Here is a 57671-nt window from a genome sequence, read left to right on the forward strand (position 1 = left end):
AAAATTTGACAGTTTCAAATTCTTAACTATGTAGTAAACAAAAAAGATATATTCAAATTAGAATATATCTTTTTATAATTATTATGAACAAACACATGAAAAAAGAGTTTTAACTTTTAAAATAAAAAGTTTCAGGAGTGATTATAATCAAAATAGGAATCTTTGATATAATCCGGCCCTAAGGCCGTATATAATAATACGCTTTTATATAATATAGTGCAATATAAAAATACTTTAATATACATATTTTGTTTTGTATTTAAGATTTGTTATACTTGCTAATCAAAAATTTGTAAAACCTTATCTAAAGATAATCGTTCTGATTTAAAGTTATTGATATGGTTTTCCGCTTCATAACCCACTGCAATTCCGACCGCAATTGCTTCTTTTTCCGGAATTGGTAATACTTGTCTTATTTCATCAGGATATTTAACAAATTCATATGCTACCATACTCCCTAACCCAATATCTGTTGCAGCAAGCATTAAAGTCTGAGAAAAAGCTCCTAAATCATAAATTGACCAATTGCTACTATTTTTTGGAATTGTTAAATAAAAGACAGCTGGGGCATAATATAAATTTTGCTGTACTTTTGTCCAACCTGTGTCTAGCTCATCCTTAGTTAAAAAAGTTGTACGACTTAAATTGAGTTTTGCCATATTATCTCTTGGAAATTCATCCCAATTTATCCGGTGCATTGGTGGCCATTCAGAAGCAGTAATTTTACCAGCCATACTATTTTCTAAGTGCAAAGTCTTTAATTTCCTTTGGCAAGATATATCTTCCATGGCTGACTATTAACCCAAGATGGAGCCATTTGAGCTAATTTTACTAATTTTTTTAATTTGTTAATTTCAATATCTTTATTGGTAAAAACTCGAACACTATGTCTATCTTCAATTGCCTGCTTAGTTTCCATAACATACTCTTTTCTTTTTACTTTACAAACTACAGTTTCATTTTATACTATAAAGACAATTAGAACAAAGGAGCGATATAAATGGGTTTAACATTCAAGCGAGAAGACGAATTAGAAAAAATGCTTAATCAATTTGCTATTTTCCCTGACGATCCAAAAAAGACTGCCAAACAAAAAGGAAAAAAGGGATCAGAACAAAAACCAAATGAAAAAAATGAGTAGCTCAGCTACTCATTTTTTTATAGGCAAATCTTATCTTCTATCCACTTGTTTAATTCAGCAAGATGTAATTTAGATTCTGAACTATAGGTTAAGACTGAAACATTATCATGATCCAAATCTAAATGTTTACGCAAATTACTAAAGACTTTGTTATATTGTGACTTCTTTATTTTATCCATTTTAGTTGCGACAACTAAAATAGGTAAATCCAACAACAAAGCATAATTATACATTGCTATATCGTCTACAGTTGGTTCATGCCGCGCATCAATTATTATAATCAAGCCTTCAAGATTTCCTCTTGTTTCGAGATAATCTTGAATCATTTCACCAAATTGTTCACGCTGTGCTTTTGAAACTCTCGCATACCCATATCCAGGAACGTCAACTAAATAAAAGCTATTATTTACCTTATAGAAGTTAAGTGTCTGGGTTTTACCAGGTTGAGAAGATGTTCTGGCTAAATTTTTTCTGTTAAGAAAGCTATTAATTAAACTAGACTTTCCAACATTAGAACGACCAGCAAGAGCTATTTCAGGAAGTATATCGCGAGGATACTGATCTTCACGAACAGCACTTACACTGTATTCACTACTTATTATCTTCATCCGTGCCATCCATTTCTACATCATTATTAACTTCTTTACGGGTAATACGTGGTGAAGCATGTTTAGTAATTACATCACGAGTTATTTCAACTTTCGCAACATCTTTTTCGCTCGGAATTGTGTACATCGTATCCATCATCGCATTTTCAATAATAGTTCTAAGTCCACGAGCACCCATGTTCCGTTCAAGAGCCTGTTCACTAATTGCCTCCAAAGCTCCATCACTAAAATGCAAATTGACTTTATCAATCTCAAATAATTTCTGATACTGCTTAACTAAAGCATTTTTAGGTTCAGTTAAAATTCTAATCAAATCAGCTTTTTGTAATTTATCCAAAGTTGAAATAACAGGAATTCGTCCAATAAATTCAGGAATTAAACCAAATTTAACTAAATCACCTGTTGTCAAGTACTTATTCCAGCTATCAGCATCATGATCAAATTCATCAAATTTACTTTCTGCACCAAAGCCAATAGTCTTTTTACCTAATCGGGATTTTACAATGCCTTCTATGCCATCAAAAGCCCCACCAACGATGAATAAAATATTCTTAGTATCAATCTTAATCAATTCTTGTTGTGGGTGCTTACGGCCTCCCTGAGGCGGCACAGAGGCGATGGTTCCTTCGAGAATCTTTAATAAAGCTTGTTGAACGCCTTCACCTGATACATCACGAGTTATTGAAACATTTTCAGCTTTTTTAGAGATTTTATCAATTTCATCAATATAGATAATTCCCCTTTGTGCTCTTTCAATATCATAATCGGCATTTTGAATCAGCTTTAATAAAATATTTTCTACATCTTCACCAACATAACCAGCTTCAGTTAAAGTGGTTGCATCAGCAATTGCAAAAGGAACATTTAAAATTTTTGCCAAAGTTTGAGCTAAATAAGTTTTACCTGAGCCAGTTGGGCCAATCAATGCGATATTGGACTTTTGTAATTCTGTACTGTCATCAATATCCATTTGATTAATCCGCTTATAGTGGTTGTAAACAGCAACACTCAAAACTTTTTTAGCCCGATCTTGCCCTACAACATATTCATCTAATTGCTTCTTAATTTCGACAGGTTTGGGCAAGTCTTTAGTTTCTTTTAATGAATCGGCCTTCAATTCATCATCAATAATCTCTTTTGACAGAGCCACACATTCATTACAAATATAAACTCCATTACCTGCTATCATTTTCTTTACTTGAGCTTGGGTCTTACCACAAAAAGAACAGGTTATTTCGTCAACTCCATCAGGATATTTTGTAGCCATCTTTTTCCTCCTCTTATAGTTAACACTAAGATTAGCATAAAAGTTCAATTAAAGGCTAGAATTTGCTCTCAAGAAAAAAAGCGGCTAAAAGCCGCTCTTTTTAAGAAATAAGATTACTTGTCAGAGTCTTTTTCAAGTTGTGCTTTACCAACTTGTTTTGCACTGTCAGTAATAAGATTCATTGCCTTACGTACAGCAATATCATGTGAAAGCATGTCATCAGTTAAAGTGTTGCGAACAGTCTTTTCATCCATGTTGTATTCAGCTGCAAGATCTTTAATTTCTTGTTCAATTTCCTTCTTGTCAGCCTTCAAGTCTTCCTTAGCAACAATTGCTTCAAGAACTAAGTTAGTTTTAACTCTTTCAGCAGCATCAGTAGAAAGTTGAGCACGTAATTGTTGTTCAGTAGTGTTAGTCAACTTGAAGTAAGTTTGTGGGTCAATACCTTGACGTTGCATGTTACCCAAGTATTGGTTAAGTTGAGTATCAACATCTTCTTGAATCATAGCATCAGGAATTTCGTCAATCTTGGCATTCTTAACTGCAGTAGTAATTGCTGCTTCTTGGATTGCATCTTGTGCTGCAGCTTCTTTATCTTCCTTCAATTGCTTCTTGATCTTTTCCTTTAATTCATCAAGAGTTTCAACTGAATCATCAACGTCTTTAGCAAACTCGTCATCTAACTTAGGAAGTTCTTTTGACTTAACTTCATGTAACTTAGTTGCAAAGTGTGCTTCTTTACCAGCTAAGTCCTTTGCACCGTAATCTTCTGGGAAGGTTACAACAACGTCAACTTCATCTCCAGCTTTGTGGCCTTCAAGTTGGTCTTCAAAACCTGGAATAAAGGTATTTGAACCAAGTTCAAGTGAATAGTTTTCTGCACTACCACCATCAAAAGCCTTACCATCAATAGTACCCTTGTAATCGATAGTAACAGTGTCACCCTTAGCTGCCTTGTCATCCTTTAAAACAAGTTCAGCATTTTGTTCACGTTTCTTTTCTAATTCAGCATCAATGTCCTTTTGGTAAACACGAGTGTTTTGCTTAGGAACTTCGATACCCTTGTAATCGCCAAGTTCTACTTCAGGCTTAACAGATACAGTAGCCTTCATAGTCCAAGCCTTATCCTTGTCCATTGAAACTGGTTCAATCTTTGGTTGACCAACAGCTTCAATCTTAGCTTCCTTAACAGCTGCAGTATAAGCGTTAGGCAATACTAAGTTTAAAGCATCTTCATAAAGTGCTTCTTCACCGTAGTATTGGTTAAAAATAACACGGCTTACGTGGCCCTTTCTAAAACCAGGTACACGCAAGTTCTTCTTTACACGGTTAAAAGCTTGATCTAAACCTAATTTAATTTCTTCTTGTGAAATTTCAAAAGTTAATTCACCAGTAGTTTTACCGGTTTTTTCCCATTTTGCAGACATTTAATTCAATACCTCCGATGTCAAATTTGGGTTTGCTATTGTACACTCAACTATCTTACCCTAAATGGCGCTAAAACTCAAATTTAAGCGAAATTTTCTTAAAAAACTTGTTGAAATGTAAAATAAACTTATAAATATCTCAAATTTTAGATAAAAAAAATGCACTTGCAAACGCAAGTACATTTCTTTAAAAGCGTTGGATTAGTCAAGAATTTCAGTAACTTGGCCGGCACCAACAGTACGTCCACCTTCACGAATAGTGAACTTAGTACCCTTTTCTACGGCAACTGGCTTGATTAATTCAACAGTAAATTCAGTGTTGTCACCAGGCATAACCATTTCAGTACCTTCTGGTAATTCAATAGCACCAGTTACGTCAGTAGTGTGGAAGTAGAATTGAGGACGGTAGTCTGAGAAGAATGGAGTGTGACGACCACCTTCGTCCTTCTTCAAAACATAAACTTGGCCCTTAAACTTCTTGTGGGTTTGAATTGAACCTGGTTGTGCTAAAACTTGACCACGAACAACTTCATCACGGTCAACACCACGAAGCAATACACCAACGTTATCGCCGGCTTCACCTAAGTCCAAAGTCTTGTGGAACATTTCCAAACCAGTAACAACTGACTTCTTAACGTCATCAGTTAAACCAACGATTTCAACTTCATCGCCGACCTTAACTTGACCACGGTCGATACGGCCTGAAGCAACAGTACCACGACCAGTGATAGTAAATACGTCTTCAACTGGCATCAAGAATGGCTTGTCAGTTTGACGTTCTGGAGTTGGGATGTATTCGTCAACAGTCTTCATAAGTTCCAAGATAACCTTTTCTTGTTCTGGGTCACCTTGTAAAGCCTTCAATGCTGAACCACGAATAACTGGAACATCGTCACCAGGGTAATCGTATTCTGATAACAAGTCACGAACTTCCATTTCAACTAAGTCGATCAATTCTGGATCGTCAACTAAGTCACACTTGTTCAAGAATACAACGATGTATTCAACACCAACTTGGCGAGCAAGCAAAATGTGTTCACGAGTTTGTGGCATAGGACCATCAGTTGCAGCAACAACTAAGATAGCACCATCCATTTGTGCAGCACCGGTAATCATGTTCTTGATGTAGTCGGCGTGACCTGGGGCATCCATGTGTGCGTAGTGACGGTTTTCAGTTTCGTATTCAACGTGGGCAGTGTTGATAGTGATACCACGTTCTTTTTCTTCTGGCGCAGCATCGATTTGTGAGTAATCAGAAGCTTGTGCTAAGCCTTGCTTTGCCAAAACAGTAGTAATAGCTGCAGTTAAAGTGGTCTTACCGTGGTCAACGTGTCCGATAGTACCAATGTTAACGTGCGGCTTGGTTCTTTCGTAATGTTCTTTTTCTGCCATTAAAATGACCCTCCTGTAAATTTGCAAGAAGTCCGTTGAGATAAGTTAACGGATAATTCTCTGTTGAATATTGTACTACTTTCATTCGCAATCGACTAGTCTCTTGCTCATGAAAATATCCTTATATGATTATACCTGATTACACGAAAATGTAAACCATTTTATTTAAAATCTTTAATGACTTATATTTTGATAGATTTTTGTAAGAATTTCTTGGTGTTCTCCACCATTTCTATCTAGGACAAAATTCACCAAATCTTTACTAAAAGAATCGGGCTCATCTACAAACTCTTCAATTTTAGGATAAATTGTTCCCAATAATAAATTAGTTTCGCTTAGAACTGTTGGCAACATGGATGGATTTTTACTTAATCGATCACCAATAGAACTAATAATTTCTTGATATACAGTATTTTTAGCCAATAATTGGGTTAATGATGGGTTGAAATCTGTCATTTTATTTAAAACAATTATTGGTATATTTTCGTCTATTCTAAGTTTTACTAAATCCTCACAAATAGCTAGTCGTAAGGCAAACGATTGACTAGGATCTAATAAAATACTTTTACTAAAGTTAACAAAATTATTCAAATCTAACTTAAATAAACTTTGATAATCTTGCTGTCTAATTACTTTTCTTTTTTTAAAAGCTCGCATAATTTCTATCTGCTTTTCAAGAGTTTCAGGCGAAACCTCTTTCAACTTGGGATTATCAAGTAATATTTTTAGTTGCAAGAATTCAATATAAAATTTATTTTTCACTAACGTTTCTAAATATAAAGTGAATATCTCTAAATCAGAAAAAAGATCAGGCTCTTCTTTCACTAAATCATAAGCCTGACCTTCTTTATTATCTGACAAATAGACCTTAATTAAACTTTTAGCGATTTTTTCATCATAAGCCAAATTTAGAGCTTCTTCTAAATATTCTTCAGCTTGAGTTAAATCTTTTTTCTCAATACTTTCATTAGCTAAATTAATTAAGTTTTTTTGACTTAAATTAGTCATTATTCTCTGCCTTTTTACTTCTAGGTTCGTGTTCGGTTTTCTTACGAGCCATTGCTCTATGTCTGTTTTGATTGACTTCCATAATCACTGGCAAAACAACTGGACGCCGATTAGTTTGTTTATATAAAAACTTTTCAAGACTATTGCGGACATCCGTTTTTAGTTCAGACCAGTCAAATTTTTTATGTTCAAAATTAGTTGTAATTGCTTTTTTAATAACTTCACGTGATTCATTCATTAATTCTTTATTAGCCTTAATATAAACAAAACCACGACTACTTACTTTAGGTTCGGCAATTATCTTTTTCTTCTTACGATCAATAGTAGCAACTGCAATAAAAATTCCATCATCAGATAAAATTTCACGATCTCGCAAAACAATATTACCTACATCCCCAATACCACTGCCATCAATCATTGTATCTTCACCAGGTACAGGATCAGTTAAGTAAAACCGTCCTTTTTGTAAGCTTAAGCAATCACCGTTTTTAGTTATATAAATATCTTTGGGCTTCATGCCTGTTGCGATAGCTAAATTACGATGTATTTCAAGCAATCTATATTCACCAATTACTGGAATTAAGAACTTAGGCTTCAAAGTAGAAATGAGCAATTGCAAATCTCTACCAGTTGCATGTCCACTAGTATGTTTTGCATAGGCTAACTGTGTTACGGTCCCACCGGCACGATAAACCATATCACTTGTTTGGGCAACCATTGTTTCAACTGCATGTGAAGGTGTTGTTGCAATAAATACCAAATCACCTTGATGAATAGAAACCATTCTATGACGATTAGTTGCCATCTTTTGAAGAGATTGAAGTGGCTCTCCCATTCGCCCTGTTTCTAATACTACCAATTGATTATCTTTATACTTTTTCAATTCCTTAGAATGAACAAACAGTTTTGAATCAGCTTGTAAGTATCCAAGTTTTAACGCAATTTGAACAATCTTATTTACTCCACGGCCGGTCAACAAGACTTTTCTATTATTTTTCTTTGCTGCATCAAAAACTTGTTGCAATCTCGTAAAGTTAGAAGCTTTTGCTGCCACAATAATTCTGCCAGTAGCATTAGAAAAGACTTCGCTAACGTAATCGCCAATTTCTTTTTCTGAAGCATTAGGGAAATCTGCTTCAGCATTTGATGAATCACTTAAAAGGGCTAAAACACCTTTAGTAGCAATTTCTGCTAAACGATCCATATCAGTACGGTATTGTGCACTAGCAGATGGATCGAACTTAAAATCACCAGTATAAACAACCCCACCAGCTGGCGTGTGAACTACAATACCCAGTGAACCTGGAATTGAATGAGTTGTATGGAAGAATGAAACACTAGCATTTCTAAAGTCAATCTCAGTTTCAGCATCTATCACATGGAAAAGGTGATTTTTTCGACGATGATTTTCGCGTTGAACTTCCAACTTAGCCAGTTCAATTGTTAATTCTGAACCAAAAATGTTAATGTCATGTCTTCTTAAAATATATGGTAAAGCACCAATTGAATCTGCATGACCATGAGTCAAAAAGATTCCTGCGATTTTATCACTATATTTATCAAAAAATTCCATGTCTGGAATTACAACATCAATTCCAAATAATGAACTATCTGGATATTTTAAACCTGCATCAAGAACAAAAATTTCATCATTAACCTGAACAGCGAACATGTCCTTTCCTTGTTCACGGACACCGCTAACAATCATAATTTTTATATTAAAATCTGCCATTAATATTCCTTCTCTATAAATATTTTATTTTAGGATCATTTGATCAAAACGTGCTAGTCTTTTCTAATTTTAGCATAGAACGGCGATTTTGACAGCAAAAAAAAGAGTCAGCATAAGCTGACTCTCATTAAAGAATATATTAACGACGTAAACCTAACTTCTTAATTAAAGTACGGTAACGTTCAATATCGTTTTCTGCTAAGTAACGAAGCAAGTTACGACGGTGACCAATCTTCTTAAGCAAACCAACGTATGAATGGTGGTCTTGCTTGTGGGCCTTCAAGTGAGCGTTCAAGTTGTTAATGTCTTCAGTTAAAACTGCAACTTGTACTTCAACTGAACCAGTATCACCTTCGTGAGTTGCGTATTCTTTAATTAATTCGTTTTTTCTTGCTTTTGAAATTGACATTTCAATAACACCTTTCTATAAATAAAATAATCGCCACTAACAACGTAAGCCGCTGGTGAAACGAGCAAACAGCGTTAATGGTTCACAACAAAATTAATAATAACTATATTTTTTTCAAAAAGCAAGCATAATTTACCTTGCAAGGATAGTTTTTCTTAAGTATAATCAATTTATGTGATTTTAGATAAATATTGGAGGTGAATTTCATGCCACAAATCAAATCAGCTATCAAGCGTGTTAAGACTCAAGCTAACGCTAACAAGCGTCGTGCTGCACAATTGAGCGAATTAAGAACTGCTGTTAAGAAGTTTAAGGTTGCTCAAGCTGCTGGTGCAGAAAACGCCTCCGACTTACACAAGGCAGCTGCTCGTGCTTTGGATAAGGCCGCATCTAAAGGCTTAATCCACAAGAACAAGGCTAACCGTGACAAGAGTCGTTTAGCTAAGCTTGCTAAGTAATTTCTAGCAAACAATAAAGACCAGGATTAATTTCCTGGTCTTTTTTTATTTCTAAATAGCTAACAAAAACATCTTAATAAACTCATCGCCTTGATAAGTTCCATTTTTATAACCTTGATCTAATTTTATCGCTTCTAGCAATAATTTTTTTATCTTAGGAATACTTGCTTGAGTCTGCCTAGCCAACTTAACGCGATATGGATGGATACCTAATTCTTTTCCAACATCCATTTCACTACGTCTTCTTGCTAGCAAAATTTTCGCTGACAATATTACTTCTAACTGATTTTCAAAAACTGCCAAAATACGAACAGGATTCTGTCCTTCTCTTAACTGATCTTCAAGCCTCTCTATGGCTTCTTGATAATTTTTCTTAAAAGCAGACGACAATATTTCAAAAATATTTTGAGCCAGTGATAAATCAACATTATTTTGTACAGCTTCTAAAGTGATTTTTTTATTATCATCAGCTATTAGTTTGAGCTTTAAATAATTTGATAGTACAGTATCCATTACTTGATCACTTCTTTCAAGAAGCAAATGTAACGTGCTTTGAGAAATAGAATATCCTTCGTCTTTAATAATTGCTTTTATTATCCCACTAATTTCATATGGCTTAAATTGCACTGCAACAGAATTAAACGCTGATAAACTCAACTTAGTTATCTTTTTTCGCTTATCCAAATTGGCATAATTTGCTTGAATAATAACAATATCATCAGATAAATTCAAATTAGCAAAAACTTTTTCTAATTTTTCGACATCTGCTTGAATCTTTTTAGGTGATTTACCTGTTAAAAAAATAGGGTTCTTAATCCAAATTATTTTTTGTTGTGAAAATAAACTTGCTTCCGTCAATGATGCTAGTAACTCACCAAGCCCATCATTTTCGCAATCAACTCTTTGCAAATCTAATCCTGCAAAATCAGAACTCGCTAAATAATCTCTAATCAAATAATCATTCAAAAATGCATCTTCACCATAAATCAGCAAGTTTTTATTTTGAACATTTGAATTTTTAAATAATGAAATTAACATTCTTACCTCAAATTCATCTCAAAAAAGTTTCAAAATGGCCTTTTCCAAAACCATATCGATAACTAATACTACCATATCTTTGTGTACTAAGATATGGTATTGCCATTTTATCTAACTTAACTAAAGTTTCCTGATTTGGATGATGATATCGATTATTTCGGCCAGCAGAAATAAAAACTAAATCAGGATGTATAATTTGCAAGAAATGTTCAGAAGTCGATGTTTTACTTCCATGATGCCCTAATTTAAAATAATTAACCTTCATCGGAGTTTTTTGCGCAATTATTTCTTCACCAGCCTGATCTAAATCACCAGTAAAAAGCCAGCGCTTATTATTTACTTGAAAAGTTAAAGATAGTGAATCTTCGTTTTTTCCTAACCCTGCTTGATATGGATAAACAATATCAAACTTTATCGCCTCATTTATCCTATCTCCAGCGAGTAACTCTTTAATCTGGGACTTATGAACTTTTCCAGTAATTCGCTTTAAAAAAGCAGGGTTATTCATCAAGCCTTGAGCCATATACAATTTATCAACCTTAATTTTATCTAATAAAGGCCCCAAATCACCAACATGATCTGCATCTTGATGTGAAAGGAACACTCCATCTAAATGATCAATTCCTTGTGCCTTTAAAAATGGCAATATTATTTGTTCCACTTGCGGTCTTCTTTTCTGATTAGAATTACCAAAAACCACCTTACCACCAGTATCAATTAAATAACTTTTTCTAAAAATTGGTGTGGTTATTAATATGCTATCGCCTTGTCCTACATCAATAAAGGTTACCTGCCCTTGTAAAGGAAAATGAATACTAATAAAAATTAACAAATATGCAATTATCAATGTTATTGCTGGTAATTTCAACTTAAACTTCTCTAACCTAAAAATTAAGTAACCCAAACTTATTATCAACAAAAATAGACACTGCCACCAGGAAATTTTTCCAAATGTTACCATCCCAATATTAGCTTCTGCAAAGTTATTGATAATGGTTTCTCCAATTTCTAAAATTTTTTCAAATAATTTAGAAACAACCAGGAAATTATTAAATAAAAAAATATTAATAAAAGTTAATGGCATTACAACAAAATTAAAATACGGGACAATCAAGATATTAAAAACCACTGTAAGCACATTCACCTGATAAAAATTAAACAAAAGAAGAGGTGTTAATATCAGATTTAATAACACACCTTGTTTAAAAATACTATCACTCTTAACAATTTTTAGTCCTAATACCAATACATAACTTAGAATCGCACCAATGTTCATAAATAATCTTGGAGTAATTAACAAATGAACAATTGCCGTTAATCCTAATAAATCAGAATTACTGATACGAAAAGCCTTTTTCTTCAGTAAACCACCTAAAAAATAAGTCAAACAGCTTCTTACAAATCCAGCTTGTCCCGCACAAAGTAAAATTCCTAATAACAAACAAAAGCAAATAATAGCAAAACTTTCATCTTCTGTTACTTTTAAGTAATAACAAACAGTAGAAATAACAAAAGTATAAATTCCAACATGTAGACCGGAAATACTTAAAAGATGGATTACTCCTAAATTTCGATAATTATCTAGTATGCGCTGGTTATCATCGCTATTATTTTCTCCTAAAACCAATTCACTTGCGAAAAAGCCAAGTAATCTTGGAAAGCTAGCAAAATACATTTCTAGTTTAAATCGTAAGTAATGATAAAAATCCATAAAATTATAGTTTGTATTCCTGATTTGATAATTTTGAATACGGATTTTCTCTTTAATTCCTTGGCTGACATAATAATGACGATAATTTATTTCTCCAAAATTGTGAGCTTGCTCAATTTCCCCAATCTCGTATTTTATATCAATCAATTGAACTTTTTGACCTTGCTTTAATGCAGCTTCGATAAAAGATGATGACTTAAAGCTAAGTAAAATTCTACCAGATTTAAAATGACCAATTCCTGAGATGTAGTCTTTATTGACTTTCATCTGATCTGGATAAATTGTAATAACTTGCCCCTGATATGAATAAAGCTGCAGACTTTGATATAAACGTAGCCCAAATAAAAACATGCCAATTGTTAAAACAAGCTTAGTCTTTTTAAATTTCTTTATTAATAAAAGAGCAAAAAATAGGCAAAAAGCAATCGCAACACCAACTTGCCAATAAGTTTTTGCCTCCAAAAATAGAAAACTAAAACTAATTAAAAGAAAAGCAACAAGTAAATAAAAACCTGGTCTTTTACTATAATTCAAGTTGATCTTTAAAGCCTGCAAGTGTTTTTTCTCCTATTCCCGAAACTTTTGTTAAGTCATCAACACTCTTAAAGGGCCCATTTTGTTCACGATACGCAATGATTTGTTCTGCTTTTTTCTGCCCAACTCCATTTAATTTTTGCAAATCTGCTATAGTTGCTGAATTTAAATGAATTTTTTCTCCACTATTATTACTTGTTGTTGACGAAGTCTGACTTGCAGTTGTATCAAGAGGTGAATTTTCTCCTTTAACAGGTATATAAACTTTATCTTGATCTTTTAAAAGTATTGCCCTATTAACAGAACTCAAATCTGCTTCAGCAGTTTCTCCACCAGCTGCTCGGATCAAATCTGCAACTCTAGACCCTGCTTTCAAGGTATAAATACCACTATTTTTAACTGCTCCAGAAATATCACATGTAACTTTATCATTTTTAGAAGCTGAAATATTTGAAGCAGCTGAAGACGATAGTGAATTACTTTGGCTAACTGAAGTGGCAGATGTTGAATTTATTGAAACTAGTTCATCTTGTGAATTACTGTTAAATTTCCAAAATATTAATATGCCAATTCCTAGTAAGCTTACTATTACCCACACCTTATACTTAATTATCCAATCTTTAAATTCTTCAAAATTCATTATTTAACCTCAAAATCATTAAAATTTCTTTTCTGAAATTAAATACAAAAAAAGGTCTAGGTTTTTTCCTAGACTTTTTTATTTTTGAATCTTTTTCAAATAATTAAGCGCATCATTAAAAGTTGCAACTGGAACAATTTTCATTTTTGAATGAATTTGTTTGGCAGTTTTTACTGCAACGGCATAATTAGTTTCATTTTTCTTATATCCTGGTAATTGTTGACTAGGAGCAAAAAATACTTTTGCCCCAGCTTTATCAGCTGCCACTACTTTCTTATCAACACCACCTATCATCCCTACATTACCATCATCATCAATCGTACCTGTCCCAGCAACCTTAACCCCATGTGTTAAATCATGGCCTGTAAATAACTGATATGAGGCCAATGAAAACATTAAACCGGCAGAAGGACCACCAATAGAACCGGCGTTAATTTTAATTTGAGGATCTGTAATAACTTGACTTCGTTCAACCAATTGAATTCCAATAGCCGCTTTCGATTTATCTGTAGCTAAAGGAATAGTTTTGCCTGTATAATTGATTGACTTATTATTCCTTTGAACTGTAATAGTGATTTTCTGACTTATTTTTTGTTTTTGAATATAATCCATCAATGATTTGGTCGATTTAAAATGTTGACCATCTACTGCAGTAATAATATCCCCAATTTCCAATTTACCTTTAAATTTTGAATTGGTTGCTAATCCCATTACATAAACACCTAAAAATTCCTTCTTTGGTGTTTTCCCAGCAACTTTAGCAGCATAATAAATTGCATTATTTTGACTAGTTTCCATATACCACTCTTGTAGTTGCATATATTGACTAGTATTTTGATTACCTAATAAGTCTTTTTGAGAAATTCGTGTTTCAAAAGGATTGGTATAACTCCATAAATAATCACCAAGGCTCGCTTGTCGCTCGCTAACTGTTACCATAAGTAAATTTTTACTAGCAGTTTTGCCTTTTGAAGATACAAATTGACTTACACTGTTTGCATCCCCTGGTGCTTCAATATAGTAATTAGTTGGCCAAGAAAGACCTAAATAAACTAAAACAAGAAGCAATAAAGTTGCAACAACAATATTTAATTTCTTTTTATTTTTCATGTGATGCTAATACCCTCTTTAAAGCTAGTGCAGCCTTTACTGGTAAAAACTGTGAAACATCTCCACCAAATTTAGCTATTTCCTTAATCATACTTGAAGCAACAAAACTATTGTCACTACTAGTCATGAAATAAACTGTTTCAATAGCTGGATTAAGCTTTTTGTTCATTGCATTAATTTGTTGCTCATAAAGGAAATCTGCACTATTTCTCAATCCACGAATAATAATATTAGTTTGTAATTCTTTAGCCACATCAACTGTTAAAGCTGCAGGTCTAGTAAGAACAGAAACATTAGCTAATTTCAAATCAGCAATTGCTTCTTCAACTAATTCTGCTCGCTCTTTCGCAGAAAACAAATATTTTTTACTCGTATTGGTCATTATTACTACAACAACTTCATCAAAAGACTGACTTGCTTTTTTTATAGTTTCTAAATGGCCATTAGTTATCGGATCAAAACTTCCTGGAAAAATTGCTTTTACCATCTTAATTATCCCTTTGATATATTCTAACAATTGTTTTACCTAGATGATGTTCCTTAATTAAAGTAAAGCCATTTACATCTTCTAATTTAGTATCATCATCAGTTTCACAGACCAAAATTGCTTTAGAATTCAGTAAATTTAGCTTATCTATTTCCGCCATAATTTTAGTAATTTTTTGTTTGGCATATGGTGGATCTAAAAAAACTATATCAAAATGATAATCATGCTCATTCAAGAACTTTAAGGCTACCTTATCACTCATTTTAAATACTTCAAATTTTTCTTCTTCATGAGTTAAAGCCACATTCTTTTTTATTATTTGAACCGCCGCGTAATTTATATCTGTAATTACTGCATGATCAAAGCCTCGAGATACTGCTTCAATAGCTAAGGCCCCACTACCACCGTATAAATCTAAAACAGCTCCACCATTAAAGAATTGACCTAAGCTATTAAAAAGTGATTCTTTAACCTTATCACTAGTTGGTCTTGTTTTATTACTTTTTAATGTGAACAAGTTTCTTTTAGCATATTTACCAGCAATTATTCTCACTGCTTATATTCCTCATTTTCTTCTAAAATTTGTTCTGCTTCCGTTGCTAGTTTATTAATTTGCCCTTCTTCATGTTCCCGACTGAAATTCAATTCACTTGTTGGTGAAATTTCAGCTTTTTTGACAAAGTGCAATTTATTTAATTTTATTGTTAATTCTCTCGCTCCAGTTTGATTTACATAAATCAAACAATATTTTTTCCTTTTTGAAAAATAAACTATGTCACCAAATTGTCTTAATTTAAACTGATCTTGAGCTTGATTTAAAAAAACGATTATCGCAACTCGTGCCGGTATATTGGTATTTTTTAAATCCTGATTATAACTCATTGTACGCTCCGTTCCATCATAATAGTCCTCTTTTCTTCAGCGGAAATATTCAAAACTAATCCGACTCCAGCCGTTAAAACAAACATTGAGGAACCACCATAACTAATAAAAGGTAAGGTTACCCCAGTAATCGGTAATAAACCAATGACTGCACCAATATTAAATAAAGTTTCTGTAAAGATAATAGTTGTCACTCCAAAACAAACCAAAGCATTAAATTGACTTTGAGCATGAACTCCAACTTCCATAATCCGCCACATTAAATAAAATAGTAATCCTAAAATTAGACAGGCACCAATTGAACCTAATTCTTCACTAATAATGGACATAATAAAGTCAGTATATGGTTCTGGTAAGTAGCCGCGCTTTTGCATACTATTACCTAATCCAACTCCAAATAAACCACCGTTATGAATTGCATAATATGAATTTACCAATTGCGCTCCACTTGTTTTTTCTAGTTGGAATGGGTGAGCAAACGCTAATAAACGTTGGAATTGATAAGAGTTTTGTAAGAACTTAGGATTCCAAATAATGATTAAAGACACAAAGCCAATAACTAACCCTAATAAAATAAACATCCATGTTAAAACAAGACCTGCTCTAATTCCAGAAACCGCATATAAAACCATTACAATCATAAACAAGATTGCAGTTCCTCCGAAGTCTGGTTCAACAATAACTAAAGCCATAATAGCAAATGCAATAATTGTCGGATTAGATAATGAATGCCAAATATTACCCGCTACTAAGCGATTAGCCCTTTTATCTAAAATTTTTGCTAAATATAAAATAAGAGCCAACTTAGCAATTTCTAATGGCTGAATACTTACAAATCCCAAATTTATCCAACCAACAGCACCATTAACAGCAAATCTAGCTCCACCAATTATTTTCATTGCTAGCAAAATAAGTAACAAGAATACAGAGAGACCTAAATAGGACATAATAAATCCCCAACTTCGAATTTTTTTCATTTTAGTATTAAAAGCTGGGTAGCCTAAAAATATTACGGCAATTATAAAGTAAATAAATTGTTTAACCCCATAAACTGTCGGACTAAATCCATTAACTAGCAAAATATCTGAGCTAGCCGAATAAACCATTACAATCCCTACTACACATAAAATCAAATAAGGAAGTAGTATTTTATAATCTAAATATAAAAATTTTTGCTTATCTGGACGCACCTTCGCCGTCCTCCTCTTAATAAAGTAAATTAATCTTATTATTCATTATAAACCAAAAAAAGCTGCTACTTCTATTGAAGTAACAGCTTTTTATGATTAATTAGCAATTAATTTTGACGATTTTTCTTCTTGTCAAATTTTTGACGTTCGTTAGTATTCAAAATCTTCTTACGTAAACGAATACTTTGTGGAGTTACTTCACAATATTCGTCATCATTCAAGAATTCAATTGCTTCTTCTAAAGTCAAAGTCTTAGGAGTTTTAATAGAAGCTGAGTGGTCTTTACCTGCTGCACGAGTGTTAGTTAAGTTCTTACCCTTAGTAACATTAACTGCAATATCACGTTCACGAGAAGATTGACCAACAATCATACCTTCATAAACTTCAACACCAGCACCAATGAACAAAATACCACGTTGTTCTACTGATTGAAGTGAGTAAGTAGTTGATTGGCCTTGGTTAATTGATACCAAAGCACCATTTCTTCTACCAGGTTCCCAATTTTTAACAACTGGTTTATATGCTTCAAAAGTATGGTTCAAAATACCATAACCAGCAGTTTGTGACATAAATTCATTGTTGTAACCAATTAAACCACGTGATGGAACTAAGAACTCAAGTCTAGTTTGACCATTTCCAGTTGATTCCATGTTCTTCATTTCACCTTTTCTTTGTGAAAGAGAATCAATAACTGAACCAACATATTCATCTGGTGTATCAACTTGAACTGCTTCAAATGGTTCACACATTTGACCATCAATTTCACGGTAAATAACCTTAGGACGAGAAAGTTGCATTTCAAAGCCTTCACGACGCAATTCTTCAACTAAGATTGAAAGGTGTAATTCACCACGACCAGAAACAGTCCATGAATTAATTTGGTCAGTAGGTTCAACTTTTAATGAAACATCAGTACGAGTTTGCTTCATTAAACGATCTTCCAACTTCTTTGGAGTTACTTGATCACCTTCACGACCTGCAAATGGTGAGTCATTAGCAACAAAGTCCATTTGAAGTGTTGGTGGATCAATGTGAAGTGGTGGCAATGCTTCTGGATTTTCAGCTGAAGCAATAGTTTCACCAACAAAGATATCATTAATACCTGAAATAGCAATGATATCTCCTGCTTTTGCTTCTTTAATTTCATTACGCTTCAAACCAAAGAAACCAAATAATTTAGTAACACGGAAGTTTTGAGTAGTACCGTCAATTTTCATAACAGTAACTTGGTCACCGACTTTAATCTTACCACGGTATACACGACCTACTCCAATACGACCTACATAGTCATCCCAATCAAGCATAGTAATTTGGAATTGAAGTGGTTGATCACTGTTTTCAACAGGAGCAGGAATATTTTTGATAATAGTTTCAAAAATAGGATCCATGGTTTCTTTTTGAGTACTCAAGTCTTCATCATAACTTGAAGTACCATTTAATGCACTTGCGTAGACAACTGGGAAATCAAGTTGTTCATCATTTGCACCAAGTTCAATAAATAATTCAAGAACTTCATCTAAAACTTCAGCTGGTCGAGCACCTGGACGGTCAATTTTGTTAATAACAACAATTGGCTTAACTCCAGCTTCTAAAGCCTTTTTAAGCACAAAACGAGTTTGTGGCATAGTACCTTCATATGCATCAACCAATAAAAGTGCACCATCAACCATGTGCATAATACGTTCTACTTCACCACCGAAGTCAGCGTGACCTGGCGTATCTAAGATATTAATAGTAGTATCATGGTATTTAACTGCTGTATTCTTTGAAAGAATAGTAATACCACGTTCACGTTCAATATCGTTTGAGTCCATTGCACGATCTTCAAGGTTAATGTGTTCTGGCAAAGTATCTGATTGCTTCAATAATTGGTTAACCAAAGTGGTTTTACCGTGGTCAACGTGAGCGATAATCGCAATATTTCTAATATCTTCTCTTCTTTGTTCTGACAAAGGTATTCCTCCCAGCTTCAATAAAAAAACTGTGACGCGGTCACAGTATGAACACGCAAATCATAATTCACGCTTTTTTCGAAGTGTCTACATTTTTTAGTTACGTTGCTAGATTTTACCACTTAAATGCGAAGGGGTCAATGTTTAGCAATACTTTTAAAAGTATTACGAGCAGAATTTGAATAAATGTGGTACAAATATATAAGTAAATAAATGATTTAAGGAGCAATATATATGATTCTTATGAAAGATATCGTCAGAGATGGCGACCCCGTTTTAAGAAGAGTTGCAGATCAACTTACTTTCCCACTTTCAGACCACTATCAAAAATTAGCGGATGACATGATGGAATACTTAATCAACTCTCAAGACCCCAAAATTGCTGAAAAACATCAATTAAGAGCTGGCGTAGGATTGGCTGCACCTCAAGTTGGTGAAGGAGTACAAATGGCTTCTTTACTAGTACCAAATGATAAAGGTGAAATAATTTTTAAAGAAACTTTTGTAAATCCAAAAATTATTTCTGAATCAGTTCGTCAAGTTTGCTTGAGCGAAGGTGAAGGTTGTTTAAGTGTTGATAAGGTAATTGATGGCTATGTTCCACGTCCTAATAAATTAACAATTAAATACTTTACAGTAGATGGAGAAGAGAAGACAATTCGGTTGACTGGATATCCTGCAATTGTTGCATCACACGAAATTGATCACTTAAACGGACACCTTTTCTATGACAGAATTAACAAAAAAGATCCATTTGCTTTAAAGGATGATACATTAGTAATTTCTTAAATTGCTATTTTTTATTAAGACAAGAGATGATACAAGGAGACTAGTTTGACTAGTCTCTTTTTCTATGTCATAGCTACACTTAAAGCGAAACTTATGGTAAAATTTTATTAACTATTGAATATTTTTGAAGAATATTCATCTTGAGATCGTTTTAACAACTAAATAAGGAGATAGATTTATGATCTATAAAGTTTTATACCAAGACAACAAGATTGTTAACCCAAGAAGAGAAACTACTAAAACTCTCTTTCTTGAAGCTGACAGTATTGGTCAAGCTCGGATGATGGTTGAAGATAATACCCCCTACAATGTCGAACTCATCCAAGAATTAACTGGCAACTCATTAGCATATGAAAAAGAACATGCTGATTTTAAGTTGACCACTTTTGATACTGATAAGTAATCAATGGTTAGAATTAAAAAAAATGAAGTAGCTGTTTTTGCCATTGGGGGTTTAGGCGAAATCGGTAAAAATATGTACTGCGTTCAGTATCAAGATGAAATTATCATCATGGATTGTGGTATTAAGTTCCCCGAAGATGATTTATTAGGTATTAACTACGTAATTAGTGATTATTCATATCTAATTAAGAATCGTAAAAAAATCAAGGCCTTGGTTGTCAGCCATGGTCACGAAGATCATATTGGTGGGATTCCATTCCTACTTGAAAAGATTCCAGAAATTCCAGTCTATGCAACACCTTTTGCATTAGCTTTAATCAAAGGTAAATTAGATGAACATGGAATCTTAAAAACTACTGAACTTCATGAAGAATATGAAGATACAGTTTTAACTTTTGATAAGTTATCCGTTACATTCTTCAGAACTACCCACTCAATTCCTGACACATTGGGAATCGCAGTTCACACGCCACTTGGTGCTGTGATTTTTACAGGTGACTTCAAATTTGATTTAACACCTGTAATGAATCAACCCGCACCAGATTTTCAAAGAATGGCAAAATTAGGTGATGAAGGTGTACTAGCACTGCTATCTGATTCAACAAACGCTGAAGTGTCAGCATTTACTAAATCAGAACGATTTGTCGCAAAATCATTAAATAATATCATAAAGGGTATCGATGGTCGTATTATTTTTGCGACATTTGCATCTAACCTTTATCGGGTTTCAACTGCTGTTGAAGCTGCAATCGAAACCGGACGAAAAATCGCCATTTTTGGTCGAAGTATGGAAAATGGTATTCAAAACGGTATTGATTTAGGTTACTTAAATGTTCCTAAAGATTTGATTGTTGATGCTAATGAAATTAACCGCTTGAAACCTAATGAAGCTATGATTTTATGTACTGGATCACAAGGGGAACCATTAGCTGCCCTTTCAAGAATTGCTGATGGTACTCACCGTCAAATTAGCATTCAGCCTGGTGATACGGTTATTTTTTCATCAAATCCAATTCCTGGTAATACTTTGTCTGTTAACCATTTAATTAATAAATTAATGGAAGCAGGTGCAAATGTTATTCACGGTAAAGTAAATAATGTTCATACTTCTGGCCATGGTGGACAAGAGGAATTAAAAATGATGGTCCGTCTGGCTAAACCAAAATATATGATTCCAGTTCATGGTGAATATAGAATGCAGGTTATTCATACACATCTTGCTCAAGATGCTGGAGTTCCAAAAGAAAACACTTTTGTTCTAAGTAATGGTGAAGTTGTAGCATTTAGTCCTGAAGGTTCAAGAATTGCTGGTCACATTCCTGCAGGTGATGTTTTTGTAGATACTTCAGGTACTGCAGATGTTGGAAATGTCGTTGTACGTGATCGGCAAATTTTATCTGAAGAAGGTTTAGTGGTCGCAGTTGCAACTGTTGACTCAAAACATCAACGCGTCCTCGCAGGACCTGATATTTTGAGTCGCGGTTTTGTTTATATGCGTGAATCACAAGACTTAATTTCTCAAGCTCAGAAAAATGTCTACCATGTATTACGGACACAAATGGCCAAAAAGCCACGCCCTTCTGAAAATGATATTCGAAAGGCAATAATCGCCAACTTACAAGATTTCTTGTACGCACGGACTGAACGTAGACCGCTCATTTTACCAATGATTATCGAGAAAAAATAATTTAGCTCAAAAATTATCAATAGTAAATTAAAAAATCAACCAGTTTAAAAACTAGTTGATTTTTTGTTTTATTCAATAATTTTAAATTTAGTAAAAATAAAAATACGTTAATTCAACTTTTCTAACTTAATTCCTTGCATTCCAATCATTGGATCAATTTTACCTGAATAAATAGCCTCTTTAGTTAAAATCTTTGGTCCTTCATCTTCTGCTTTTTCAATATTACTTGCATTATCTTCTTGTTGGTCTTTTTCTTGCTCAAGCTGTGGCATTAAACTAACAATCTTCTTCGCAAGGCCAGTTTTTCGATTATTGCCTGGTGTATTAGTTGCCATTAAAAAAGCCTTTTGCTCACCTACTAAAACCAAATTTTTAGCTGCTCTAGTAACTGCAGTATACAAAAGATTGCGTCTTAACATTACAAAATTTTGCATGGTTAAAACTAAAATAACAAGTGGAAACTCAGATCCTTGAGATTTATGAATAGTGATTGCGTATGCCCTCGTTAAATCAAGTAAATCTTTACGTGAAAACTTTACTTCCCGGTCATCAAAATTGCATACCAACAATTCATCGCTCTTGTTTTCATTAATTCCAATAACTTTACCAATTTGCCCATTATAAATATCTTTTTCAGGATTATTTTGTAATTGTAAAACCCGGTCACCTATCATGAACTTTTCATCATGGCTTTCTACAAATTTACTATTTTCCTCTTTAGGATTTAAGATTTTTTGCAATAAGTTATTTAAATTGGTAATACCACTAGTACCATGATACATAGCACTAAGGACTTGAATATCATCCCTAGCAAACCCTTTCTTAACAGCATAATTTACAATTTGCTCAATTGCCTGTCCTACTTGAGCAGGTTGACAAGGAATAAATGAATAGTTTTTAGTTTTCTGAAAAAGCAAGTTTGTATTTTGATCTTCATTAATACTATGAGCCAGAGTAATAATTGATGAATCATCCCCTTGACGGTGAATCGTGGTTAGTTTGGTAACAGGAAAGGCAGCTGCCGTTATCATATCTCCAAAAACATTCCCCGGTCCAACTGAAGGTAGTTGATCTTTATCTCCAACAAAGACTACTCGTTTAGTTCCTACAATACTTGAAAGCAGTTGCTTAAACAAAAACATATCAACCATTGACATCTCATCAATAATTAATATTTCTCCATTAATTTGATTTAACTCAATTTCATCATCATTATTACTATTGTTAATGCCTAGTCCTAATAATCGATGAATTGTCTTGGCTTCAACACCGGTTGTTTCACTCATTCTTTTAGCTGCTCTTCCTGTTGGTGCTGCCAAAATAAATGGTGGATCTTCACTGTACAAACTAGCTGCTGGTATTTCTTCCAATCGTCTCAAGCAATATAAAATTCCATTAATAATGGTCGTCTTTCCAGTACCTGGTCCACCTGTTAGTAAAGATAATGGATGATTAAGAGCATTCTTTATAGCAGACTTTTGCGTATCATCATACTTAATTTTCAAATGTTTTTCACATTCATCAATAATCTGAGCAATTTTTTCATCTGTGAAGTTTTCACACTTATTTTCATTAAGTCGTGCCAAATTTTGAGCAATAATTTGCTCTGTTTCAAAAATATTTTGCAAACTAATTACATCATCTTTAACAATAACTTTTCCAGCTCTTTGTAAATCATTTACTGCTTCTGCAATTGAATCAAATTGGGGAATATCAGTTAATTCACTAACTTCTGTTAACAAAAACTTTAGTTCAACAAAAGTATCCCCCTGTTCCTGCAACTTATTAAGCAACACTTGGTATATTCCCCCACTAATTCTTCGAAAATCATTAAAAGGAATTCCTAGTTGCTCTCCTATATAATCTGCTTGCTTAAAACCATATCCTGAAACCTCGTTAATTATTGCATATGGATCCTTTTCTAGCCTTTTAATACTGTCTCCATGATATAAATGATAAACTCTATTAATTACATTCTTTCTAAGACCATATTGGCTCAATTTCAAACTAATTTCTGCATAAGAATCCATTGAATTAAGTCCAGATAACAAACTATCTTTTTGTTTCTGAGTTAACGAAAGTTGGTCTAATTTATTAGGATTTTCTTTTAAAACTTGCAATGCATTAAGACCTAATTGGTCAATAATTGACTGAGCTGTTTTTCGTCCTATTCCCGGGAATTTATCCCCGCTCAAGTATTTAGTTAGACTGCCTTCTTCGTGAGGCATAACTTGACGATAACTTTCAGCCTTAAATTGTAAGCCAAACTTTTTATGTACAACTAATTCCCCTGAAAACTGATATTCAGAATTAATTGTAACATCTCCAAAACTCCCAGTTACTCGAATATCATCCTGATCGTAACCCGCAAGTCCACCGACAATTTCAACGTCGAGAATTTTGAACATATCTTCATTATTTTCAAAAATTATGCCTGACAAGCGTCCAGTAAATTCTACCATTACTTTTCTTTTCCTTGTTTAATCACCTTTAAAAGGCTATCATATTGTTTTTTTGCACTTTGATAATAATCTGGATCAAGTTGCTTAGCTAAATTAAAATATTGCTCTGCTTCTTGGCGACTACTTCCAAATAAAGTTACACCAATTAAAAAGTTTAATTTTCCAGATCTAGCATCTTTAGAAATTTTCATATAGTTTTCCCTAGCTTTAGCAAAATCACCCAAAGACAGCCAAATATCTCCCAATAATTCAAACAAATCATTATCAGTCTTTGATACACTCATAGCAAAAGCTAGGGCCTTTTGAGGATTGCCTAATTTATGAAAAACTAAGGCTTTTTGATAATATGTTTCATCATTATTAGGAATAGTATCAAGCAAGGCTAAAGCACGGTCAAAGTCGCCTTCCATGTAGTAACAAATAGCCAAGTTATAATCCATATCTTGTGGCTTTTTAACTAAACCTTTTGCTTGAACTAATAACTTTTTGGCTTGATCAATTGCCCCTTGCTCGAGCAAATAAGTAGAAAGTTCTAAATAATTATTAGCATTCTTAGGATCAGAATCAATATCTTTGATTAATTCTTGAATTGCAGTTTGAATCTTACCTTGTTGATAGAGTTGGACTGTTTTTTTACTCATTATAGTGAATCTGTTGCTCCTAATTTTCTTCCTAGATAATCAGTTTCATTCCAAACGACTTTTTTAAATGTTTTACCTTCATCATCTGTTTCCAAAATTGTCAAACTGGTATTGCTCAAACCACCATGCTTTCTAATTTCAGACAATGGGTATCCGAGTAATCCACCCATAATTGCACATAGAGCTCCCCCATGACTTACTGCCAAAATTTTATCATCTTTATTCGGATAAAGCTTAGCCATTTCTTGAGCAAAATCTTTTCCACGTGCAATTACTTCAGGATAAGTTTCACCATGAATTGCTGAAGGATCATATAAATCGGCATGATTCCAGAAATCATCAATTTCTTTGGGATATTTCTTTTCCGCTTCTTCAAACTTCATCCCTTCTAGATTGCCCAAATTAAACTCACGTAAACGTTCTTCTACGCGAACAGGTAAACTTATCCCCATTGATTGTTGAACGCCTTGAGCAGTATCAAATGCTCTTTTCAAAGGACTAGCATAAATACCTCTAAACTTAGTACCCTTTAAATAGTTACCTAACTTTTTTATATCTTCATAGCTTTCAGGCAAAAGTGGTGAATCTCCATGTCCACCTTGAAACTTGGAAGCCAAATTCCATTCTGTCTTTCCATGTCTTACGAAATAAATTTGCATTTTATCACCTAAATTGTATTAAATTTGTTTTATCTTTTCTTCTAGCATATCAAAAAAAGCTTGCATTGCAGCAGAAGTCTGACTATTTTTTCGCCATACTAATACATGTCCACTATTTTTTTCAATATTAAGTGGAACAAACACCAAATTGGGATTTGGTCTAACTGATAAAACACCATCAATTCCTAGTGTAGCATATTCCCCCGTTTCCAAAAGCCAGCTAATGTTGGAAGATAAATTAACAAAGCCTTTGATATTTTCTAAATTCATTTTTATTCCCAAACTTGCCTCTAAATCTTGATTTATAATTGAACGCTTAGGAATAATCAAATTGGTGTCTTTTAATTCAGAAACAGAGATTAGTCTTTTCTTAGACCAAGGATGTTTTTTTCCAACAATAAGTCCCCATTGCTCATAAATGGGTAACTGCTTTTGAAAATATTTAGTGCTTTCAACCGGTTCAAGTAAAATAGCACAATCTATTTGCATCATATCAAGCGCATTTTTTAAATCATCGCTATATGCACTATATAATTCAAATTGCAGTTTGGGATACAAAATTTGTAGCTGTTTAAGGGCCCTCTCAACTATAATCGAACACTGACTTTCAACTAAACCAATCTTTAATTTACCAGAGATGTCCGGCCCACTATTTTTAACTTCTTCAGAAATATCATCCCAAATCTGAAGTAAATTTTCTGATTTTCTAGCTAAGATTATCCCAGCATTAGTTAGACCAAAATGTCCTTTTTGAGTACGATCTAATAACTCCTGACCCAAATCTTCTTCTAATTTTTGTAATTGCCGACTAAGAGTTGGTTGCGTGATATGCAACTTTTTAGCCGCTTCTGTAATATTACCAGTTTGTGCAACTGTTAAAAAATATCTTAATACTCTTGTGTCCATCATTATACCTTTTAAGCATTAATATTCATTTACTATAAGTATTTTACATTAAAAAAAGCCGTAATTAAAATATGAATAAATAGATGCAAGAAGGGAGATTATCATGAAAAACGATAAAAATATTTTTGGAATTGGACAAGAAAATGTCGATTATGCGCAATACTTTGATGGTAAAAGCTTTTTAAATGGCCTTATTAGTCCCCAAGATAATATTCCATTTTCTGTAGCCAATGTAACCTTTGAACCTGGATGTCGCAACCATTGGCATGCACATACTGATGGTTTCCAAATTTTATTAGCTACAAGTGGTGAAGGTTGGTATCAAGAATGGGGTAAAAAGCCACAGAAGTTATTGCCTGGAGATGTAGTTGTTGTAAAACAAGGGATTAAACATTGGCACGGTGCGGCTAAGAATTCAAGCTTTAGTCATTTAGCAATTACACAAGGACCTACTGAATGGTATGAACCCTTATCTAAAAATGAATATGATAATTTAGACTAGGAGGTAAACAAATGGTTAAACAAACTGCTGGAAGAGATCAATTAGGAGATTTCGCTCCTGAATTTGCACATTTGAATGATGATGTTTTATTTGGTGAGGTTTGGTCTGATGAAAAATTAAGCCAACGTGATCGAAGCTTTGCCACAGTGACTGCTTTAATTAGCATGGGAGCTTTTGAACAGTTACCATATCATATGCAAAAAGCAAAAGAAAATGGTATTAGCCAAGCTGAAATAAGTACCTTAATTACCCATCTTGCCTTTTATGTTGGCTGGCCAAAAGCATGGTCCGCATTCAATATCGCTAAGAAAATCTATTAATAAAGAAAAAAATCTCGCTAAGTGAGAAATTCAAATTTGAAATTTGAGTTTAAATACTTAAACGAGATTTTTTATTTTAAACTTTAAAGATAAATTTTACTTATCTTCTTTTTTCTTACGGCTAACTAATCCTAAAGCCATACTCATACCTAAACCAAGTAATCCAAGTAAGCTTGCATTTGTCTTGCTTTCACCTGTTTGAGGTAATTTTTCTGCCTTAGTAGCTGAATTTAACTTGTTAATTCTTCTTGCTGCAGACTTAGCAGATTTGAAGTTTCCTTTAACCACATTAGTTTTAGTTAGACTTGGGTGAATTTCAGGCTTAACATTTTCAGGATGTGTGTTTGCTGCAGGCTTTGGATTTGATGTAGGAGTTGGTTCTGGTGTTGGGGCTGGACTTGGTTCTGGAGCAGGAGTTGCAATCTTTTCATAAGTTACGGTGAAGTGCTCGTCCTTTGCAGTTGCTGGGTTTAAGTTTTCATCGTCAATTGATTGAACAACCTTGCCGTCAGAATTCTTGATCACAGCCTTGTAGCCGTCGACTGAGTCAACTGATATAGCGTTGAACTTATTTTCAACTTTAGGATCGTTATCCCAAGTGATGGTGCCGTCAGGGTTTTGACTGCCGCTGAATGTAACAGTTTGAGTCTTAGTGCTTGGCTTTTCACCAGGCTTAGTGATAGTAACGGTTCTAGTTACTTCTCTTGAAACGAGTGGTTCTAGAGACTTACCTGTTGGAAGGTAAATTATGTCAAAAATTTCATCTTGGCTGTTTTCAGTTACTTCTTCAGCAGGGATGCTTGTTACATCGTGAGTTTGACCATCGACTGTTTCAGTAATCTTAAGCTTGAAGCCGTCAAGTAGTTCAACATTTGTTGCATCAAAGCCCTTCTTATCAGAAGTCCAAGTACCTTCCTTAACTGTCTTGCCAGTAACAAGGTCGATTGAATCTGTCTTATTAAAGGTTACTTTCTCTGTTGTACTTACAGTCTTTTCACCAGGCTTTGTAATATTAACAGTTCTTGTTACTGTCTTAGTTTCTGTATCACCAGCTTTGGTACCGTGTTGAACATTAATGGTATAAGTTGCATCGCTTGTTCCATAAGTGGTTGGGATTGTTTGATCATTTACAATCTTATAACCCTTATTTTGTAAGTTTTTCTTTACTTTGTTCCAATCATATCCAGTATCAGTGTTTGGATCACCTTTGCCACTAAAGCCATAGTAAGTCAAATCAGTGTCGGTATCGTTGTCGTGAACTGTAACTGTCAAGCTATGTTGAACAACTGTGTAGACTAAATCATCTTCACTATTTGCTTGTTCATTTGCGGCTGCAGTTACTTTGTCATTTTCAACTTTGAGCCCCTTCTTGGTAGTTGAATTTGCTACATAGCCATCAATTTGTGGAATATCGATTGCATCATAGTTTTCTGATGAAGCTTTCCAGTCAGTGGTTCTTGGATCCTTAACGATTTGACCATTAGTCTTATCTACATAAACGGTTCTTGTCCAGTCGACACTCTTGGTAATTGAAGCATGTAAGACTTTTCCATCTTTATCTAAGAAGTGAAGCGTGAAGGTGTAGGCCTTCTTGTATTGGTCTTCGCTTGGCCACTTTGGTCCTTCTGGATCATTTGGATTAATTGGAGTGCCAGGCTTTTCAGGATTATCTGGTCCAACCGGTACTACTTCATGTTCTACATGGATGGTGTAAGTTGCATCGCTTGTTCCATAAGTGGTTGGAATTGTTTGATCATCTACAATCTTGTAACCCTTATTTTGCAAGATTTGCTTTACTTTGTTCCAATCGTATCCAGTATCGGTGTTTGGATCACCCTCGCCTTTGAAGCCATAGTCATCCAAATCAGTGTCGATATCGTTGTCGTGAACTGTAACTGTCAAGCTATGAGCATTTACAGTGTAAGTTACGTAGTAGACTTCATTTGCTGAATTAATTGTTATGTCATCATTTTCTGGGATACTCTCAACAACTTGACCAGTAGCGGTATCCTTATGAATTACAGCAGTGTAGTTAGGCTGATCATCTGGGGTATATCCAGCTAAAGTACCCTTTTCAGGAGTCCAAGTACCATCTGAAAGCTTATCACCATTTACTGCATCAAGCGTTGGAGTTCTACTGAATTCAACTGACTTTTCAAAGACCTTTGTTGGTTCAGTTTCTCCTGGATTAATTGCGTATACAGTTCTTTTTACTGTCTTAGTTTCCTTTTCTCCATCCTTTGTACCATGCTTCATCTTGATAATGACATCGTTGCCATCAAGAACTACCGTTGTTGGCACTTCTCCAACTGGAATATAGCCATCTTCAGGCGTCTTACTCTTAATTGTGTAAGTTGAACCTTCTTGACCACCAGCATTTTCACTTTGAATAACCTTGTATCCGCCGTACCCCTTATCACTTGTATCAGGAGTTTGAGTATCTACCCAGTAGATGGTTTCTGAACTTTCAATTGGATTGTAAGTTACGTAGTAGGTTTCGTTTGGAGTATCTGCATTGACATTGGTCTTAGCTATAATGCTATTAACTTCTTGACCATCTGCGCTGTCTTTGTGAATTACAGGGGTGTAATGATCAACCTTATCTGGAGTAAATGCATCCCAACTACCTGATTCTAGAGTCCAAGTACCTGAATCAATAACTTTAGTATGATCAACAGCATCTACAGTTGGCGTTCTGGTAAAGGTGATGGTTTTGTCATATTTCTTAGTTGGCTCATTTTCACCAGGCTTAGTTACATAGACGATTCTAGTTAAAGTCTTTGTTTCTTTAGTCCCCTGCGTAGTACCATGCTTCAACATGATGTAGACGTTATTGCCATCGACTGTGACGCTCTTAATGTCTACTTGATCATCAGCTAAGACATAGTTAGTTGGAGTTTTCTTAGTCAAAGTGTAAGATGAATCTTCAATTTGACTTGGAGTGTCTTCACTTTGAACTACCTTCAATCCCTTTTGACCTGCTGGGTCTTGAGTTTCTGTATCAAGCCAGTAGACGACCTCACTCTTATTAATTGGATCATATGTTACGTAGTAGGTTTCATTTGGAGTATCTGCATCAACATCGGTCTTAGCAGCGATACTGTCAACGACGTTACCGTCAGCGGAACCTTCGTGAATCACTGCTTTGTAGTGAGGAACTTCATCTGGGGTAACTGCCGTCCAACTAGTATCGTTATCTTTTGCTACCCAGGTGCCTTCGTTAACAACTTTTGTTGGAGTGACCGCATCAACAGTTGGAGTTCTAGTGAAGGTGAGAGTCTTGTTATATTTTACAGTTGGCTCAGTTTCATCAGGCTTAATTTCATAAATAGTTCTATTTACTGTCTTTGTTTCTTCAGTCCCCTGCGTAGTACCATGCTTCAACATGATGTAGACGTTGTTGCCATCAACTGTAACACTAGTAACTGGGGCTTGACCATCAGCTAAGACATAGTTATCGGGAGTTTTCTTAGTCAAAGTGTAAGATGAATCTTCAATTTGACTTGGAGTGTCTTCACTTTGAACTACCTTCAATCCCTTTTGACCTGCTGGGTCTTGAGTTTCAGTATCAAGCCAGTAAACTGTCTCACTCTTATTAATTGGATTATATGTTACATAGTAGATGTCACTTGGAGTATCACCAGTTGCATTATTAATTTGATCAATACTTTGAACAGTTTCGCCATCTGGAGTGCCCTTGTGAATCACAACTTTATAATGATCTTGTGGTGTTGGAGTATAACCATTAATTACCGCAGAATCTGGATCCCAGTCACCATGTTCAATTTGACCATTTACTGCATCAACCACATTATCACGGGTAAATTCAATTGCAGTATTTACTACCCTACTTGCCTTAGTTGCATTTGGTTTAGTTACATAAACAACTCTAGTAACAGTTCTAGTTTCTGGCACTTTATTTGTGCGGTGCTTCAACTTGATAATGACGTTATTACCATCGACAGTAACGCTCTTAATATCTGCTTGACCATCAGCTAAAACATAGTTTTCTGGTGTTGATTTAGTTAACTGGTAAATACTTCCTTCAAGTTGTTCTGAGACTAGTTCACTAGCAACAACCTTGTATCCTTCTTGTCCTGCTGAGTCTTTAGTTTCAGTATCTACCCAGTAGACAGTTTCACTCTTCTTAATTGGAGCGTATGTTACGTCAAATGTTTCATCTGAAGAACCAGCTGTTACAGTTTCAGTTGGAATTGCAGTTGCAGAGTCATCGGCCTGCCCATTTTTACTAATCTTAGTGGTGTAATGGTCAACTTTAAGATCATCTTCAGTTAAACCAGTGAACTGATCACTATCACTAGTTCTGGTCCATTTTCCTTCAGTAGGTTGATTAGTTACTAAATCAGTAGAATCGGTCTTTGAGAAGGTTACAGATTGCTTAGTAGTTTTAGTTTCTTCACCAGGCTTAGTGATGTTGATAGTTCTAGTAATAGTCTTAGTCTCAGTGTTAGTACTAATCTTGTGCTTCAATCTAATAACAACATCTTGACCGTTATTAGTGATCTCAGTTACTTGGTCTTGTCCGTCAGCATAGTCATAATTTTCAGGTAATTTATCCAATGTGGCTTTTGTGCCTGGATAATCAGTTACATCTTGCTTTTGAACTAACTTAAAACCATCTTTACTATCACTACTAGTATCTGGAGTTTGAGTATCTACCCAGTAGACATGTAAAGTAACTTGAGCTGGACCAACACTCACATTAACAATTTCATTCACGGTGATATCGGCAGTATCACCAGCAGTTTGCTTTTGGTTGATAGTATTAATTAAGTCATCAACACTAACTTCCTTCACGCCATAAACGCTATTGCCCTCAGAATCAGTTTGCTTAATGATTGGACTTTGAATATTATCAGCTGACATTTCAGTTGCTGGAATTGTTTCCCCGCTGACTGGATCAGTGGTAAGCTTACGACCGTCTTCATCAGTGACTTCAACTTTAATTAAATCGCCACTTTGCACTTGACCAAAGAGGTACTTGTCCCAACCACTAGTTGTTGGGGTTACCATTTGCCATTTGCTATATTCTTCAACCTTGCCTGTTGCTTCGTTAACAGTTGCAGTTCTATATAACTTAAGTGTTTCAGTTTTACTGCCAACTAATTGCTTGTCTTTGTTATAAACATTAATTGTCCGAGTAACCTCTTTATAAAGTGCTTGTTTATCAACGTGTTCTGGATAATTCATATTTGGATTATCTGGAAGCGGTGTGTCAGGAGTCTTGGGACCATCTGGAGTTTTACCAGAAACAGTAATCTTCTTTGATTCAACATAAAAGTCAATTTCTTGTCCACCAGTAGTTGAAACAGTAACTCCCCAACTTAAGTTAGAGCCACTACCATTAGTAAAGACTGGACCGTTAATGCTGTAGCCTGGTTGAACATTAGCTGTGATTAAGTCAGCCGGAATATTTGCTTGAGGGTAGTCTTGGCTAATAATCAAGGAGCTGTCATTTGGATTGTATTCTTTTTCCATTGAAGGAATTTCAATCTTAGTTCCATCAGCCTTAACTAACTTAACTGGGACTTTTACCAATCTGTTAATCCGAATAGTAGCCGCAATTTGTTCATTTGGATTTGCTTTACTATTGATTTGAGTTACTATTTGCGGAGCCATACTATCTGAATATAGCCCGTTTGCCAAAAAGCCTATTCCGTTGAAGTCACCTTCAGCTGTTGTGTCTTGCCCATTTAAGATAATGCGGCCACTTTGACTATTAGCAGCAATTGTTGGTAAATAAATCTCAATGGTCTTAATGATGTTCCAGTCAGTTACTTGAGCTGCACTAACAAAACTACTCAAATCACTGATATCAGACATATTACCATTAAAGTTAAAGTCTTGAGTTGAATATTTAACTTCAGCATTCTTTAAATCATCTGGCAATTGAATTGGACCTGTCAATCTAAAGGTCATAGTTCTACCATATTTATCAGGGTGCTGTGAACCCACATAACCGCCTTGACCACTTGGCAAAGACAAGATGATGTGATTATTGCTTAATTCTTTTGAACTAGTATTAATGACAGAGTAAGCAAATTGGAGGTTTTCACCCTTCTTATTTGTAGCTTGAACTCTTTGACGCCAAATACCGTCGGGACCGGCGGAAAGCGTTACTCCAGTTTCTGAATCACCTAAACCAACCTTGGCGGTAAAACTACCTAAATCATAAAGTTGATTATCGTTTGTAAGACCAAGTAATTTCTTAACATCATCTGAACTTGCTGGGTTAGTCGTCTTGTCCATTGGCGTGGTAGTGTCAATGTAGGCTTTAATGTCGTAGGAACCCTTTGCAGCATCAGGTAAAGCTTGAATCCAAAAGCCTAAAAGTTTTGGTTGACCTTCATCGTCTTTTTCTTGATTTGCAAAGTCATAAGTAAAGCCTGTGCCTTTGTAGTCAACTTTAACAGTGTATGAACCATCGCTATTCTTAAATTCCGAAATCTTTGGCACAACACCTTGGAAGTTCTGGACATAAAGCCCGCTCAGTTTTTGAGCAGAAATTCCCTTTGGCATTACGTAGTAAATAGTTGGTTCATAAACAGTCCCTAACTTAGTGACACTAGAATTACCTAAAGTAGTGTATAAGTAACCAATTTGACCGCCAGGAGCTACTGTCATGGTACCAGTTGATTGCAACTGCAAGGTTGAAGTTTGCTGACCAACAGTTTGATGCAATTCACTAGATGATGTGTAATTATGATTGTCAACTGTTCCGTTTAAACTAAAGCTTGAATCAAGCTTGTCACCTGCTTGACTACCACTGGCTGTAGTAATCTTGCCGTAGAACTTGAAGACTTGATCACCGGTGACATTTGCACCAGTCAATAATTGATCTGGAGTAAAAGTCAAGCTAACAATTGGTGAAGAATCAGTGTTGACGATATCTTCATTAGCGTTAACTTGACCAGTTTGAACGGTATTATCAGCTCTAACAATCCGGTATTGATAAGTCTTAACGCCTGACAAGAACATACCAGCTGATTCAGGTGTAGTTACCTTATAGACGTGCTGATTGCTTGAAAAAGTGAAGCTGAATTGGGCACTACCATTAGTAAAGGAATCAGAACTATTGACGCTATAGCCAAAGCTGCCGATTAAATCATCGTTTTCGTGATCAAGCATCAGAACTTGACTATCACGCTTAGGAGTACTGGTGGTAGTGACATCCCCATAAATACTCTTAATCTGTTCTTTTTCTTGAGTTGATTGTTGCTCAGCTGGTTTTGAAGCAGCCTTCTTAACTTCGTCTTCAGTTGTTTTACCAAGTAAAATATCGACAAAAGTACCATTTGAAGCTGTTTTTGAATAAGTATCTGAGTAATTTACCGTTGCACTAATTACAGCTCCAGTTGGTGTGTAAGCCTTTGTATCTTGATCAGGTTGATCCCCATTAAAGTGACCTACAAAGTAGTATGGAGCAACTGAAGTTTGATTAAGGTCAACACCTTTCCCCTCAGGAATGGTGATGATAATATCCTTACCTACGCCATCTTGGGTAATTTCGGTTCCGTCATTTAAAGTATTTAAGGCATCAGTTGCTGCTTTATTTAATTCAAAGTTCGAGGCAACTGGAATAGTGATGACAGATCCAGCATTAAAGTCCTTTGGCACACGGTTGTAGTTATTAATTCCAATTTGATTGGATAAATCTACTGAATAAGTGTGGTCAGTGCCCATTTTAACTGCATTAGTTCCGCCGACACGCTTGACAGGATTTATGGAAAGTGATGGTTCAACATCGTAGACAAAATCAGCCGGCGTTTGTTCTTTGCCATTTACTTCCCAGGTTACTTGATAAGTGTGTGGACCGACATCTGCTTGAGTAATGTTATAAAGACTCGGATCTATGCCAGTAACATTAGTAGTCTGCAAATCATATAGGTGAAAACTAACATGAAAAGTAGATGTCGCATTCATGGTTATTTTGATAGTCGCACCTTGATTATTACTGTCAACATTGACACTAGCAACAGTTGGTGGTAATTGAGTATCACCATCTTGTTGACCCCATATCCCCTTAAATGGAATATGGACAGAAATTACATCCCCAGCTTGTGCCGAATAGGAAATATTTAGTGTATGTTTTGAAGTTTTGCCATCAAAAGTGTTGTTGTCAAAGTAAACGCCATTTTGTTCTTGCGTGTCATTTGAAGATACACCATTTGTAGTGGCAACTGAGTTTAACTTTGTTTGTTCCAATTTCTTAGCAGCCGTAGTTTGATCAGTTGTTGAAATCGATTTAGCATCCTTTGCTTCACCTTTAGTTTTATCAGCACTAACTGCTTCTTGCTTTACACTACTTTCATCCCTATTTGTAGTTGAACTAGCAGCTTGATCTACCCCCCCATTTTCATTTTGGGTAGTAGTTGTAGCATGCATAGATGCTACTTGTTGATTTGACATATTAGCAGTTTTACTACTATTTTGATTATTTGTTTTTTTATTCTGTTGATCAATCTGGCTTACGGTTTTAGTATCAGTTTCTGTCTCTGCTTGTACATCAGCCTTAACTGAACTTGGCATTGCACCAAAGTAAAAGACTGTTGCAATCAAAGCTGAAGCTAAGCCTACAGAAAACTTACGAAATCCAAAACGTGGCTTTTGCTCAGCCATTTGCTTCATTTTATTTTTAAAGTTATTTCTAGATACTCCCATATAAAACCTCCACAAATTATAGATATCTTTTGTATTCGGTTACAATGCTATTGTAATACTTTTTTATAAACAATAGTAAATATTGTAATTTTTGCAAAATAAAAAACAGTATATCAGCTATCTTTCATAACTAATATACTGTTCAGAATTTAGACTAATTGTAATTGCTTTTCTTCTTGGTATGCAGCATCAATATTACCGCCACCAAGACATTCTTCACCCTTATAAAGTACCAATGCTTGCCCTGGAGTAACCGCACGAGCTGGCTCATCAAAGTATACATCACAAGTCTTGTCAGCAGCATGATACTTTACATGAACTGCAACATCCGCTTGACGATAGCGAAACTTAGCCGTGCAATCAAACTCAACATCATGGTCAGGATTACCGGTGTAAAATGACATCCCACTAGCCTTTAAACTAGTAGCGTAAAGACGTGGACTATCATAACCTTGTTCAACAATTAGTTCATTTTTCTTAAGATCCTTACCTACAACAAACCAAGGTGCTGTTGATTCTTTAGTTGAACCTAACCCTAAGCCTTGACGTTGGCCAATAGTATAGTACATAAGGCCTGAATGATTACCAACCACATTGCCATCAGGAGTTACCATTTTCCCTGGCTTTGCTGGTAAAAATTCACTCAAAAACTTCTTAAAGTTTCTTTCCCCAATAAAACAAATTCCAGTAGAATCCTTCTTCTTAGCGGTTGCCAAACCAGCTCTTTCTGCAATTTCACGCACTTGTGGCTTAGTCAAATTTGCTAATGGGAAAATAACATGCTTAATTTGTTCTTGGCTCAATTGACTTAAGAAGTAAGTTTGATCCTTATTACCATCTTTTGGTAGCATCATGTGAGTAACACCATTTTTATCTTTAACGGTCTTAGCATAATGTCCCATGGCAATATAATCAGCATCAAGACTCATCGCAAATTCTAGAAAGGACTTGAACTTAATCTCAGTATTACACATAATATCTGGGTTTGGAGTCCGTCCCTTCTTATATTCACTTAAGAAATATTCAAAAACCCGTTGCCAATACTCTTTTTCAAAGTTAATTGAGTAATAAGGAATTCCAATTTTGTCAGCTACTCTTTTTACATCTTCATAGTCTTCAGTAGCGGTACAAACGCCAGCGTCATCAGTGTCATCCCAATTTTTCATGAAGACACCCACAACATCATAGCCTGCTTCCTTGAGTAAAAGTGCAGATACGCTTGAATCAACGCCTCCACTCATCCCAACTACAACTCTAATCTTGCTATTGTCAACCATTAAATCCCATCCTTTATAGTGGCTTAATAATCTCGCGCTCAATCAAATCTTTCAAAATAAAATTGAGTAATTCAACCGTTGGCTTTAACTGTTGATTTTTGAAAATATTTACCTTTTGCAAACCATTTTTATCAGTAATCACCATTGTTAAATGATCCAAGTCTTGATTAATAGTCATCTTCAACTTGGTTGGAGCATTATAAGGTGATTCATTATATAAAGGGTGTTCATAAATAAAATTACCCTTTGGTGACTTAACAAAGCCTACATCAATCAAAGAATAACGCTTAACATTTTCATTGATTGTGAACTTTCTTGTATCACCATTAATAATTACGGTATTTGCCATCGTTAAAACCTCACTTACAAATTATAAGTTACTTACTCAAATAAAGCAAGTTTATACTTTTTGTAGACGCAGAGCCATCTTAACTAAAGCTTGGGCAAATGCTTCTACTTCTGCTTTTTTTGTTAATCTACCAAAACTTATTCTAATCGATTCTTCGATTCTTGGCGAATCTGCTCCATACATTGCAGTTAAAACATGAGAAGGTGTGAGTGAGCCGGCAGTACATGCTGATCCACCTGAAACAGCAAAGCCTGCCAAATCTAGGTTTGTCAGCATAACATAAGTTCCAATGCCAATTAGGTGCAAGTTCAAAGTATGATGCGAAACCAAACCAGTTAAACTGCCATTGATTTCATATTTAATATGGTTTGCATCTAATGCATCGAGCACAATTTGTTGGAACTCTTGATAACGTGTCTGTTCTGCTACCCGATCAACAGCTTGTAAAAGCTTAATCGCTTCACCAAAACCAGCAATGCTTGGTGCATCAGTAGTTCCAGCTCGTCGCTTTTTTTCTTGTTCTCCACCGGTAATCAAACTTGGTAAACTTAATCCTGTTCTTTCATACAAGAAGCCAATATACTTTGGTCCATTAATCTTATGAGCACTAGTTGACATAAAATCAATTTGCATTGCTTGTACATCAAGCTCAATATTACCCAAACCTTGAACTGCATCAACATGGAAACAGATTTTAGGATTATATTCATGAACGATTTGCCCGATTTGGGCTAAATCATTAATCGTTCCAACTTCATTATTAACTGCCATCGTCGATACTAAGGCAGTTTTGGCACTTAAGGCAGCTTTCAAATCAGCTAGACTAATATGTCCACTTTCATCAACTGGAAGATAAATCACCTCAACTCCTTCAGCCTGTAATTCTTTAGCTGTATTTAAAATTGAAGGGTGTTCAATTGCTGTAGTTATTATTTGACAATCATAGTTATGTTCTTTAGCAATTCCGCGTAAAACTGTATTGTTTGATTCGCTACCACCTGAAGTAAAAATAATTTCATCGTCATTTCTTGCATTAATGAATTTGGCAATTCGATGCCGAGCTTGATCAACCACTTCAAGCGCCTTTCGGCCAAAAGCGTGTGTGCTGGAAGGATTACCAAAATTTTCGGCTAATTGCTTAGTCATTTCAGCTACCACAGCCTCTGAGACTGGAGTAGTTGCTGCATTGTCTAAATAAACTAACTTTCTATCCACAATTCTCACCTTTAATCTTTATCGCTTTAAATATGAAATAATTAAATCAGCTGCTTTTTGTCCAGCTTCCTTAACAAATTCCTCAAAGCTTTCATTAGCATCTTCATCTCCATTATCGCTAATTGCTCGCAAAGCAATCAATGGCTTATTGAAATGGTATGCCACTTGGGCAAAACTTGCTCCTTCCATTTCAACTCCAACAGCTTCAGGAAAATTAGCTTTAATGACAGTTTTAGCTGCTTCTGAGGCAATAAATGAATCACCAGTAACAACTAATCCTTCTTTAAAATTAAACCCTCTAGTCTTCAAGAAATCAATAAATTGAGCTCGTTCAGTACTTTGTAAATCAAATCTTGCTGGTTCGCGCGGAATTTGACCTTCTACATAATCACCAGCCGCAGTATTATGAGCGTCATGATAAGCAAAACTATTGACCACAATTACATCTTTTTTCTTAATTTCAGGTTTTAAAGAACCAGCTGAACCAGTCATGATGATTAAATCAATATCAACCCTAGCCAATAAATTGCTAAGGTTCATAGCAGCATTAACTTTCCCAATTCCAGAAAGTCCTAAATAAATTTCATTTTCATTAACAGAAAAATGTTCGAACTTTGTACATCCGAACATTTTTACCTCTCTGTCATGAAAATGCTGATAATAAAATTCCGCCTCTTCAGGCATCGGAACTATCAAAGCGATTTTCATATTGACTCCTTATTTATAACTTAAATAGTGCCACAAAGACTAAAACTAACAATCCTAAAACAATCCCGATTGCAATATTCAATCGCTTTTTTAATCGATCAATTTTTTCCTCACGAGTTAATTCAGGATTTCTTTGATACTCTGGGCTATTTACATCTTGATTTATCCCAGCTTCATAATCTTCTTTGTTGAATTCTTGAGATTTCTTATCTTTTCTAAAAAAATCTGTCAACAAAGAAAAAGATTTAGATTTATTATGTTTGCGTTGATAATCTGCTCTTTTTTCAGTCATTGTTTTCTTTTGAACCTGATAAAATCATATTTTCCCAGACTGTAATGGCATAAATAGTCTTGGCATCCACAATTTTGCCTTCGGAAAGAAGTTGCTTTAATTCACTTAAACTATACCAATGAGTAGTTAAAAACTCATCTTCGTCCAAGTTACGCTTATCTTCCAATCTAGTTAAAGTATCACAATAAAAGAGATACATTTTCTCATCACAAAAGCCAACTGAAGAATAAAATTCTGAAACTTTTTCCCAGTATTCTGCCTTCAATCCGCCTTCTTCATTGAGTTCTCTTTTCATTGCATCAAGTGGTGATGCATCAGTTTCATCGATTAAGCCAGCTGGAATTTCTAAAGTCAAATCTTTTATCGGCTCACGCCATTGTTCAACTAATAACATCTTGTTTTCAGAATTTATAGCCATAGCTGCAGCTGCAGGACGATGTTTAACAATTTCTCTAGTAGCAGTTTTTCCATTTGGTAAAGTAATTGTTCTAACAGATAAATCGACAATTTGGCCTTTAAAAATCTGTTCTGAGGCGATTTCTTGTTCACGTAAGTCCATTAGTATCCTCCTTCACCATTATCAATGTAAACATTAATGCATTGAAGACCTTTTTTACCTTGTGCAAGTTGATAACGTACACGCTGTCCGATTTCTAAACTTTTGTATCCAGCTTCTTTTATTGCAGTATAAAAAACAAAATAAGAAGCCTTAGTTAAATCATCATCAATAAAACCAAAACCGGCAGCAGAATCGAATTGTTTAACAGTTCCTGTACGCATTAATCTTCAAATCCTTCCTTTACTGCATCAGCAAAGTTTTCTTCAACAATTTCTGCACAACGACCACAAAGCTTTGGTAAGTTGGCATTATTACCTACATCAGTTCTTGTCATTCGACAACGATCACAGACTGTACCTTCTGCATGCTTAACAACCAACTTAGCAGTTTCAAATTCTTCAGCATTATCTGGAGCTTCACTATCTAATACGTTAAGCTTTGAAACAATTAAAATTTGTCGCATATCAGCATTCAATTTATTGAACATTGCCTTAGTATGTTCAGTTGGATAAACATCAACACAAGCTTCAAATGACTTACCAATTAATTTGGCATTTCTTGCTTCTTCAAGTGCCTTTAAGACGTCATCTCTAAATTTCATAAATTCAGACCAATTTTGCAATAATTCTGCTTCATTGTCAAAACTTTCGACTTGTGGCATATCACTCAATTGTACATATTCTCGGTCTTCTTTTAGATAACTCCATGCTTCTTCCATAGTATGTGGCAAAATTGGGGTCATTACCTTGGTAATCTTTACTAATGCATCATAAATTACTGTTTGCATTGCACGTCTTGGAAGTGAATCTTCACCTTCAATGTATAATACATCTTTTGCAAAGTCCAAGTAAAATGCTGAAAGTTCATTTGAGATAAACTTAAATACCATTTTATAAACATTAGTAAAGTCAAATTTATTATATGCTGCTAAACAGTCCTTCACTAATTTATTAAGAAGAACTTCCATATATTGATCAATAGAACGTAAATCTTTATATGCAACACGATTAGCCTTAGGATCAAAGTCACTAGTATTTGCTAACATGTAGCGTAAAGTATTTCGAATCTTTCGGTAACTTTCCGCATTTTGTTGCAAAATTCCTTTTGAAACAGCAACATCTGATGTAGTATCTGCTGAAGCAACCCATAAGCGGATAATTTCTGCCCCCATTTGCTTAACAACATCATTAGGTGAGATTACATTACCAAGTGACTTACTCATCTTGTGTCCTTTATCATCAAGTACAAAACCTTGTGAGAGAATTGACTTGTATGGAGCATGGCCACTAACTGCAACAGAAGTAATCAGACTTGAATTAAACCAACCACGATATTGGTCACTACCTTCAAGGTAAAGATCAGCTGGATAATGAAGTTCAGGTCTTGCTGCAAGAACCCCTTGGTGAGAAGAACCAGAGTCAAACCAAACATCCAAAATATCAGTTTCTTTTTTGAACTTACCATTTGGTGAATGTTCTGACTTAAAGCCTGCAGGAAGTAATTCTTCAGCAGTGTGAGTATACCAAGCATTTGACCCTTCTTTTTCAAAAATCTGAGCAATGTGTTCAATTGTTTCTTTAGAAACGATTGGAGTGCCATCTTCTGCGTAGAAGATTGGAAGTGGAACACCCCACGCTCTTTGACGAGAGATTACCCAATCACCACGATCTTTAATCATGTTGTAAAGTCTAGTTTTACCCCAACTAGGTGTAAAGTTAGTCTTTTCAATTTCAGCTAAAATTTGATCTCTGAACGCATCAACTGAAGCAAACCATTGAGTAGTTGCACGATAAATAACCGGCTTCTTAGTTCTCCAGTCATGTGGATATGAGTGAGTAAAGAAGCTTAATTTAAGCAAAGCTCTCTTTTCTTCTAATTGCTTAGTAACCATCTTGTTAGCATCATCATAGAAAACACCAACCAAGTTAGGATCTGGAATGTCTTTAGTATAACGACCTTGGTCATCCATTGGTGAATAAACAGGAAGGCCATATTTTTTACCAACATTGTAGTCATCTTCACCAAAACCAGTTGCATTGTGAACTAAACCAGTACCATCTTCAGCAGTTACATAAGTATCATTCATTACCAAACTAGTTTTGTCATATAATGGATGTTTAACGGTCATCCGATCAAAGTCAGTACCCTTAAATGTATCAACAACTTCATAATCTTGCCAATCAAGATCTTCGGCCACTTTTTCTAATTGACTAGTTCCGATAACAAATTTACGTTCTTCACCAGCAACCTTAATTAATGAATATTCAAATTTAGGGTTAACAGTAATACCAACGTTAACTGGAATAGTCCAAGGAGTAGTTGTCCAGATAACCATATAAGTGTCATTATCTAAAATTCCCTTACCATCTTCTACTTGGAAAGCGACGTAAATAGCGGGAGATTTCACATCATGGTATTCAACTTCTGCTTCTGCCAAAGTTGATTCACTAGATGGTGACCAATAAACTGGCTTCAACCCTTTATAAATATAACCTTTTTCAAACATTTTACCGAAGACTCTAATTTCTTCAGCTTCAAATTTAGGTTGTAAAGTGATGTAAGGATGATTCCAATCAGCCATCACACCAAGTCGTTTAAAGTCAGTTCTTTGCTTGTCAATTTGCTCCATCGCATATTTACGACAAAGCTCACGATATTCAGCACGGTCCATTGTCTTACGATCAACACCTTGCTTAGCAAGTTGTTGTTCAATTGGAAGACCATGTGTATCCCATCCAGGAACAAATGGCGCATAAAAGCCAGACATATTCTTATAACGAACAATGATATCCTTAGAAATCTTATTTAAAGAGTGACCCATATGAATATTACCATTAGCAAATGGAGGACCATCATGTAAGTCAAAACGAGGTTTACCTTCGTTAAGTTTCAATCTTTGTTCATATAACTTGTTTTCTTCCCATGCTTTTTGCCATTCACCTTCTCTATTTGGCAAATTACCACGCATTGGGAATTTAGTTTTACCTAAATTAAGAGTATCTTTGATTCTCATACTTTGTTCCTTTCTAAATAAAAAATCTCGCCCTAGTCTTAGGACGAGATTAACCGTGGTACCACCTAAGTTGGACCTACACAGCCCCACTTAACATGCTTATCGCGCATAACGTTAAACTAAAATAATAGCTGATCGACTCCAAAAAATTATGTTAGTCTCGCACCATCACTAACTCGCTGATTCTTTCTTTGTCTTACTATTAAGTTTAAAAAATTAATTATGATCTTTATAATCATCAGGAAAAACAATTGTTACATCTGAATCATTTGTATTTTCTTGATCATTCTCTGGCTGACTTGTTGATAAAGGCACTTTATCAGCATCTTTGTCATGTTCCAAGTTTACGCCAGATTGGCCCTTATTGTCAACTGTAGGAAGTGAAGCAGTAGGAATTGGTTCTCCACCATCCGATGGATAAATTCTTTCTACATTTGTAGCAGCATCAAGATAATATTGCCAAGTATTATCATCTAATGAATCAATTTGTTTCTGAAGTTTTGCACGAATCTTATATCTAAAATCTGCAACTTGTGTTTTTAATCTTTGATAATCATTTTTTAAAGTATCATTTTGATAAACTAAGCTTTGATTTTCAGAAGCTGCTTGATTTTTAGCATCTTCAACAATCTTTTTAGCATCTTCTTGTGCTTTTTGTCTTAATTCACTAGCATCTTTTTGTGCCTTCAAAACTTCATCATTGATTGTCTTTCTAAGCTCATCTAGTCTATCTACTTCAGACTCTAATTCTTTAATTTTATTTTTTAAAGCCACATTTTCATTTTTTAAATCAACATTGTTATCTAGGCAATCACCATAATCATCAACAATTTGATCTAAAAAACTATCCACTTCATATCTGTCATAACCCTTATGTCCACGTGGAGTGAACTCTTTGTTATGAATATCCATTGGTGTTAGTACAATCTTTTCTTCTTGCTGAGCCACAAGTTTGCCTCCAAACGATACTTCCCTTTCCGGGTATTTGTTATATTTGAGATTTCTATTCTCCCATAATGACGTACACTTAGCACATCATTCACTGAGATTATTATATTAGAATTATCAATTTTATGCCAATTTAATTTGATATTTTCCTTTTCTATCAATTGTTTGACAATATTTCTACTAGACTTTGTCAGTGCAGCTAATATTGCATCTATTCGCAAAGAATTAACAATGATTTTAGTATTTTGAATATCATCTTCAATATTGACAATTTGCTTTAATGAAACCTCATTTAAGCTAACCGCAACTTTGCCTATCCTTTTTATCTCTTGACAAACAAAATCAGCCATCGCTTCTGAAACAAAAAACTGCCATTTGCCTTTTCCATCAGTAATGATATCCCCTAAACTTGACAAATTAAGTCCTGAACCTACCAATGTACCCAAAATTTGACTATGAGTAATGGTAGCAAATTTATGATTATAAGTTATATTGATTAATTTCAGTTGAAAATTTCTAACATCCTGATATTCCCAATCATTACGAATAATTGCTCGACATTTTTCTGCTCTATCATATCCGCCAAATTCTTGAACATAAAAATCATCTTGCGCAAGTTCTTTTAAATTCGCTCTAGCTCCTGGATCCAAGAAATTAGTTAATATTTCCTCTTTTCCATAGCAAACCTGGATTAAATAACCTGATAACTGAGAAATATCGTCATTATCACTTTGAGAGCGTAAAAACTGAGCACGCTTTTTTATTTTTTCGCTTAATAAAATATTTTCATTCATTATTCATATATAAATAAAAAATAGTGATTTACATCACTATTTTTTAAATCAATTTAAATGCTAACTGAGTAAGCAAATTTTGAATGATATAAATAACAAAAATTGCTAACACAGGTGAAACATCTACACCGGCTTTAATCGCAATTGTCTTTAAAAAACCAATCCTGAATAATCCAACATAAGGTTCAACAATTTTATTTAGATATCGACCAACTACTGAATTATATAGAAAGGGCAACCAACTAGTAATTGCATTTAAAACAATTAAGATTGTATAGATATATAAAAGCCAATTAATTACACTTATAGTACTTAGCAAAAAATTAATCATTAACTCAACTTATCCTTTTTTTCAACTAATTCGGTAATCTTACCATCAGTTTCAAATTTAGGAGGAGTTGCTAAGAAAATTTTATCGCCAACTCTTTGAATTTCACCGTTTAGAGCATAAACAGTACCAGTAATAAAATCGACAATTCTACGTGCTGAGTCATCATCCATTCGACTAAAATTGATGATAACTGCCTTATTACTAAGTAAGTTTTGAGCTACTTCTTTAGCATCTGAATATACGCGTGGTTCATATAAAACAATTTTGCTTTGTGGTACACTACCAGATTTTATAGAAACCACGTTATTTCTCCCCTTATTATTTAAATGATCAGCGATTTCAGTTGGAACTTCTACTTCATTCAATTGTGATGAAGCAGAAGTTGCTTCTGGAGCATATTCATCTTCAGCACTACTATCACTGATACCGAAAAAACTACTAATTTTCTCTAATGCAGCCATAATTATCACCTTTCATTATTGCTGATTACGGTGTCTAAAGAATGGAATGTCACTACTATTATCACCATTGTCAGCACTTGTCTCAATTTGCGAGATACTATCTTGATCGTCATTATTAAATGTGTCAAAAGTATCTTGCTTTTTATTTACTACACCTTGATTTTTAACTTCCCGGCGATTGTTATTATCATCTAAATTCCACACATCAATTGGATTTACCATTGATTCTTTTTGATGTGATTCTTCAGCTACTTGTGGCTTTTCAGAAAGCGTTTCAGCAACTTGTGAAGGTTCTGCCTTAACTGTGTCACTTGTTTCTACATTTTGAGGTTGTGGAGCTTGATTTACTTCAATTTCAGGTTTAATGTCAACACTTGGTCGACTTACTGTCCGATGATGGCCTGGCAATTGCTTTGAAGCTTCTTCTTCGGCCTTTGAATCAATACCAGTTGCAATAACAGTAACTACAACTTCATCCCCTAAATTAGCATTGATTGAAGTACCAAAGATAATATCTACATCATCTCCTGCAGCTTTAGATACAATTTCTGAAGCATCTTGTGCTTCAAATAAAGTTAAATCAGGACCACCTGTAATATTCAAAAGAACTTGCTTAGCACCATCAATTGAAACTTCAAGCAATGGTGAAGAAATGGCAAGCTTTGTTGCTTCAACAGTTCTATTTTCACCGCTTGCTCTACCAATTCCCATTAAAGCAGAACCTTGGTTTTCCATGACAGTCTTAATATCAGCAAAGTCAAGATTAACGTAATCAGTTGAAGTAATCAAATCTGAGATACCTTGTACCCCTTGACGCAAAACATTATCTGCTTCTTTAAAGGCATCCATCATAGGTGTCTTCTTATCAACCATTTCTAATAGACGGTTGTTGGCAATGATAACTAAAGTATCAACATATTGCTTCAATTGAGCAATACCAGCAGCAGCATTTTTGGAACGCTTAGGTCCTTCAAACGTAAACGGACGCGTTACGACCCCAACGGTAAGTGCACCAGTTTCTCGAGCGACTTTAGCAATTACAGGAGCTGCGCCTGTACCTGTTCCACCACCCATACCTGCAGTGATGAAAATCATATCAGCACCTTTTAATGCTTCTTCAATTGTTTGTTCACTTTCTTCAGCAGCTTTTTGTCCAACTTCTGGATGTGACCCTGCACCTAAACCTCTAGTAAGCTTAGGTCCAAGTTGAATCTTATTTTCTGCTTTATTACTATTTAACGCTTGAACATCAGTATTAGCAACGATGAAAGAAACACCTTGTACTCCTTCATCAATCATGCGGTTTACAGCGTTACCACCTGCACCGCCGACACCAATAACTTTGATGACAGCATTCTTGTTGTCGTCTTGATCGAATTGGAAATCCATTTACTAAACCACCTTTAATCAAAGAAATTCTTAAAGAATCCTCTGATACCCTTTTTACTATTTTCTGACTTATTTGCACCATCTTTTTCACGATCTACGCGTGGCGCTATAGTATCATTATAAGCTTCTTTTGTGTTATTTTCACTAACTTCTGCATGTCTTTTAAAAATATTGATACTATTTTCACTAAATTCAGCTAATGGATTTTCATGGGATGCAGAAGTCCCATAAATTACACCATTAACAAGCAAATCAATATCATTTAAGTTATAAACATAGTTAACTACACCATATGCAGCTGCATATGCAGGATTTCTTAATCCCATCTCATCAGGTTGATAAACACGTGTTTTAACTTCAAAATGCTTTTCAACAGCAGATTGCAATCCTTGCAACAAAGTCATGCCACCTGTAATTACCACCCCACCAGGTAATTTAAATGCATCATGAGAAGCTAATCCTTTACCAATTCTACCCAATATTTGATCCATTCTAGCAGCTATAATTTGACTCAAATAATTTTCATCAACAGTTTCTTGTTCACTTTTACCAACTGTTTTAACAGAAAATTTATCTTCAGAAGATGTCAATTCAGGATCAGCTGAACCATAATCGAGCTTTATTTGCTCAGCGTCTTTTTTGGAAGTCCCCAGAACTACAGAAATGTCCTTGGTTACATCTTCTCCACCTTCCAAGTCAATTGTGGCATACTTAATTTTATTTTCATGAATTACAGTAGCAGTTGTTGTTCCACCACCTAAATCCAAAATAACTGAACCAAAGGTTCTTTCTCCCTCATCAAGAGCAACACTTGCAATTGCTAACGGTGTTGGAATAAAGAAATTATTTTGATATCCTGCTCGTTCAATTGCTTTTTTGATATTATGTAAATCACCTGTTGGAGCAGTAAGCAATATTCCATGTACTTCTAAAGAATGTGCAATCATCTTACGAGGATCATCAACATCGGTTTTTCCATCTAACAAGAATCTGCTAGGTAAGAAGGCAATTGCTTCACGACCTGATTTTACCGCTTGTTTAATTGCAAGTTCTAAAACCCGTTTTACGTCTTGATCACTAACTTCTCGGCCATCTTCACCAATATTAATTAATCCAGTTGAAGTTTCCAATTGAAGCATACCTACTGGAATTCCTGTTACCACTCGATAAATTTTGGAATTTGTTTTTTGCTCAACGTTCTTCAATGCTGAGGAAATCGCATTAGCTGTTTGATCAATATCAACAATTTTTCCTTGGCGCATACCTTTATTTTTTTCTTTGACTGCACCAATAACTTGAATTTCATTGACTGAAGCATCGGCAACAACTGCTTTTACAGAATCCGTACCGATATCCAAGCCAACGATTAAGCTTGAATTACTCACAATAACGCCCCCATGAATCCTTCTTATTACAAATATACCATAAACTTTGTGAAGTTTTACATAAGATTATGTAAACGCTTATTAAAAACCTAAATTTTTCTTTTCACTATCAGTTAAAGGACGTGAAAAGGCCCCAATTTCTAAATCAATAATACTTTTACTACTTAAATTGCTTTTTATCTGTGGATAATACGTGATTTTTTGAGCAATAGTATCTGTATTTCCAATAATAATATTGCCATCTTTCATTAGCAACACTATTTCACTTTTACGTGTGCTTTTTCCATTAATTAAACTAATTTGGTTTCTTAACTTAGTTGGAATAGCTTTTAACGCTTTTAAGTCAGTAAACAATCCAGATTTGCTTGTATAACCAACAAATATTGGCAATGACTTGTTAAGCTGACTCTCTGTTAAACTTTGTCGAGCTATTTTTTTATTATTCAAAATTTTATAATATCTACCATTTTGATTTACATAAGCTAAAGTACTATATTCTTGCAAATCTAACTTGATTTGATTTAGACCCGCTAATTTTAATTTAGCAGATTTAATTTCTGGATAATATTTTTTAAGTTTGCTTTCGTATGTGTTTTTACCAAGCCAATAATCAATTAATTGGTCCTCAGCTTTAATACCTGATTTTTTAATAACCTCTGTCGCATCCAATTCTGGGGCTCCAACGACAATTATTTTTTGCAATCTTGTATAAGAAGATACATAAATTCCTAATCCCAGAATTGCAAGAATTGAAATAATTATTATTGCACCTAAGCGTCTTCTTAGAGCTTGTTTTCGCTCATTATTAAGATTAGTCAGTGAATCAGATGCTTTTTGATTAGTTCGATTAGTAATATTATTTTTATTTTTCTTATAATCAAGGAAATTATCCAAATCCTTTTTGGGATCTTTTTTAGTAATTCTCCTATTAGTCATCTGTTCTCCTCCAAATCTTAAAGAAGTTTTTTATTTGTTTGCCTGTAGTGCCTTCATAACTGTAATTATTTGATCTGCTGAATCAGGAACTCCTAATTTCTTAGAAGCTTTACTCATTTTAGAAGCATATTCTGAATCAAGTAAAATATGATCAATTGAAGAGACAAAATTATTTGGATTCAAATCATTTTCAGGAATTACTAAAGCGGCCCCAGCCTTCTCCATATCTAAAGCATTTTTCATTTGATGATTATGAGTTACATTAGGACTCGGTATCAAAACCACTGGAACACCTAACGCAGTAAACTCAGCTAAACTTGTGGCTCCAGATCTTGAAACAACGCAAGACATTTGTGGTAATAAAGCTGGCATATTATCAATGTAAGGTACGATTCTTAAATTTTTAGGAATATCTTTACCGGCTAATTTTTCTTTTACTGAACCATAATAATATTGGCCAGTTGCCCAAATAACTTGATAAGGTTTTTTAGAAAGTTCAGAAAGTGCTGATTCCATTGCTCGATTGATTGCTAATGCTCCTCTTGAACCACCAAAAACTAACACTGTTGGCATTTGTGGATTCAAAGACCACTTTTGAGCTAAATCAATTTTTTCAAGATTTAAATTCAAGACTTGTTGTGAACGTGGATTCCCTGTCTGAATTAATTTCTTCTTTTCACTAAATTGCTTTGCTGCATCATCAAAAGTATAACAAATCTTATCTACATAATGTCCTAAAAACTTATTTGCTAAGCCAACAACTGAATTTGATTCATGAATTAATGTAGGAATCCCCATTTTAGCCGCTTCATAAACAATTGCACCTGAAACATAGCCACCTGTACCTAAAACAACATCTGGTTTAAATTCAGAAATTATTTTTCTAGCCTTTTTAGTTGCCTTCATAAAAAGCTTGATAGTTTCTATATTTTTAATTAGATTTTTTCGACTAAAACCTTGAATTTCAATTGTCTTAAAATTAATCCCAGCGCGAGGAACAATCTTGGATTCTAATCCTCTTTCTGTTCCCACAAACAAAATCTCATCATCATTTGAAATTCCAGTTTCTTTTAGACGTTCAATAATTGCTAAAATTGGATAAATATGGCCACCTGTGCCACCACCTGTAAATATAACTCTCATTTTTAATTCAATTCCTTTATGTATTCCATGAAATAGTCTCCACGTTGTTCAAATGTCTTAAATTGATCCCAAGATGCACAAGCTGGAGAAAGCAATAATACATCACCAGGTTTAGTTAATTCATATGCTACTGGTACTGCTTCTTTCAAAGTATTCACAATTTTTATTTCTTTAATACCTGCTTTTCTAGCTGCGTCAGCTAAAAGATAACGCGTTTCACCATATAAAACAACAGCTTTAACATGCTTTTTCAATAGAGGAACTAGAGAATCAAAAGTAAATCCACGATCTAATCCACCACCAATTAGCACCTCTGGTTCAGAAAATGCTTTTATTGCAACTGTAGCAGCTTCAATATTAGTTGACTTAGAGTCATTATATACTTTCACGTCATTGATAGTCGTCACATATTGTAATCTATGTCTTGCTCCAGCAAACGTAGATAAAACAGCTTGGATATCAGAATTTTCTGCTCCCATTAATTTACTAATTGCAATCGCAACCATACTATTTTGTAAATTGTGTCTGCCTGGCAATTTAATATCAGAAATTTTCATAATTTTTTCTGATTGTGATTCCAAATATTCATCACCAACAAAGTAACTAGCTGAATGATCGTTCATACTAAAAGTTTGGATTTTAGCCTTAGTAGTAGCTTCTTCTTTAGATAAAATTTCTTTTTGATCAAAGTTTGCAATAAAGTATTCATCACATGTTTGGAACCGAGTTACATTTAATTTAGCCGCAATGTAATTTTCCATTGTCTTATGATAATCAAGATGGGTCGGATAGATATCAACAATTGCTGCAACCTTTGGTTTTATATCTGTTACACCAAGTAATTGGAAACTTGATATTTCGACAACTAAGACATCATCTTTGGTTGCTTTTTGAACCACTTCACTAATCGGAACTCCGATATTACCAACAGCATAAGCATGATGACCACTTTTTGCTAAATGATGGTCAATAATTTCACTAGTTAGCATAACTGTTGTTGTTTTACCATTTGAACCAGTTACACAAACAAAAGGAGCTTCACTTGCACTTAAAGCAATTTCAGGTTCTGTAATAATTGGGATTTTTAATTCAGACGCTTTTTGAACCATTGGATTTTCGTAAGGAATCCCTGGATTTTTAACAAAGAAATCAAAATGTTCTTCTTCAAGCAAGTCAACCGGGTGATGACCACCAATTACTCGAACTCCCATTTTTTCTAATTTTTGTGCATGTTCATTATCAGTTAAATCTTGCTTATCATTTAAAGTGATTTTGGCACCTAATTTTAAAAGTAATTCACTAACTGCAAATCCACTCTTACCCAAACCTAAAACTAAAACGTTTTTACCTTGATATGTCTTAATGTCCTTCATGTCTTTTATCCCCAGATAATTAAATATAAAATACTAAAAATCAATTGAACTAGCCAAAAGACAATGTCAACTTTCCATTCGCTCCAACCTGAAAGTTCAAAGTGGTGGTGAATTGGCGTCATCTTAAAAACTCTTTTATGGGTTAACTTGAAACTAGTTACTTGTATCATAACACTTGCAGTTTCACAAACGAATACAAGTCCCACTAAAAGTAAAGACCATGGTCTATTTAATAAAATTGCAATTGCAGCAAGAGAGCCACCTAAAGCAAGGGACCCAGCATCACCCATAAAAATTTTAGCAGGTTTATGATTGAAGATTAAGAAGATTATTAATCCACCAATTACACTCATACAAAAAACCAAAATTGCCAAATTTTCTTGCTTAAAGGCCAAGTATGCATATGTAGCAAAACTGACAATAGATAAACCACTAGCTAAACCATCTAAACCATCTGATAAATTCACAGCATTAGAAAATCCGACTAACCAAAAAATAGTAAATAGCACAAAAATTACCGGTCCAGTTAGCGCTCCGCCCCAAGGCATGCGTAAAGCGAATGCAAAACGATCAAAACTAGCAATTAAAACTAAAACAATAGCAATAAAAATTTGCAAAAGTAGCTTTTGCCACGCTCTTAATCCTAAGTTGTTTTTCCAAATAATTTTTAAACCATCATCTAAAAAGCCAATTAATCCATGCCCTAATAAAGCGATTATCAAAATAATTGCTATATTATTAAAGCTCTGCTTCCAAACTAAAACTAAAGTTGTTGCAATAACAGAAGCTATTACAAAAACGGTACCTCCCATTGTTGGCGTTCCTGCTTTTTTCAAATGGGCTTTCGGTCCTTCTTCTCGAATTGGTTGTCCTTCATGGTGCATGTGCATAAAGACAATCAACCATGGCAAAAATATTGCTGTAATAACCATACTAATAACTAAGGCATAGATACTATATAGCATTATTATCTCCCTCTATATCTCTATTTTGTTTTTATTGTAATTTCCTGTCCGTTTTTTAAGGTAGTTCCTGCTTTAATACTTTGTAACTTAACTTTTCCATCCTCTGATCCAGAAACCTTAACACTGACTCCTGCCAAAGCAGCATATTGTTTCACTTCTTCAACAGTCCAATTTGTAAAATCAGCACATGAAATCTTTCCACTAGTTAAGACAAATACTTTGCTTCCAGCTGAAAGTTTCTGCCCTGTAGCAGGTGTTTGCTGAGTAACTACATCACTTGAGCCAAGCACTTCAACTGATAAAGCTACTTTTTCAATGTCATTTTTAGCATTAGAAACAGACTTACCAACGACATTTGGCACTTCTTCTTTGCTTGCACTAGCTTTTTTAGTTACTGAACTAGAAAGAATAAGTCGATTCATCATTGGCTTAAAAATTGAAGCTAAAATCGTTTCAGCTGGATCGGTCATCTTTTGTGGTTGTTTCATAGTTAAGTAAACTGCATAGTGAGGATTATTGGCTGGAGTAACCCCAATCACAGAGAAAATATAATTATTATTTCCTGTTAAATATCCACTTGAACCAGCAATTTGAGCCGTCCCTGTTTTTACAGCAATGCTTTTTCCAGCAATTTTATAAGCGGTCCCTGTTCCGTATTGTTTATTAACAACATCTTGCATCCCCTGTAAAACTGTCTTAACGGTAGATTCAGAAACAACTTTCTTGCCAACTTTTTGTACTTTATAGTTTTGAACCACCTTACCAGTTGGTGAAACAATTTTTTCAACTAGTTGTGGTTTGACCATCTGACCCTTATTTGCAAGAATACTGTAAGCTTGCATCATTTGCCAGACATTCACATTAACCCCTTGTCCAAATGAAGTTACAGCTTGATCTAATTTACTCTTAAATGCAATCATACCTGCTTGCTCACCTGGCAAAGTAATACCTGTTTTTTTTGTGATACCAAATTTATTTAGATAGCTTCTCCACGTAGAAGCTCCCATCTTTTGCTCTAAAATACTTAAACCAACATTACTTGAACGAGGGAAGGCTTCATACAAAGGAATCGAACCCCATCCAGTAACATTCCAATCATGAATTGTTGAGCCATTCAACGTAAGAGATCCTGATTTATATAATTCATTAGGATTATAATGGCCAGAATTGATAGCAGCAGCAAAAGACAGTATTTTGAATACTGAACCTGGTTCATATGTTGCTTGGGTTAACAAATCAGTATATGAATCCGTTAATCCTTTTTTAGTCTGAGCATCAAACGTAGGTCTTTGTGATGCTGCTAAAACTTTACCCGTCCGTAAATCCTCAACTACTGCTGTTAAAGCCTTAGGCTGATACTTACTTTGAACTTTCGTTAACAAATTCTCTAAATAATTCTGTAATTGACTATCAAGAGTCAAATAAATATCATCACCATTTTTTGCTGCTTGATAAGCATTGGTACCATTTGGAAGTTGATATTCTGAAGCATCAACGCTACTTTCTTTATAGCCATCTCTTCCGGCAAGATATTTGTTGTAATATGCTTCAAGTCCCATTGTTCCAACCAAATCAGTTGACTTTGTTTTTTTGTTGTAAACCGGCTGAGCTAATCCAACAATATGTGAGGCAAAAGTACCATTAGGATATAGTCTAGATGGTGATTCAATAAACTTAATCCCTGGCAACTTCATTTTTTCAATTTTTTGTTTTTGCTCAATTGTTAAATTAGAACCACCAGATCCAAATTGAACTTGGAATGCCTTAGTTTTTGGATTTAAATATTTTAAGATTTGTTCTTTAGATAAAGGTAAAACTGTAGCTAATTTTTCAGCGGTTTTATCTTTATTAACAACATACTCTGGCTTATTCTTATAGTTTATTGATGAATGATCAAGTATTGCATAAATCGTATAAACATGTGAATCTTCTGCAATAGTAAAACCATTGCGGTCATAAATCGTACCTCTAGTTGCTTTAAGCACTTGATTTCTCTTATATAAAGCAGCTGTTCGAGCAGATAAATTTTCGCCAGCAACGGTTTTTGAAATACTTATATATAAAGTTCGTCCTAAAAAAATAAGAAAAACCAAGGCAACAATAACCTGAAGGACTCTCCCCACCTGAAAACGGTTACTGTGAACATTGGTTTTTGTTGTTTTTATATTATTTGAATTCTTCATTATTAATCAACAGTCCTAATATTACTTTCGATTAAGCTAAGACCTTCTTGCTTAGCAATTTTATTCATTCTTGAACTTGAAGTAAGTTCACCGATTTCTTGTCTTAAATTAGAAGAATCGGTTTGACTACTTGTAAGCTCAGTTTGAATATTGGCTAATTGGTGTTGTGCACTAGTTGCTGCAACACTAGTAAATACAAGCATGGCAGCCATGGCGATAGTAACAATAGAGCCAGCAATTAAAATAAAAATTTCAGACCTAGAAAACGGCACTTTATTGGGATCAACAGACATTCTTCTTTCTGTTTCAAAAGTACTTCTTGCTTTTCTACTAGGTTCATAATTATAATTTAGATTTCTTGCGGAACTATCAGCCATTTTTCTATCCTCTTATAACTTTTCTGCAACTCTTAATTTAGCACTGTGTGAGCGGTTGTTGTTAGCTAACTCTGAAGCTGTAGCAAGAATAGGTTTTCTATTTACCAGTTTAAGTTTTGGTTTCAAATTATCTGGAATTATTGGAATTCCACGTGGTACATCAACTTCAGAATTTTCTTTAAATATTTTTTTTACTATTTTATCTTCATGCGATTGAAAAGTAATTACGCTAATCCGTCCACCAGGTCTTAATAGTTCAATTGCTTCTTGCAAAGAGGCTTTTAAGCTATCTAATTCATGATTTACTTCAACGCGAATTGCTTGAAAACTCTTTTTAGCAGGATGCCCGCCAGTTCTTCTTTTAGCAGCTGGAATAGCTTCTTTAATAAGCTCTACCAATTCGAATGTGGTTTCAATTGGTTTTTGTTGTCGTCTTTGAACGATTTTACGGGCAATTTGCCGTGAGAATTTTTCATCACCATATTGATAAAGAACATCTGCTAGTTGAGATTGAGAATATGAATTTACCACTTGATATGCATCAAGCTCTTGTTCTTGATTCATTCTCATATCCAATCTAGCATCAAATCTATATGAAAAGCCTCGATCAGGTTGATCGAATTGTGGAGAAGAAACTCCTAAATCATAATAAATTCCATCAATGCCATCTTTAATTCCCAGCTTATTTAAATTATCAGTTAAATGACTGAAATTATCATGAACCATAATTAACTGTGGCTGATGATTACCAGATAAATATTCAGAGAAATTATCTTTAGCAGCATTAATTGCGTAATTATCTTGATCAAATCCAACCAAAACACCTGTATTGAGCTTACTTAATAAATAGCGAGCATGACCTCCACCACCAAAAGTCGCATCAACATATAGGCCTTCATCTTTTACATTTAAATTATCAATTGTTTCCCTGAGTAATACACTTGTGTGCTTGAAATTCGTTGTCATAATTCAATATCATCCAAATCTTCTGCAATGTCATCGTAGTTTTCATCAGCATCATCAGTAAAATCATCCCATCGTTTTTGTGACCAAATCTCTATACGGTTGGAAACACCAACAATGACACATTCTTTTTCCAATTCTGCATGTTCTTTCAAGGTAGCAGTTAAATTAACTCTACCCTGTTTATCAAACTCACTTTCCATTGCCCCAGAATAAAACAAACGTGTAAATTTACGCACATTTCGTTTAGTCAGGGGGAGTTTGGCTAATTTAGCTTCAATCTTTTGCCATTCTTCTTCAGAATAACCAAAAATACAGCCTTCCATCCCACGAGTGAAGATAATTTTATCACCCATTTGGTTACGAAATTTGGCAGGAATTATCAAGCGTCCTTTCGCATCCAAATTGTGATGATATTCACCCATGAACATGACGGTAGCCTCCCTTCCAAGTAATAATCTACCACAATTCCCCACTTCCTACCACAATATTACAAATAATTGTGAAACTTTTTTAACAATTATTTTCTTAGAATATAAAAACAGCGCTAAATCAACCTTTAGCGCTGTTAAACTTTCTTTATTAATTGTGGGGATTTTGTTTTTATATTTGAAATTCTTATACTAAATTAGATAATAATTGTGAATAAAAGTCCAATGTACCAAAAAATTGTACAAACTGTGAGATAATCCCATAATTTCCGGATTAATTTTCCAGAATCAATATTTTTGAACTTAATAGCACTGCTAATACTAATAACAAGTACCAAAACAAAATAAGTTAAAAAACCATATGGCAAAAAAGATGGATTTTTTAAAAAATTTGATATATTTTGACAAGCAGCAATAAAGAAGAAAGGTAATACATCGTATCCGCGAAATTTTGCTTTGGGAAATACTGCATTAACAATCGCTGCTGTAATGAAGCCGAGAACTGGTAGTAAAATAATCATTAACATTTATAATCTCCTTTAT

Annotated in this window: 53 protein-coding genes; 7 read left to right on the forward strand and 46 right to left on the reverse strand. The window is 34.5% G+C overall.

Going from position 1 to position 57671, the window contains the following annotated elements:
- Positions 1–278: 278 nt before the first annotated feature.
- Both ACNDLV_RS01095 and ACNDLV_RS01100 read right to left on the reverse strand, forming a co-directional pair.
- Entirely contained in the window at positions 279–734 is a 456-nt protein-coding gene (locus tag ACNDLV_RS01095; RefSeq protein WP_225306026.1) for a nitroreductase family protein, read from the reverse strand.
- A 23-nt stretch (positions 735–757) separates the two neighbouring features.
- On the reverse strand, positions 758–919 hold the full coding sequence (locus ACNDLV_RS01100) for a nitroreductase family protein (RefSeq protein WP_080667535.1): 162 nt from the start codon (positions 917–919) through the stop codon (positions 758–760).
- Positions 920–1000: 81 nt separating this feature from the next.
- On the opposite strand from ACNDLV_RS01100, the gene ACNDLV_RS01105 reads away from it, so the two are divergent.
- A complete protein-coding gene (locus ACNDLV_RS01105; protein ID WP_006586598.1) occupies positions 1001–1141 on the forward strand; it encodes an SPJ_0845 family protein in 141 nt (46 codons plus the stop codon).
- Positions 1142–1158: 17 nt separating this feature from the next.
- On the opposite strand, the gene yihA is transcribed toward ACNDLV_RS01105, so the two are convergent.
- From yihA to rpsO, 7 genes are all read right to left on the reverse strand, one after another.
- A complete protein-coding gene (yihA, locus tag ACNDLV_RS01110) occupies positions 1159–1749 on the reverse strand; it encodes a ribosome biogenesis GTP-binding protein YihA/YsxC (protein ID WP_006587205.1) in 591 nt (196 codons plus the stop codon).
- Positions 1733–3016, reverse strand: a complete 1284-nt coding sequence (clpX, locus tag ACNDLV_RS01115; protein WP_006586596.1) for an ATP-dependent Clp protease ATP-binding subunit ClpX — start codon at positions 3014–3016, stop codon at positions 1733–1735. The genes yihA and clpX overlap by 17 nt, the downstream gene beginning before the upstream one ends.
- A 113-nt stretch (positions 3017–3129) precedes the next feature.
- Positions 3130–4443, reverse strand: a complete 1314-nt coding sequence (gene tig, locus ACNDLV_RS01120; protein ID WP_006587204.1) for a trigger factor — start codon at positions 4441–4443, stop codon at positions 3130–3132.
- A 201-nt stretch (positions 4444–4644) separates the two neighbouring features.
- The gene (tuf, locus tag ACNDLV_RS01125) at positions 4645–5835 is read right to left on the reverse strand and encodes an elongation factor Tu (RefSeq protein WP_006584557.1); all 1191 of its coding nucleotides are present in this window, start codon (positions 5833–5835) and stop codon (positions 4645–4647) included.
- A 174-nt stretch (positions 5836–6009) separates the two neighbouring features.
- Positions 6010–6843 (reverse strand): hypothetical protein, encoded by an 834-nt coding sequence (locus ACNDLV_RS01130; protein ID WP_006587203.1) that lies wholly within the window; start codon positions 6841–6843, stop codon positions 6010–6012.
- Positions 6836–8575, reverse strand: coding sequence for a ribonuclease J (locus tag ACNDLV_RS01135; RefSeq protein WP_006587202.1), 1740 nt, complete (start codon positions 8573–8575; stop codon positions 6836–6838). Before ACNDLV_RS01135 ends, ACNDLV_RS01130 begins: the two co-directional genes overlap by 8 nt.
- Before the next feature lie 139 nt (positions 8576–8714).
- Complete coding sequence (rpsO, locus tag ACNDLV_RS01140) at positions 8715–8984, reverse strand: 30S ribosomal protein S15 (protein ID WP_006586592.1); 270 nt, start codon at positions 8982–8984, stop codon at positions 8715–8717.
- 206 nt (positions 8985–9190) lie between these two features.
- Here rpsO and rpsT point away from each other — a divergent pair, with 206 nt between their 5' ends.
- Positions 9191–9442 (forward strand): 30S ribosomal protein S20, encoded by a 252-nt coding sequence (gene rpsT / locus ACNDLV_RS01145; RefSeq protein WP_006584553.1) that lies wholly within the window; start codon positions 9191–9193, stop codon positions 9440–9442.
- A 51-nt stretch (positions 9443–9493) separates the two neighbouring features.
- Here the strand turns inward: rpsT and holA are convergent, their stop codons facing one another.
- The 9 genes from holA to typA form a co-directional block, all read right to left on the reverse strand.
- Positions 9494–10480 carry a DNA polymerase III subunit delta gene (gene holA / locus ACNDLV_RS01150; RefSeq protein ID WP_006587201.1) on the reverse strand — a complete coding sequence of 329 codons (987 nt, stop codon included), beginning with the start codon at positions 10478–10480 and terminating at the stop codon, positions 9494–9496.
- 13 nt (positions 10481–10493) lie between these two features.
- On the reverse strand, positions 10494–12746 hold the full coding sequence (locus tag ACNDLV_RS01155) for a DNA internalization-related competence protein ComEC/Rec2 (RefSeq protein WP_006587200.1): 2253 nt from the start codon (positions 12744–12746) through the stop codon (positions 10494–10496).
- Positions 12715–13365, reverse strand: coding sequence for a helix-hairpin-helix domain-containing protein (locus ACNDLV_RS01160; RefSeq protein WP_006587199.1), 651 nt, complete (start codon positions 13363–13365; stop codon positions 12715–12717). Before ACNDLV_RS01160 ends, ACNDLV_RS01155 begins: the two co-directional genes overlap by 32 nt.
- Before the next feature lie 78 nt (positions 13366–13443).
- A complete protein-coding gene (locus ACNDLV_RS01165; RefSeq protein WP_006587198.1) occupies positions 13444–14475 on the reverse strand; it encodes a SepM family pheromone-processing serine protease in 1032 nt (343 codons plus the stop codon).
- Positions 14465–14962, reverse strand: a complete 498-nt coding sequence (gene coaD / locus ACNDLV_RS01170; protein ID WP_006587197.1) for a pantetheine-phosphate adenylyltransferase — start codon at positions 14960–14962, stop codon at positions 14465–14467. Before coaD ends, ACNDLV_RS01165 begins: the two co-directional genes overlap by 11 nt.
- A 1-nt stretch (position 14963) precedes the next feature.
- The gene (gene rsmD / locus ACNDLV_RS01175; RefSeq protein ID WP_006587196.1) at positions 14964–15515 is read right to left on the reverse strand and encodes a 16S rRNA (guanine(966)-N(2))-methyltransferase RsmD; all 552 of its coding nucleotides are present in this window, start codon (positions 15513–15515) and stop codon (positions 14964–14966) included.
- A complete protein-coding gene (locus tag ACNDLV_RS01180; protein WP_006586584.1) occupies positions 15512–15844 on the reverse strand; it encodes a YlbG family protein in 333 nt (110 codons plus the stop codon). The genes rsmD and ACNDLV_RS01180 overlap by 4 nt, the downstream gene beginning before the upstream one ends.
- The gene (locus ACNDLV_RS01185; RefSeq protein WP_006587195.1) at positions 15841–17034 is read right to left on the reverse strand and encodes an FtsW/RodA/SpoVE family cell cycle protein; all 1194 of its coding nucleotides are present in this window, start codon (positions 17032–17034) and stop codon (positions 15841–15843) included. The genes ACNDLV_RS01180 and ACNDLV_RS01185 overlap by 4 nt, the downstream gene beginning before the upstream one ends.
- A gap of 107 nt (positions 17035–17141) precedes the next feature.
- Positions 17142–18986 carry a translational GTPase TypA gene (typA, locus tag ACNDLV_RS01190; protein WP_006587194.1) on the reverse strand — a complete coding sequence of 615 codons (1845 nt, stop codon included), beginning with the start codon at positions 18984–18986 and terminating at the stop codon, positions 17142–17144.
- A 234-nt stretch (positions 18987–19220) separates the two neighbouring features.
- Here typA and def point away from each other — a divergent pair, with 234 nt between their 5' ends.
- The 3 genes from def (at position 19221) to rnjA (ending at position 21864) form a co-directional block, all read left to right on the forward strand.
- A complete protein-coding gene (gene def / locus ACNDLV_RS01195) occupies positions 19221–19775 on the forward strand; it encodes a peptide deformylase (protein ID WP_006586581.1) in 555 nt (184 codons plus the stop codon).
- A 178-nt stretch (positions 19776–19953) separates the two neighbouring features.
- Positions 19954–20178, forward strand: coding sequence for a DNA-dependent RNA polymerase subunit epsilon (locus ACNDLV_RS01200; RefSeq protein WP_006584544.1), 225 nt, complete (start codon positions 19954–19956; stop codon positions 20176–20178).
- Between the two features lie 3 nt (positions 20179–20181).
- Entirely contained in the window at positions 20182–21864 is a 1683-nt protein-coding gene (gene rnjA, locus ACNDLV_RS01205) for a ribonuclease J1 (protein WP_006587193.1), read from the forward strand.
- 107 nt (positions 21865–21971) lie between these two features.
- On the opposite strand, the gene recD2 is transcribed toward rnjA, so the two are convergent.
- From recD2 to ACNDLV_RS01225, 4 genes are read right to left on the reverse strand one after another with little or no spacing between them, the layout of a single operon-like run.
- Entirely contained in the window at positions 21972–24326 is a 2355-nt protein-coding gene (gene recD2 / locus ACNDLV_RS01210) for an SF1B family DNA helicase RecD2 (protein WP_006587192.1), read from the reverse strand.
- Positions 24326–24967, reverse strand: a complete 642-nt coding sequence (locus ACNDLV_RS01215; RefSeq protein WP_006587191.1) for a tetratricopeptide repeat protein — start codon at positions 24965–24967, stop codon at positions 24326–24328. Before ACNDLV_RS01215 ends, recD2 begins: the two co-directional genes overlap by 1 nt.
- A complete protein-coding gene (locus ACNDLV_RS01220; RefSeq protein WP_006587190.1) occupies positions 24967–25626 on the reverse strand; it encodes a histidine phosphatase family protein in 660 nt (219 codons plus the stop codon). Before ACNDLV_RS01220 ends, ACNDLV_RS01215 begins: the two co-directional genes overlap by 1 nt.
- Before the next feature lie 18 nt (positions 25627–25644).
- The gene (locus ACNDLV_RS01225) at positions 25645–26532 is read right to left on the reverse strand and encodes a LysR family transcriptional regulator (protein WP_034535743.1); all 888 of its coding nucleotides are present in this window, start codon (positions 26530–26532) and stop codon (positions 25645–25647) included.
- A gap of 103 nt (positions 26533–26635) precedes the next feature.
- Here ACNDLV_RS01225 and ACNDLV_RS01230 point away from each other — a divergent pair, with 103 nt between their 5' ends.
- Together ACNDLV_RS01230 and ACNDLV_RS01235 are read left to right on the forward strand one after the other, a co-directional pair.
- Positions 26636–27034, forward strand: coding sequence for a cupin domain-containing protein (locus ACNDLV_RS01230; protein WP_006586575.1), 399 nt, complete (start codon positions 26636–26638; stop codon positions 27032–27034).
- 11 nt (positions 27035–27045) lie between these two features.
- Positions 27046–27354 (forward strand): carboxymuconolactone decarboxylase family protein, encoded by a 309-nt coding sequence (locus ACNDLV_RS01235; RefSeq protein WP_006586574.1) that lies wholly within the window; start codon positions 27046–27048, stop codon positions 27352–27354.
- A gap of 96 nt (positions 27355–27450) precedes the next feature.
- Here the strand turns inward: ACNDLV_RS01235 and ACNDLV_RS01240 are convergent, their stop codons facing one another.
- The 24 genes from ACNDLV_RS01240 to ACNDLV_RS01355 form a co-directional block, all read right to left on the reverse strand.
- Complete coding sequence (locus ACNDLV_RS01240; protein ID WP_006587188.1) at positions 27451–36036, reverse strand: mucin-binding protein; 8586 nt, start codon at positions 36034–36036, stop codon at positions 27451–27453.
- A gap of 149 nt (positions 36037–36185) precedes the next feature.
- The gene (gene mnmA / locus ACNDLV_RS01245) at positions 36186–37313 is read right to left on the reverse strand and encodes a tRNA 2-thiouridine(34) synthase MnmA (protein ID WP_498882907.1); all 1128 of its coding nucleotides are present in this window, start codon (positions 37311–37313) and stop codon (positions 36186–36188) included.
- Between the two features lie 13 nt (positions 37314–37326).
- Positions 37327–37662, reverse strand: a complete 336-nt coding sequence (locus tag ACNDLV_RS01250; RefSeq protein ID WP_006586570.1) for a DUF1831 domain-containing protein — start codon at positions 37660–37662, stop codon at positions 37327–37329.
- 51 nt (positions 37663–37713) lie between these two features.
- Positions 37714–38877 carry a cysteine desulfurase family protein gene (locus ACNDLV_RS01255; protein ID WP_006586569.1) on the reverse strand — a complete coding sequence of 388 codons (1164 nt, stop codon included), beginning with the start codon at positions 38875–38877 and terminating at the stop codon, positions 37714–37716.
- Positions 38878–38895: 18 nt separating this feature from the next.
- A complete protein-coding gene (locus ACNDLV_RS01260; protein WP_006586568.1) occupies positions 38896–39585 on the reverse strand; it encodes a 5'-methylthioadenosine/adenosylhomocysteine nucleosidase in 690 nt (229 codons plus the stop codon).
- 13 nt (positions 39586–39598) lie between these two features.
- Entirely contained in the window at positions 39599–39877 is a 279-nt protein-coding gene (locus ACNDLV_RS01265; RefSeq protein ID WP_006586567.1) for a hypothetical protein, read from the reverse strand.
- Complete coding sequence (locus ACNDLV_RS01270) at positions 39870–40436, reverse strand: NUDIX hydrolase (protein WP_006586566.1); 567 nt, start codon at positions 40434–40436, stop codon at positions 39870–39872. Before ACNDLV_RS01270 ends, ACNDLV_RS01265 begins: the two co-directional genes overlap by 8 nt.
- Entirely contained in the window at positions 40436–40657 is a 222-nt protein-coding gene (locus ACNDLV_RS01275; RefSeq protein ID WP_006586565.1) for a cold-shock protein, read from the reverse strand. Before ACNDLV_RS01275 ends, ACNDLV_RS01270 begins: the two co-directional genes overlap by 1 nt.
- Positions 40657–43449 carry an isoleucine--tRNA ligase gene (ileS, locus tag ACNDLV_RS01280; RefSeq protein WP_006587186.1) on the reverse strand — a complete coding sequence of 931 codons (2793 nt, stop codon included), beginning with the start codon at positions 43447–43449 and terminating at the stop codon, positions 40657–40659. Before ileS ends, ACNDLV_RS01275 begins: the two co-directional genes overlap by 1 nt.
- 216 nt (positions 43450–43665) lie before the next feature.
- A complete protein-coding gene (locus tag ACNDLV_RS01285) occupies positions 43666–44397 on the reverse strand; it encodes a DivIVA domain-containing protein (RefSeq protein WP_006586563.1) in 732 nt (243 codons plus the stop codon).
- Positions 44367–45191: a YlmH family RNA-binding protein gene (locus ACNDLV_RS01290; RefSeq protein WP_006586562.1), complete on the reverse strand. Its 825-nt coding sequence runs from the start codon at positions 45189–45191 to the stop codon at positions 44367–44369. Before ACNDLV_RS01290 ends, ACNDLV_RS01285 begins: the two co-directional genes overlap by 31 nt.
- A gap of 43 nt (positions 45192–45234) precedes the next feature.
- Positions 45235–45522: a YggT family protein gene (locus ACNDLV_RS01295; protein WP_006586561.1), complete on the reverse strand. Its 288-nt coding sequence runs from the start codon at positions 45520–45522 to the stop codon at positions 45235–45237.
- A complete protein-coding gene (locus ACNDLV_RS01300; RefSeq protein ID WP_006586560.1) occupies positions 45522–45983 on the reverse strand; it encodes a cell division protein SepF in 462 nt (153 codons plus the stop codon). Before ACNDLV_RS01300 ends, ACNDLV_RS01295 begins: the two co-directional genes overlap by 1 nt.
- Before the next feature lie 15 nt (positions 45984–45998).
- The gene (gene ftsZ, locus ACNDLV_RS01305) at positions 45999–47372 is read right to left on the reverse strand and encodes a cell division protein FtsZ (RefSeq protein ID WP_006586559.1); all 1374 of its coding nucleotides are present in this window, start codon (positions 47370–47372) and stop codon (positions 45999–46001) included.
- Positions 47373–47386: 14 nt separating this feature from the next.
- The gene (gene ftsA / locus ACNDLV_RS01310; RefSeq protein ID WP_006586558.1) at positions 47387–48757 is read right to left on the reverse strand and encodes a cell division protein FtsA; all 1371 of its coding nucleotides are present in this window, start codon (positions 48755–48757) and stop codon (positions 47387–47389) included.
- 81 nt (positions 48758–48838) lie between these two features.
- The gene (locus tag ACNDLV_RS01315) at positions 48839–49693 is read right to left on the reverse strand and encodes a cell division protein FtsQ/DivIB (protein WP_006586557.1); all 855 of its coding nucleotides are present in this window, start codon (positions 49691–49693) and stop codon (positions 48839–48841) included.
- A 30-nt stretch (positions 49694–49723) separates the two neighbouring features.
- A complete protein-coding gene (murG, locus tag ACNDLV_RS01320; protein WP_006586556.1) occupies positions 49724–50836 on the reverse strand; it encodes an undecaprenyldiphospho-muramoylpentapeptide beta-N-acetylglucosaminyltransferase in 1113 nt (370 codons plus the stop codon).
- 2 nt (positions 50837–50838) lie between these two features.
- Positions 50839–52209: a UDP-N-acetylmuramoyl-L-alanine--D-glutamate ligase gene (gene murD, locus ACNDLV_RS01325; protein ID WP_006586555.1), complete on the reverse strand. Its 1371-nt coding sequence runs from the start codon at positions 52207–52209 to the stop codon at positions 50839–50841.
- Between the two features lie 5 nt (positions 52210–52214).
- Positions 52215–53174, reverse strand: a complete 960-nt coding sequence (gene mraY, locus ACNDLV_RS01330; RefSeq protein WP_006586554.1) for a phospho-N-acetylmuramoyl-pentapeptide-transferase — start codon at positions 53172–53174, stop codon at positions 52215–52217.
- A gap of 20 nt (positions 53175–53194) precedes the next feature.
- Positions 53195–55357: a peptidoglycan D,D-transpeptidase FtsI family protein gene (locus ACNDLV_RS01335; RefSeq protein WP_006587185.1), complete on the reverse strand. Its 2163-nt coding sequence runs from the start codon at positions 55355–55357 to the stop codon at positions 53195–53197.
- 2 nt (positions 55358–55359) lie between these two features.
- Complete coding sequence (ftsL, locus tag ACNDLV_RS01340) at positions 55360–55734, reverse strand: cell division protein FtsL (protein ID WP_006587184.1); 375 nt, start codon at positions 55732–55734, stop codon at positions 55360–55362.
- Positions 55735–55746: 12 nt separating this feature from the next.
- Complete coding sequence (rsmH, locus tag ACNDLV_RS01345) at positions 55747–56700, reverse strand: 16S rRNA (cytosine(1402)-N(4))-methyltransferase RsmH (RefSeq protein WP_006586551.1); 954 nt, start codon at positions 56698–56700, stop codon at positions 55747–55749.
- Positions 56697–57128 carry a division/cell wall cluster transcriptional repressor MraZ gene (gene mraZ / locus ACNDLV_RS01350; protein ID WP_006587183.1) on the reverse strand — a complete coding sequence of 144 codons (432 nt, stop codon included), beginning with the start codon at positions 57126–57128 and terminating at the stop codon, positions 56697–56699. Before mraZ ends, rsmH begins: the two co-directional genes overlap by 4 nt.
- Positions 57129–57325: 197 nt before the next feature.
- Positions 57326–57655, reverse strand: a complete 330-nt coding sequence (locus tag ACNDLV_RS01355; RefSeq protein ID WP_006586548.1) for a DUF3397 domain-containing protein — start codon at positions 57653–57655, stop codon at positions 57326–57328.
- Positions 57656–57671 lie beyond the last annotated feature (16 nt).

Source organism: Lactobacillus fornicalis (genome assembly GCF_055362665.1).

Excerpts from the sequence above, each read along its gene's own strand:
- ACNDLV_RS01095 (WP_225306026.1), bottom strand. The coding sequence starts at position 734 with ATGGCTGGTAAAATTACTGCTTCTGAATGGCCACCAATGCACCGGATA.
- ACNDLV_RS01100 (WP_080667535.1), bottom strand. The coding sequence starts at position 919 with ATGGAAACTAAGCAGGCAATTGAAGATAGACATAGTGTTCGAGTTTTT.
- ACNDLV_RS01105 (WP_006586598.1), top strand. The coding sequence starts at position 1,001 with ATGGGTTTAACATTCAAGCGAGAAGACGAATTAGAAAAAATGCTTAAT.
- yihA (WP_006587205.1), bottom strand. The coding sequence starts at position 1,749 with ATGAAGATAATAAGTAGTGAATACAGTGTAAGTGCTGTTCGTGAAGAT.
- clpX (WP_006586596.1), bottom strand. The coding sequence starts at position 3,016 with ATGGCTACAAAATATCCTGATGGAGTTGACGAAATAACCTGTTCTTTT.
- tig (WP_006587204.1), bottom strand. The coding sequence starts at position 4,443 with ATGTCTGCAAAATGGGAAAAAACCGGTAAAACTACTGGTGAATTAACT.
- tuf (WP_006584557.1), bottom strand. The coding sequence starts at position 5,835 with ATGGCAGAAAAAGAACATTACGAAAGAACCAAGCCGCACGTTAACATT.
- ACNDLV_RS01130 (WP_006587203.1), bottom strand. The coding sequence starts at position 6,843 with ATGACTAATTTAAGTCAAAAAAACTTAATTAATTTAGCTAATGAAAGT.
- ACNDLV_RS01135 (WP_006587202.1), bottom strand. The coding sequence starts at position 8,575 with ATGGCAGATTTTAATATAAAAATTATGATTGTTAGCGGTGTCCGTGAA.
- rpsO (WP_006586592.1), bottom strand. The coding sequence starts at position 8,984 with ATGTCAATTTCAAAAGCAAGAAAAAACGAATTAATTAAAGAATACGCA.
- rpsT (WP_006584553.1), top strand. The coding sequence starts at position 9,191 with ATGCCACAAATCAAATCAGCTATCAAGCGTGTTAAGACTCAAGCTAAC.
- holA (WP_006587201.1), bottom strand. The coding sequence starts at position 10,480 with ATGTTAATTTCATTATTTAAAAATTCAAATGTTCAAAATAAAAACTTG.
- ACNDLV_RS01160 (WP_006587199.1), bottom strand. The coding sequence starts at position 13,365 with ATGAATTTTGAAGAATTTAAAGATTGGATAATTAAGTATAAGGTGTGG.
- ACNDLV_RS01165 (WP_006587198.1), bottom strand. The coding sequence starts at position 14,475 with ATGAAAAATAAAAAGAAATTAAATATTGTTGTTGCAACTTTATTGCTT.
- coaD (WP_006587197.1), bottom strand. The coding sequence starts at position 14,962 with ATGGTAAAAGCAATTTTTCCAGGAAGTTTTGATCCGATAACTAATGGC.
- ACNDLV_RS01180 (WP_006586584.1), bottom strand. The coding sequence starts at position 15,844 with ATGAGTTATAATCAGGATTTAAAAAATACCAATATACCGGCACGAGTT.
- def (WP_006586581.1), top strand. The coding sequence starts at position 19,221 with ATGATTCTTATGAAAGATATCGTCAGAGATGGCGACCCCGTTTTAAGA.
- ACNDLV_RS01200 (WP_006584544.1), top strand. The coding sequence starts at position 19,954 with ATGATCTATAAAGTTTTATACCAAGACAACAAGATTGTTAACCCAAGA.
- rnjA (WP_006587193.1), top strand. The coding sequence starts at position 20,182 with ATGGTTAGAATTAAAAAAAATGAAGTAGCTGTTTTTGCCATTGGGGGT.
- recD2 (WP_006587192.1), bottom strand. The coding sequence starts at position 24,326 with ATGGTAGAATTTACTGGACGCTTGTCAGGCATAATTTTTGAAAATAAT.
- ACNDLV_RS01215 (WP_006587191.1), bottom strand. The coding sequence starts at position 24,967 with ATGAGTAAAAAAACAGTCCAACTCTATCAACAAGGTAAGATTCAAACT.
- ACNDLV_RS01220 (WP_006587190.1), bottom strand. The coding sequence starts at position 25,626 with ATGCAAATTTATTTCGTAAGACATGGAAAGACAGAATGGAATTTGGCT.
- ACNDLV_RS01225 (WP_034535743.1), bottom strand. The coding sequence starts at position 26,532 with ATGGACACAAGAGTATTAAGATATTTTTTAACAGTTGCACAAACTGGT.
- ACNDLV_RS01230 (WP_006586575.1), top strand. The coding sequence starts at position 26,636 with ATGAAAAACGATAAAAATATTTTTGGAATTGGACAAGAAAATGTCGAT.
- ACNDLV_RS01235 (WP_006586574.1), top strand. The coding sequence starts at position 27,046 with ATGGTTAAACAAACTGCTGGAAGAGATCAATTAGGAGATTTCGCTCCT.
- ACNDLV_RS01240 (WP_006587188.1), bottom strand. The coding sequence starts at position 36,036 with ATGGGAGTATCTAGAAATAACTTTAAAAATAAAATGAAGCAAATGGCT.
- mnmA (WP_498882907.1), bottom strand. The coding sequence starts at position 37,313 with ATGGTTGACAATAGCAAGATTAGAGTTGTAGTTGGGATGAGTGGAGGC.
- ACNDLV_RS01250 (WP_006586570.1), bottom strand. The coding sequence starts at position 37,662 with ATGGCAAATACCGTAATTATTAATGGTGATACAAGAAAGTTCACAATC.
- ACNDLV_RS01260 (WP_006586568.1), bottom strand. The coding sequence starts at position 39,585 with ATGAAAATCGCTTTGATAGTTCCGATGCCTGAAGAGGCGGAATTTTAT.
- ACNDLV_RS01265 (WP_006586567.1), bottom strand. The coding sequence starts at position 39,877 with ATGACTGAAAAAAGAGCAGATTATCAACGCAAACATAATAAATCTAAA.
- ACNDLV_RS01270 (WP_006586566.1), bottom strand. The coding sequence starts at position 40,436 with ATGGACTTACGTGAACAAGAAATCGCCTCAGAACAGATTTTTAAAGGC.
- ACNDLV_RS01275 (WP_006586565.1), bottom strand. The coding sequence starts at position 40,657 with ATGCGTACAGGAACTGTTAAACAATTCGATTCTGCTGCCGGTTTTGGT.
- ileS (WP_006587186.1), bottom strand. The coding sequence starts at position 43,449 with ATGAGAATCAAAGATACTCTTAATTTAGGTAAAACTAAATTCCCAATG.
- ACNDLV_RS01290 (WP_006586562.1), bottom strand. The coding sequence starts at position 45,191 with ATGAATGAAAATATTTTATTAAGCGAAAAAATAAAAAAGCGTGCTCAG.
- ACNDLV_RS01295 (WP_006586561.1), bottom strand. The coding sequence starts at position 45,522 with ATGATTAATTTTTTGCTAAGTACTATAAGTGTAATTAATTGGCTTTTA.
- ACNDLV_RS01300 (WP_006586560.1), bottom strand. The coding sequence starts at position 45,983 with ATGGCTGCATTAGAGAAAATTAGTAGTTTTTTCGGTATCAGTGATAGT.
- ftsZ (WP_006586559.1), bottom strand. The coding sequence starts at position 47,372 with ATGGATTTCCAATTCGATCAAGACGACAACAAGAATGCTGTCATCAAA.
- ACNDLV_RS01315 (WP_006586557.1), bottom strand. The coding sequence starts at position 49,693 with ATGACTAATAGGAGAATTACTAAAAAAGATCCCAAAAAGGATTTGGAT.
- murG (WP_006586556.1), bottom strand. The coding sequence starts at position 50,836 with ATGAGAGTTATATTTACAGGTGGTGGCACAGGTGGCCATATTTATCCA.
- murD (WP_006586555.1), bottom strand. The coding sequence starts at position 52,209 with ATGAAGGACATTAAGACATATCAAGGTAAAAACGTTTTAGTTTTAGGT.
- mraY (WP_006586554.1), bottom strand. The coding sequence starts at position 53,174 with ATGCTATATAGTATCTATGCCTTAGTTATTAGTATGGTTATTACAGCA.
- ACNDLV_RS01335 (WP_006587185.1), bottom strand. The coding sequence starts at position 55,357 with ATGAAGAATTCAAATAATATAAAAACAACAAAAACCAATGTTCACAGT.
- ftsL (WP_006587184.1), bottom strand. The coding sequence starts at position 55,734 with ATGGCTGATAGTTCCGCAAGAAATCTAAATTATAATTATGAACCTAGT.
- rsmH (WP_006586551.1), bottom strand. The coding sequence starts at position 56,700 with ATGACAACGAATTTCAAGCACACAAGTGTATTACTCAGGGAAACAATT.
- mraZ (WP_006587183.1), bottom strand. The coding sequence starts at position 57,128 with ATGTTCATGGGTGAATATCATCACAATTTGGATGCGAAAGGACGCTTG.
- ACNDLV_RS01355 (WP_006586548.1), bottom strand. The coding sequence starts at position 57,655 with ATGTTAATGATTATTTTACTACCAGTTCTCGGCTTCATTACAGCAGCG.